The 57,671-nt window shown below is 50.2% G+C and carries 37 protein-coding genes and 3 pseudogenes (1 of these 40 running past the window's edge); 21 read left to right on the top strand and 19 right to left on the bottom strand.

All coding sequences use genetic code 11. The annotated features are described in order from the left end of the window. Positions 1-3,334 carry the 5' portion of a DNA polymerase III subunit alpha gene (gene dnaE / locus HF894_RS10225; protein WP_075318050.1) on the bottom strand. It extends 464 nt beyond the left edge of the window, so 3,334 of the gene's 3,798 nt are visible here — the first part of the coding sequence; the start codon lies at positions 3,332-3,334; its stop codon lies off the left edge, out of view. Positions 3,335-3,512: 178 nt separating this feature from the next. Between dnaE and HF894_RS10220 the strand changes: the two genes are divergently transcribed. The 4 genes from HF894_RS10220 (at position 3,513) to HF894_RS10205 (ending at position 5,986) form a co-directional block, all read left to right on the top strand. Then, positions 3,513-4,199, top strand: a complete 687-nt coding sequence (locus tag HF894_RS10220) for a phosphatidylserine decarboxylase family protein (protein WP_204972159.1) — start codon at positions 3,513-3,515, stop codon at positions 4,197-4,199. A 10-nt stretch (positions 4,200-4,209) separates the two neighbouring features. Next, positions 4,210-4,917 carry a CDP-diacylglycerol--serine O-phosphatidyltransferase gene (gene pssA / locus HF894_RS10215; protein ID WP_204972157.1) on the top strand — a complete coding sequence of 236 codons (708 nt, stop codon included), beginning with the start codon at positions 4,210-4,212 and terminating at the stop codon, positions 4,915-4,917. 63 nt (positions 4,918-4,980) lie between these two features. Beyond that, entirely contained in the window at positions 4,981-5,274 is a 294-nt protein-coding gene (locus tag HF894_RS10210; protein WP_021847778.1) for a DUF4834 family protein, read from the top strand. A 196-nt stretch (positions 5,275-5,470) separates the two neighbouring features. After that, the gene (locus HF894_RS10205; protein ID WP_204972155.1) at positions 5,471-5,986 is read left to right on the top strand and encodes a hypothetical protein; all 516 of its coding nucleotides are present in this window, start codon (positions 5,471-5,473) and stop codon (positions 5,984-5,986) included. A gap of 74 nt (positions 5,987-6,060) precedes the next feature. Here HF894_RS10205 and HF894_RS10200 read toward each other — a convergent pair whose 3' ends face one another. After that, positions 6,061-6,492 carry a nucleoside deaminase gene (locus tag HF894_RS10200; RefSeq protein WP_021847780.1) on the bottom strand — a complete coding sequence of 144 codons (432 nt, stop codon included), beginning with the start codon at positions 6,490-6,492 and terminating at the stop codon, positions 6,061-6,063. A gap of 69 nt (positions 6,493-6,561) precedes the next feature. Then, positions 6,562-6,795, bottom strand: coding sequence for a hypothetical protein (locus HF894_RS10195; RefSeq protein ID WP_021847781.1), 234 nt, complete (start codon positions 6,793-6,795; stop codon positions 6,562-6,564). 85 nt (positions 6,796-6,880) lie between these two features. Here HF894_RS10195 and HF894_RS10190 point away from each other — a divergent pair, with 85 nt between their 5' ends. Together HF894_RS10190 and HF894_RS10185 are read left to right on the top strand one after the other, a co-directional pair. Then, the gene (locus HF894_RS10190; RefSeq protein WP_021847782.1) at positions 6,881-7,246 is read left to right on the top strand and encodes a YraN family protein; all 366 of its coding nucleotides are present in this window, start codon (positions 6,881-6,883) and stop codon (positions 7,244-7,246) included. Positions 7,247-7,275: 29 nt separating this feature from the next. Continuing rightward, complete coding sequence (locus tag HF894_RS10185; protein WP_204972153.1) at positions 7,276-8,049, top strand: biotin--[acetyl-CoA-carboxylase] ligase; 774 nt, start codon at positions 7,276-7,278, stop codon at positions 8,047-8,049. Between the two features lie 281 nt (positions 8,050-8,330). Here the strand turns inward: HF894_RS10185 and HF894_RS10180 are convergent, their stop codons facing one another. After that, on the bottom strand, positions 8,331-9,212 hold the full coding sequence (locus HF894_RS10180; RefSeq protein ID WP_204972151.1) for a hypothetical protein: 882 nt from the start codon (positions 9,210-9,212) through the stop codon (positions 8,331-8,333). Positions 9,213-9,441: 229 nt separating this feature from the next. Here HF894_RS10180 and HF894_RS10175 point away from each other — a divergent pair, with 229 nt between their 5' ends. Continuing rightward, positions 9,442-10,020 carry a helix-turn-helix domain-containing protein gene (locus tag HF894_RS10175; protein WP_204972149.1) on the top strand — a complete coding sequence of 193 codons (579 nt, stop codon included), beginning with the start codon at positions 9,442-9,444 and terminating at the stop codon, positions 10,018-10,020. Positions 10,021-10,123: 103 nt separating this feature from the next. Next, positions 10,124-12,448 (top strand): heavy metal translocating P-type ATPase, encoded by a 2,325-nt coding sequence (locus tag HF894_RS10170; protein WP_204972147.1) that lies wholly within the window; start codon positions 10,124-10,126, stop codon positions 12,446-12,448. A 7-nt stretch (positions 12,449-12,455) separates the two neighbouring features. Here the strand turns inward: HF894_RS10170 and HF894_RS10165 are convergent. The 5 genes and pseudogenes from HF894_RS10165 to HF894_RS10145 form a co-directional block, all read right to left on the bottom strand. Then, a pseudogene (locus HF894_RS10165) lies at positions 12,456-13,269 on the bottom strand (LytR/AlgR family response regulator transcription factor). After that, a complete protein-coding gene (locus HF894_RS10160; RefSeq protein ID WP_204972145.1) occupies positions 13,262-14,314 on the bottom strand; it encodes a sensor histidine kinase in 1,053 nt (350 codons plus the stop codon). The pseudogene HF894_RS10165 and the gene HF894_RS10160 overlap by 8 nt, the downstream one beginning before the upstream one ends. A gap of 159 nt (positions 14,315-14,473) precedes the next feature. Beyond that, positions 14,474-15,772, bottom strand: a complete 1,299-nt coding sequence (locus tag HF894_RS10155) for a TolC family protein (protein ID WP_204972142.1) — start codon at positions 15,770-15,772, stop codon at positions 14,474-14,476. 35 nt (positions 15,773-15,807) lie between these two features. Beyond that, a complete protein-coding gene (locus HF894_RS10150) occupies positions 15,808-18,849 on the bottom strand; it encodes an efflux RND transporter permease subunit (RefSeq protein ID WP_204972140.1) in 3,042 nt (1,013 codons plus the stop codon). Continuing rightward, positions 18,846-19,928 carry an efflux RND transporter periplasmic adaptor subunit gene (locus HF894_RS10145; RefSeq protein ID WP_204972138.1) on the bottom strand — a complete coding sequence of 361 codons (1,083 nt, stop codon included), beginning with the start codon at positions 19,926-19,928 and terminating at the stop codon, positions 18,846-18,848. Before HF894_RS10145 ends, HF894_RS10150 begins: the two co-directional genes overlap by 4 nt. A 238-nt stretch (positions 19,929-20,166) precedes the next feature. On the opposite strand from HF894_RS10145, the gene pyrH reads away from it, so the two are divergent. The 7 genes from pyrH (at position 20,167) to pelA (ending at position 29,553) form a co-directional block, all read left to right on the top strand. Continuing rightward, positions 20,167-20,877, top strand: a complete 711-nt coding sequence (pyrH, locus tag HF894_RS10140; protein WP_204972136.1) for a UMP kinase — start codon at positions 20,167-20,169, stop codon at positions 20,875-20,877. A 185-nt stretch (positions 20,878-21,062) separates the two neighbouring features. After that, complete coding sequence (gene frr, locus HF894_RS10135; RefSeq protein ID WP_204972134.1) at positions 21,063-21,623, top strand: ribosome recycling factor; 561 nt, start codon at positions 21,063-21,065, stop codon at positions 21,621-21,623. A gap of 100 nt (positions 21,624-21,723) precedes the next feature. Continuing rightward, positions 21,724-22,656: a ribosome small subunit-dependent GTPase A gene (gene rsgA, locus HF894_RS10130; RefSeq protein ID WP_204968535.1), complete on the top strand. Its 933-nt coding sequence runs from the start codon at positions 21,724-21,726 to the stop codon at positions 22,654-22,656. A 141-nt stretch (positions 22,657-22,797) separates the two neighbouring features. Next, positions 22,798-23,877, top strand: coding sequence for an efflux RND transporter periplasmic adaptor subunit (locus tag HF894_RS10125; protein WP_204972132.1), 1,080 nt, complete (start codon positions 22,798-22,800; stop codon positions 23,875-23,877). Between the two features lie 132 nt (positions 23,878-24,009). Beyond that, on the top strand, positions 24,010-27,042 hold the full coding sequence (locus HF894_RS10120) for an efflux RND transporter permease subunit (RefSeq protein WP_204972130.1): 3,033 nt from the start codon (positions 24,010-24,012) through the stop codon (positions 27,040-27,042). Further along, the gene (locus tag HF894_RS10115; protein ID WP_021847476.1) at positions 27,039-28,364 is read left to right on the top strand and encodes a TolC family protein; all 1,326 of its coding nucleotides are present in this window, start codon (positions 27,039-27,041) and stop codon (positions 28,362-28,364) included. The genes HF894_RS10120 and HF894_RS10115 overlap by 4 nt, the downstream gene beginning before the upstream one ends. 79 nt (positions 28,365-28,443) lie before the next feature. Next, positions 28,444-29,553, top strand: a complete 1,110-nt coding sequence (pelA, locus tag HF894_RS10110) for a pectate lyase (RefSeq protein WP_021847475.1) — start codon at positions 28,444-28,446, stop codon at positions 29,551-29,553. Here pelA and HF894_RS10105 read toward each other — a convergent pair. Continuing rightward, entirely contained in the window at positions 29,550-30,704 is a 1,155-nt protein-coding gene (locus HF894_RS10105; protein WP_075318066.1) for an acyltransferase, read from the bottom strand. The genes pelA and HF894_RS10105 overlap by 4 nt on opposite strands. 202 nt (positions 30,705-30,906) lie before the next feature. On the opposite strand from HF894_RS10105, the gene HF894_RS10100 reads away from it, so the two are divergent. After that, a complete protein-coding gene (locus HF894_RS10100; RefSeq protein ID WP_394369843.1) occupies positions 30,907-33,183 on the top strand; it encodes a S9 family peptidase in 2,277 nt (758 codons plus the stop codon). 334 nt (positions 33,184-33,517) lie between these two features. Here the strand turns inward: HF894_RS10100 and HF894_RS10095 are convergent, their stop codons facing one another. The 8 genes and pseudogenes from HF894_RS10095 to HF894_RS10060 form a co-directional block, all read right to left on the bottom strand. Further along, on the bottom strand, positions 33,518-35,155 hold the full coding sequence (locus tag HF894_RS10095; RefSeq protein WP_021847472.1) for a fumarate hydratase: 1,638 nt from the start codon (positions 35,153-35,155) through the stop codon (positions 33,518-33,520). Between the two features lie 122 nt (positions 35,156-35,277). Beyond that, entirely contained in the window at positions 35,278-37,269 is a 1,992-nt protein-coding gene (locus HF894_RS10090) for a DUF4954 family protein (RefSeq protein ID WP_204972125.1), read from the bottom strand. Positions 37,270-37,398: 129 nt separating this feature from the next. Continuing rightward, the gene (gene hflX / locus HF894_RS10085) at positions 37,399-38,661 is read right to left on the bottom strand and encodes a GTPase HflX (RefSeq protein ID WP_204972123.1); all 1,263 of its coding nucleotides are present in this window, start codon (positions 38,659-38,661) and stop codon (positions 37,399-37,401) included. A gap of 68 nt (positions 38,662-38,729) precedes the next feature. Next, a pseudogene (locus HF894_RS10080) lies at positions 38,730-39,356 on the bottom strand (PD-(D/E)XK nuclease domain-containing protein); the annotation flags it as partial. 188 nt (positions 39,357-39,544) lie between these two features. Further along, positions 39,545-40,861, bottom strand: coding sequence for an ATP-binding protein (locus HF894_RS10075; protein ID WP_204972119.1), 1,317 nt, complete (start codon positions 40,859-40,861; stop codon positions 39,545-39,547). Positions 40,862-41,317: 456 nt separating this feature from the next. Further along, positions 41,318-42,205: a hypothetical protein gene (locus HF894_RS10070; protein ID WP_204972117.1), complete on the bottom strand. Its 888-nt coding sequence runs from the start codon at positions 42,203-42,205 to the stop codon at positions 41,318-41,320. A gap of 39 nt (positions 42,206-42,244) precedes the next feature. Continuing rightward, on the bottom strand, positions 42,245-43,900 hold the full coding sequence (locus tag HF894_RS10065; RefSeq protein WP_204972114.1) for a RagB/SusD family nutrient uptake outer membrane protein: 1,656 nt from the start codon (positions 43,898-43,900) through the stop codon (positions 42,245-42,247). A gap of 39 nt (positions 43,901-43,939) precedes the next feature. Further along, positions 43,940-47,152, bottom strand: a complete 3,213-nt coding sequence (locus HF894_RS10060) for a SusC/RagA family TonB-linked outer membrane protein (protein ID WP_204972112.1) — start codon at positions 47,150-47,152, stop codon at positions 43,940-43,942. A 452-nt stretch (positions 47,153-47,604) separates the two neighbouring features. Between HF894_RS10060 and HF894_RS10055 the strand changes: the two genes are divergently transcribed. Beyond that, positions 47,605-48,816, top strand: a complete 1,212-nt coding sequence (locus HF894_RS10055) for a site-specific integrase (RefSeq protein ID WP_204972110.1) — start codon at positions 47,605-47,607, stop codon at positions 48,814-48,816. A gap of 280 nt (positions 48,817-49,096) precedes the next feature. Here HF894_RS10055 and HF894_RS10050 read toward each other — a convergent pair whose 3' ends face one another. Beyond that, positions 49,097-50,179 (bottom strand): linear amide C-N hydrolase, encoded by a 1,083-nt coding sequence (locus HF894_RS10050; protein ID WP_204972108.1) that lies wholly within the window; start codon positions 50,177-50,179, stop codon positions 49,097-49,099. 254 nt (positions 50,180-50,433) lie between these two features. Between HF894_RS10050 and HF894_RS10045 the strand changes: the two are divergent. The 4 genes and pseudogenes from HF894_RS10045 to HF894_RS10030 all read left to right on the top strand — a co-directional run. Beyond that, positions 50,434-53,211: pseudogene (locus tag HF894_RS10045) on the top strand (SusC/RagA family TonB-linked outer membrane protein); the annotation flags it as partial. A gap of 27 nt (positions 53,212-53,238) precedes the next feature. Then, complete coding sequence (locus HF894_RS10040) at positions 53,239-54,798, top strand: RagB/SusD family nutrient uptake outer membrane protein (protein WP_204972104.1); 1,560 nt, start codon at positions 53,239-53,241, stop codon at positions 54,796-54,798. Between the two features lie 31 nt (positions 54,799-54,829). Next, positions 54,830-55,720, top strand: a complete 891-nt coding sequence (locus HF894_RS10035; protein WP_204972102.1) for a hypothetical protein — start codon at positions 54,830-54,832, stop codon at positions 55,718-55,720. Positions 55,721-55,820: 100 nt separating this feature from the next. Beyond that, the gene (locus tag HF894_RS10030) at positions 55,821-57,551 is read left to right on the top strand and encodes a M64 family metallopeptidase (protein ID WP_204972100.1); all 1,731 of its coding nucleotides are present in this window, start codon (positions 55,821-55,823) and stop codon (positions 57,549-57,551) included. Positions 57,552-57,671: the final 120 nt, after the last annotated feature.

Genomic DNA, 57,671 nt, shown 5'->3' with positions numbered 1-57,671 from the left:
GGCGCAGGGCAGTGACGATACCACCCATGGTAATTTCGCGTCCCACAAGTGACTCCTTATTTTCGAGTTCGGCCATATGAGTATTGCACACATGCTCCAGCACGACGGCATACTCGTCCAGCGGATGGGCAGAGAGGTAAATACCCACCAAATCGCGTTCTTTGTTCAGACGATCGAGGTCGCTCCACCGTTCGGCATCGGGCACTTCAGGCGTAGCAATATCCACCACGTTCTCGCCACCGAAAAGCGAATTGGCAGCTGCCGCCTTGTCAGCCTGATAACGGTTACCATAGCGTACGAGTGATTCCAAGAAGACTTCTCCCTTGGAGTTGAGAGCAAAATACTGTTCGCGGCGCAGTTCAGGGAAACTGTCGAAACCTCCGGCCAAAGCCAGACACTCGAGGTTCTTCTTATTGCAGGCATTGAGGTTGACACGCTGCACGAAGTCAAATATACCGGTATAAGGGCCGTTTTTCTCACGTTCTTCCATGATGCTCTGCACGGCGCCCTCGCCCACTCCCTTCACGGCACCCAGCCCGAAACGGATGTTGCCTTCGGGGTTGACGGTGAACTTCAGGTTACTCTCGTTTACATCGGGTCCCAGCACCTTGATGCCCATCGACTTGCATTCGTCCATCAGCTTGGTGATGGTAGTGATGTCCGAGAGGCTTCGGCTCATGACGGCTGCCATGTACTCGGCAGGATAGTTAGCTTTCAGATAGGCTGTCTGATAGGCTACCCACGAATAGCATGTGGCATGCGATTTGTTGAAGGCGTAGGAGGCAAACTTCTCCCAGTCGGCCCAGATTTTCTCCAATACCTTGGGATCGTGGCCATTCTTCTGCCCGCCGGAGATGAACTTCGGCTTCATGTGATCCAACTTATCGCGCAACTTCTTACCCATCGCCTTACGAAGAGCATCGGACTCACCACGGGTAAAGTCGGCCAGCAGACGGGAAAGCAACATCACCTGCTCCTGATAGACGGTAATGCCATACGTATCCTTCAGGTACTTCTCCATGATGGGAATATCGTATTCAATTGGCTTGCGTCCCCATTTACGGTCGATGAAGTCGGGGATATAGTCCATAGGACCCGGACGGTAGAGGGCGTTCATGGCGATGAGGTCCTCGAACGTGCTGGGCTGAAGCTCGCGCAGGTACTTCTGCATGCCGGCCGACTCGAACTGGAAGGTTCCGATGGTGCGGCCATCGCAATAGAGTTTGTAAGTGGCAGGGTCGTTGATAGATATCTTGTCGATATCAATATTGATACCGCGGTGCAGACGAACGTTCTCCACCGCTTCCTTTATAATAGACAGGGTTTTCAGTCCCAGGAAGTCCATTTTGATCAGGCCGGTATCTTCGATGACCGAACCTTCGTACTGGGTGACGAGCATCTTCTCGCCCGTTTCTTTGTCGTCGGCGGTACTGACGGGCACCCAGTCGGTAATGTCGTCGCGGCAGATGATGGTACCACAGGCATGCACACCCGTACCACGCACGTTGCCTTCGAGCATCTTGGCATATTTGATGGTATCGCGCACCAACGGGTCGGGCGAAGCTTCGGCCGCCTGAAGTTCGGGTACATATTCGATGGCATTGGGCAGGTTCAGCTTCTTGTCGGGAATCTTGTCGGGAATCAGCTTGCACAAGCGGTCGGACTCAGACAAAGGCAACTTCTGCACACGTGCTACATCCTTGATGGCCAACTTGGTAGCCATGGTACCGTAAGTAATGATATGCGCCACCTTCTCCTGTCCGTATTTCTCGGTCACCCAGCGGAGCACCTCGCCGCGGCCGTCGTCATCGAAGTCCACATCGATATCGGGAAGGGAGATACGGTCAGGATTCAGGAAACGCTCGAACAGCAAGTCGTACTGGATGGGGTCTATCTTCGTGATGCCCAAGCAGTAGGCCACCGCCGAACCGGCCGCCGAACCACGTCCCGGCCCCACGGATACGCCGAGCTGGGTGCGGGCGGCATTGATAAAGTCCTGCACGATAAGGAAGTAACCCGGGAAACCCATCGTCTTCATAATATAGAGCTCAAACACTAGACGCTCCTTCACTTCTTCACTCAACGGATCGCCATAAAGACGTTTGGCACCATCGAATGCCAGCTTGGCCAGGTAGTCGGCCTCCAACTTGATACGATACAGCTTCTCATAGCCTCCCAAACGCTTGATCTTGGCGTTAGCAGCCTCCTCGTCAAGCACCACTTCGCCGTTCTCATTGCGGGTGAACTCGTTGAACAAGTCCTGTTCGGTATATTTCTTGCGGTATTCCTCCTCCGTACCGAAGTCTTCGGGGATGGCAAAGGTAGGCATGATGGGCGCATGGTCAATGGAATAGAACTCCACTTTATCGAGAATCTCAAGCGTATTTGCCAGGGCTTCAGGCACATCGGCAAAAAGTTCGTTCATCTCAGCCTTGGTCTTCATCCATTCTTGCTTAGTGTAAAGCATGCGGGTAGGGTCATCAAGGTCCTTGCCCGTACTGAGGCAGATGAGACGGTCATGTGCCTCAGCGTTCTCTTCGTCTACGAAATGGACGTCGTTCGTACAAATCAGCTTGACACCAAACTTCTTGCTGTACTCCAGCAGCTTGGCATTCACTTTCTGCTGCATGGGATAGGCCTCGTGATTGGCCCGCGGCACGGTAGCCTTGTGGCGTTGCAACTCCAGATAAAAGTCGTCGCCAAAGAGGTTCTTATACCAGCGGATGGCTTCTTCGGCCTCCTCATACAGGTCGTTGGTAATCTTCTTGGGAATTTCACCACCCAGGCAGGCGGAGCAGACAATCAGCCCTTCGTGATACTTCTCCAGTTCGTTTCGGTCGGTACGCGGACGCATATAATAACCCTGCGTCCAAGCATGCGACACCAACTTGATAAGGTTGTGGTAGCCTTTCTCATTTTTAGCCAACACCACCAGGTGATAGCCGCTTTGGTCGGGTTTACCTTCTTTCTTGTCCATCGTACGACGTGCTACGTACATCTCACAACCGATAATAGGTTTAAAGATACGAGCTTCCGCCGCTGCGATTTTCTCCCGGCAATCTGCCAGTGCGGCTTCCTTGTCCTCGCATTCCTCCTTACCACTCTCGATGTCGGCCATCTTCTTCTTCAGGTCCTTGATTTCTCCCTTCGGACCACCGTTCTTCTTATTAACGTAGTTGGTGAATTCTTTGATGCCGAACATGTTGCCATGGTCGGTCACCGCGATGCCTCGCATACCGTCCTTCATAGCCTTGTCCACCAGGCGGCTGACACTGGCCTGGCCATCCAGCAACGAATACTGAGTATGTACATGTAGATGAACAAAATCTTGCATAAAATCTCCTTTCAAATTGGAGCATAAAGGTACAATCTATCCATTTTTCAGCCAAAATAATCCTCAAAAAATTACTTGTAGACGCATTTCTTTCCCAAATTCTTGTTAGATTTTTAAAATAGCCCTATTTTTGCAAGTAATTACTAATTCCAAAACAACTCTATAAACGCGGGTTTACATGGGCAGACTAAAAAGACTAAAAAAAATACGTATACACCGTGAGGGGACTCACACACTGATCGGAAGCCTGTTGCTGCTATTGGTAGTCAACTCCGCCTTATATTTCGGACTAAATAACAAAGTTCCATTTTATATTGTCGGAGCCATCAGTCTTATCGTATACGGCATATTGGTAAATTTCTTCCGCTGCCCAATTCGCCTTTTCGGTCAAGACACTGAAAAGGTCGTAGTAGCCCCTGCCGACGGGAAAATTGTAGTTATTGAAGAAGTCGAGGAAAACGAATATTTTCACGACCGTCGTCTGATGATTTCTATCTTCATGAGTCTGGTCAACGTACACGCTAACTGGTATCCCGTAGACGGCACCATCAAGAAAGTGGGACACCAAAACGGCAAATTCATGAAAGCGTGGCTGCCCAAAGCCAGTACGGACAACGAGCGCTCGATGGTAGTCATCGAAACTCCCGAAGGCATAGAAGTAATGGCACGCCAGATAGCTGGAGCCATGGCACGCCGTATCGTCACCTATGCCGAGACGGGCGAAGAATGCTACATCGATGAACATATGGGCTTCATCAAGTTTGGTTCTCGTGTAGATGTTTACCTGCCTTTAGGAACAGAAGTACTTGTCAAACTGGGGCAATTGACAACGGGTAACCAAACTGTCATTGCCAAACTAAAATAATATCCAAGTTATGGCTAACTGCATCACCCGACATATTCCTAACGCACTGACCTGCCTGAACTTGTTTTCGGGCTGCATCGCCGGCGTGATGGCCTTCGAAAGCCGCTACGAACTGGCGCTGCTGTTTATCATCATCAGTGCCGTGTTCGACTTTTTCGACGGATTGGCCGCACGTGCGCTGGATGCACATTCCCCTATCGGCAAAGATTTGGATTCGTTGGCCGACGACATCAGCTTCGGCGTGGCACCGTCGCTCATCGTCTTCTCCCTGTTTAAGGAGATGCCTTACCCCGCTTATATGGAAGGCACGGCGACCTGGCTTCCCTACTCGGCTTTCCTCATCTCCGTATTCTCGGCCCTGCGCCTGGCGAAGTTTAACAACGATACGCGCCAGACGACTTCTTTCATCGGTCTGCCTGTGCCTGCCAACGCGTTGTTCTGGGCCTCGCTCGTAGCGGGCTACCATCCGATACTGACCGGCGGCAGTGTTCATCCGCTCGGACTGCTGGCACTGGTCTGCCTCTTCTCTTGGCTGCTGGTATCGGAGATTCCGATGTTCTCACTGAAGTTCAAGAACCTGTCGTGGAAGGACAACAAAGTGAGCTTCATCTTCCTGCTGCTCTGCATCTACTTCCTAGCGACCTTGCAAGTGCGCGGTTTTGCCACCTGCATTGTCTGGTACATCCTGCTGTCATGGTTTACCGGCCGGAAGAAATAAACTTTCCGTCTGGCACGATTGTTGTAGTAGTGTTATCAGAACCAACTTAAACACTCAATACACATGTTACATTTCTTAGGATTTCTGTTTATACTCATTATAGCAATACTGATTATCGGTCTCAGTATTATCGGTAGTATTGTACGCGGCATCTTCGGACTCGGACGGAAAAAAACGTCTTCGCAGGACTTCCGAAGCTATACATTTTACGGAGACAACCGGCAATCATCACGTACCTCGACCGACACGACCGACGGCATCCGCCCCGAAGAAGGTGAAATACACATCAAACATAAGGAACGTATCTTCTCCAAGGATGACGGAGAGTATGTAGACTTTGAAGAGATAAAGGAATAATACTGAAAAGACGGGAATGACTAAACATTCGATAATTTTAACTGCTCTACTATTATTGTGCTGCGGAACTGCCGTACATGCCCAAGACGATAAACCGACCTTCACAGCAGACCTATACGGAGGACTCTATCTCAATAACGAACCAGCATGGCAACTTGAGCCATCCGTAAGCTGGCTTTTCCATAAGTATCTCGGGGTGGCATTTGGATTGGAATTAACCAGCCAATACAACCAACCGAGTCGTCAGACCACCATTGACGGACAGAAGGCTGAACTCACAGACAATGAAAGGAACATCCGATGGATCATATTCAAGCCGTCTGTAGTTTTGAAATCTCCCACCGTCTGGGAAAGTACGGACAACGATTATCGCCTTTGCTTCCAGATAGAGCCTGGCCTCAGTCTGGCATGCCCATTTCGAAACTCTTTAACGTATGAAATCAAGGAATTTGCTGGGTCAGTCAGTCAAACCGTAGATTACCGACGATTTCCCAATAAAGGGCTCCAGTGGTTCTACTGGAACGCAAGAGCTTCCGTCAACTTTGCCATTGGCCGTTTCATACTCAGAGGAGGATATTACCTCTCCAATCTTGACTACTATTCCGGGCGCAGAAATATTACGTTGGCCAATGGACAGAAATTCTATGTGCCAAAGAGAGAGTTAAGTCAGAGCGTATTCCTGTCAATCGGCTATTCGTTTCCCCACTTTTAATTGATGCTTTTCCATTTAACAGACCGGAAAATTAGAAGCTAACACTAACCGTTAACGCCAACTATCCCCCCACTTCACCGTTTCCGTTGGAAGAATTCTTTCATCAGGGCGGCACACTCGTCGGCCATCACGCCTTTCACTACCACCGTTTTAGGATGGAGGGCTTGCGGCGCATAGCGCTGATAGCCCCGCTTTTCGTCCGCAGTGCCAAAGACGAGACGGCCTGTCTGCGCCCAAGCGATGGCACCGGCACACATCACACACGGTTCCACCGTTACATAGAGCGTACATTCGTTCAGATACTTGCCGCCGAGAGCCGACGCCGCGGCTGTAATAGCCTGCATCTCCGCATGGGCTGTCACGTCTGTCAGGGTTTCGGTCAGATTGTGGGCACGAGCAATGATGCGGTCCTTGCATACCACGACTGCACCGACGGGCACTTCGTCGCGCTCAGCCGCCTTCCGTGCTTCGGCCAAAGCCTGCTTCATGTAGAATTGGTCGTCCATATTGGTCAGGAGTTAAAGAAGTTAGGGAAGTTAAAGAAGTTAAAGCCGATACATTTGCTTGCTGACAAATTACCGTCTCATGTCGTGCTCGCCGAAGAGGGTCGGATAGTCTTCCTCCATATTCTTGTGGATGAACATGAGAATAGTTTCCCTGAACCAGCGCGATTTGTTGGTTATCTTGTACTTCTCCAGATAACGGTCTACAATCCGCAGTTCCTCTTCGCTCATCAGGCACACGATGCGCTGTTCGCGTTTGGGCTCGTCGGGCGTTGCTTTCGCACACGTTTTGTCTCTCTTTCTCATATTTCCTGCAAAATTAGTGTTCCTGCTGTAATTTCAAAGCAGAAAAAGCGTAAATTTGTCTCCCAAGAAGAAAAAAGAAGGCAATATGGCAGCACACAACAGACTGGGTAAGGAAGGCGAAGACGCTGTAGCAGCCTATCTGGAGCGCCAGGGCTACACGATACTCCACCGCAACTGGCGCAAGAACCGCCTGGAGCTGGACATCGTGGCCATGCACGAAGGCGAGCTGGTGGTGGTCGAGGTGAAGACCCGCACCAACACCGAGTACAAGGAGCCGCAGGAGGCCGTGGATTGGCGAAAGGTGCGCCACATTGTCGTGGCAGCCGATGCCTATATCAAGCATTTTGGTATCGATCTGCCCGTCCGCTTCGACATCGTCACGGCCGTCGGCGACCGGCCTCCGTTCCAGATCGAGCATCTGGAGAATGCTTTCTATCCGCCACAATTCTGAAATTAATGAATTTTACGTACAAGACCAAAATGACAGCAACTTCCGAACAACCCTCCTTCCCAATCATCGGGCTGGAAGAAACCGACTCGACCAACCGTTACTTGAGCGACCTGTGCGACAACGCCCCATCCGCCCCTGCCGAATATACTACCGTCACCGCCCGCTTCCAGACGTCGGGCAAGGGCCAACGCGGCAACTCGTGGGAGTCCGAAGCCGGGCAGAACCTCCTGTTCAGCACCATGCTCTATCCCCGTTTCGTCGAGGCACGCCGCCAGTTCGTCCTGTCGCAGATTGTCTCGCTGGCCGTCAAGGAAGAGCTGGACACCTACACGGAAGGCATCTCCATCAAATGGCCCAACGACATCTACTGGCACGAGAAAAAGATTTGCGGCATGCTCATCGAGAATGTACTGGAGGGCAACCGCATCGGCCGCTGCATCCCCGGCATCGGCATCAACCTGAACCAGACCGTCTTCCGCAGCCCCGCGCCCAACCCCGTTTCGCTGAAGCAGATTACGGGCCGTGATTACGACGCGCCGACCGTCCTCGACGGCTTCCTGCGCCGCCTGCACACCTATTACGAAGCCCTGCGCCGCGACACCGACGGACGCTTTGCCGCCTCCATTGCCCGCCGATACGCCGACGCCCTCTTCCGCCGCGAGGGTCTGCACCCCTACGAAGATGCCGACGGACGCTTCCTAGCCCGCCTGGCCGACGTGGAGCCGGACGGACGCTTCGTCCTGCAAGACGAGGCGGGACGCTTGCGCCGCTACCTCTTCAAGGAGGTGCAATACATCCTCTGATACCGGAAATGTCAAGAAAACTGTTCTCCGGGGTCTCCGAGCGTTCGGACAGTCCGGCGGAATGTCCGACGGCTTCTCCGAGCGTTGGGACAGCCAGGTGGAATGTCCGACGGCTTCTCCGAGCGTTGGGACAGCCAGGCGGAAAGTCCGACGGCTTCTCCGAGCGTTAGGACAGTCCGGCGGAATGTCCGACGGCTTCTCCGAGCGTTGGGACAGCCCGGCGGAATGTCCGACGGCCCGAAATTCTTCCATACAATCCCTTCGGCCCGAGGCCGGAGACTTTATTCTTCGGAGGTCAATCCTTCATATTGTTCAATGACCACCTGCACATGATAGGCATGCTCCAACGCCGGATAACGTTCCCGATAGAGAGAAGTACGGTCCGAAACCACACAACGGAAGTGGGGAGCCGAATTGAAATGACGCGTATCAGGCGAAACGCCGCCATTGGACTCGCTCAAAAACAGTTCGTCCGAATGGTTGCCCGACGACAGACGGACGGGCGTGAAGCGTTCGAAGAAAAACTTGCGTGCAAAACCGTCAGTCGTCCGCACATTGAGCTCCAGAGGGTCTTCGAGTCCGATGGGCTCGGCCGAAGCATCGAAGACATAGCGCGAAGAACCGATAACCAGCTGTCCCGCATTCATCGCTTCGTTCTGATAGACCAACGTATAACCCTTGACGACGGCAGGCCCCGAAGAAGCCCCCAGCATCTCCTGCTCCAGCGCGCTCTTCTCTTCATCGGTCAGCCCTGCGCCCTGCAACATCACGCGGTTGTCTATCACGCCATAGAGATAATAGGGAAAACCCACTGTGACCGACAAAAGATAATCCCATCCGTAACCGTCACGGATAAGGACTTCCGCCTTTCCGGCCTTCAGCGGACGGATAAAGAGCTTGCTTCCTTCGCAACGGGCCTGCACTACCTCGTCGTTGCTAATCTCCAAACGGAAATTCCCGTCACCACCCTGTATGAGATACACACGGTCGGTCGTCTCAAAAGCCCACAGAGAGATACAAGGGTTTTCGTTATCGAAAACTTCATTCGGGTTTTCATACGCCAGTTGGATACGTGGAACACTGTCATCTTTATCGGAACAGGCACCCAGCCCGAGCGACAGCAACGCCAAGCAGAGCAAGACAAAAGGAAACAGTTTTTTCATGTCGGGATGTTTTTCCTACAAAGGAAAGGATTTGTGGTGAAAGGATGAAACGTTTCCCGAAGTTTCTCGGACATTTAACTTTCATTTTCATTGCCAACTCAGCCGTCTATTGCATTCACCTTTTGCAAAGGCAGGAGGCGGTTCGGCAAAAACAAATGAAAACCACGTTTTCAATTTGTTTCTGCGCTCACCTTTCACTACCTTTGCAACAACAAAGTATTGCATCCCGATGACAGACGAAAGCCATACGCTACACATCAAGAACATGGTATGCCACCGCTGCATCCTGGCCGTGGACAACGCCCTGCGCACGCTGGGCCTGCATCCGCTGTCTGTGGAGCTGGGTATCGCCGTCACCGCCGAAGAGCTGACACCCGACCTCCGTCTGCGGGTAAAGGAAACGTTGGAAACCTTAGAATTCGAACTGATAGACGATCGCCGGATGCAGACGGTGCAACAGATGAAGGACCTCATCGTCGGCCTCATTCACCAGCCCACGGATGCGCCCCTTCAGACCAACCTGTCCGACTACTTGGCCCACGCCCTCGGCAAAGACTACGGCACACTGAGCAAGCTGTTCTCCGAAGCCACAGGCACCACCGTCGAGAAGTATGTCATCGCCCAGAAAATAGAGCGAGCCAAAGAGCTGCTGACCTATGGCGAACTGACGTTGAACGAGATAGCCGACCGCTTGGGCTACTCGAGCACCGCTTACCTGAGCGCGCAGTTCAAGAGCGTGACAGGCCTCACCCCCACGCAATTCAGGCAACAGAAAGAGAAACGTCGCAGGCCGCTGGACGAAATCTGAGATAAAGACACAATCTTATAACTTATTCCCCGAATTCCATAACAACCGACTGGGAAGTCCGCCATACCTTTGCAGACGTAAACACCAAAACCAACCGTCAGCAATGGAAAACGAACATACCATCCAACAGAACTTCGATGTACAGGGCATGAGCTGCGCCGCCTGCTCCGCCCGCGTGGAAAAGACCTTGAGCCGGCAGCCGGGCGTGGTCCAGGCCGCTGTCAACCTGGCCACAGCAACAGCCACGGTGACCTACGACCCGTCGGCCTGCAATGCCGCAGCCCTGCAACAGGCCGTAGAGGCCGTGGGATTCGGCCTGACTCCCCAACAGGAAACACCCGCACCCTCGGAGGCGGAAGACAAGGAAGCGGAACAACTGCGCCAATACCGCGCGCTGAAACGGCGCACCGTGTGGGCCATCGCCCTCGCCCTGCCCGTGGCCGTCATCGGCATGGCTTTCATGGACCTGCCCTATGCCAACTACGCCATGTGGCTGCTCGCCACACCCGTAGTCTTCGGCCTGGGCCGCGGCTTCTACGCCAACGCCTGGCGCCTGCTGAAGCACCGCTCGGCCAACATGGACACGCTGGTGGCCGTCAGCACCGGCATCGCCTACTTGTTCAGCGTATTCAACCTCTTCTTCCCCGACTTCTGGCGGTCGCGGGGCATCGAACCGCACGTCTATTTCGAAGCTTCGGCCGTCATCATCGCCTTCATCCTACTGGGCCGCTTGCTCGAGGCTCGCGCCAAGAGCCGGACAGCCGATGCCATCAAGAAGCTGATGGGGCTACAACCACAGACGGTAACGCTGGTAAATGAAGAATTAAGAATGAAGAATGAAGAATCAGGCTGCGCTGCACCTGACAGTCCGCAAGGAAATTCTTCATTCTTCATTCCTCATTCTTCATTAAAAGAATCTTATCCATTGGAGAAGGTCACCGTCGGCAATCTGCTTCTGGTGAAGCCCGGCGAACGCGTGCCCGTAGACGGCACGGTGGTAAGCGGCGAGTCGTACGTAGACGAAAGCATGCTGAGCGGCGAACCGCTGGCCGTGGGCAAGCGCGCAGGCGACCGCGTACTGGCGGGCACCATCAACCAGAAGGGCAGCTTCGTCTTCCGCGCCGAGCAGGTGGGACACGATACATTGTTGGCCCACATCATCTGTGCCGTACAGGATGCACAGGGCAGCAAAGCCCCTGTGCAGAAGCTGGCGGACCGTATTGCAGGTATCTTCGTCCCCACCATCATGGCCATTGCCCTGCTGAGCTTCCTCGGTTGGGTGCTGCTGGCTCCAACCGACGGCTTCACCCACGGCCTGCTGGCACTGGTGACGGTACTCATCATCGCCTGCCCCTGCGCCCTGGGGCTGGCCACACCGACGGCCATCATGGTGGGCATCGGCAAGGGGGCCGAGCAGGGCATCCTCATCAAGGACGCCGAGAGCCTGGAGCGCGCCCGCCGGGTGGACACCGTCGTGCTGGACAAGACGGGCACCGTGACCGAAGGCTGTCCGCAGGTGACCATCCTCCGCTGGCGACACGAAGACGAGCGCCACGCCGCCGCCTTCCATGCACTGGAGAAGCGTTCCGAACATCCGCTGGCCGAGGCTATTGTCCGCTACTGGGAAAATATTTTTCCCCAGTTAGAAAAAAATATTTCTCCAACTGAAGAATTTGAAAGCCTCACGGGACGAGGCATCCGCGGTCGCGTCGGCGGTACACGCTACTACATCGGAAACCGTCGCCTGCTGGAAGAACAGAGAATTACCATTGACCCGCAACTAGCGCAGGAGGCCAACCGCCTGGAAGCCGAAGCGCAAACCGTCATCTGGCTGGCCGATGAACACGAAGCCCTGGCCGTAGCTGCCATCGCTGATCGCGTGAAGCCCACCTCAGCCCAAGCTATCCACCGCCTGCAACGCCAAGGCATCGACGTCCATCTGCTGACGGGCGACAACGAAGCCACTGCCCGCGCCATCGCCGCGCAAACGGGCATCCGCCACTACCGCGCAAACGTGCTGCCACAAGAAAAAGCAGCCTACATCAGCCGCCTTCAACAAGAGGGGAAAACCGTCGCAATGGTGGGCGACGGCATCAACGACAGCGCTGCCCTGGCACAGGCTGACCTGAGCATCGCCATGGGTACGGGCAGCGACATCGCCATGGACGTAGCTGGCATCACCTTGCTGAAGGGCGACCTCGGCAAGCTCTCTGAAGCCCTGCGCCTCTCCCACCTCACCGTGCGCACCATCCGGCAGAATCTGTTCTGGGCCTTCATCTATAATATAATAGGTGTGCCCGTCGCCGCCGGTGTGCTCTACCCCGTCTGCGGCTTCCTGCTCAACCCCATGATAGCCGGGGCGGCCATGGCGTTCAGCAGCGTCAGCGTGGTGACAAACAGCCTGCGGTTGAAACGATGCCGGCTGTAAAAAGAAATCAACTGTTGAGCCACACCTTCAGCGCCGCCACCCGTTCGCGGCTCACCTGAACGCTGCCGTCGAAGGGAGGCGTGACGTGCACGACCATCTTGCCGTTGAAGTAAGGCTCGATGTCGCGGATACAATCGGCCGAAAGGATGAACTGGCGGCTGACACGAAAGAAGCGACGCGGGTCGAGCTGTTCTTCCAGCTTCGTGAGCGGCAGGTCGATGATGTGTGTGCGGCGGTCGGCCGTCACGGCAAAGGTCACTTTCTCTTCCGAATAGAAGTAGCACACGTCATCCACAGCCAAGGTATAGAGACTCCGTGCACCGTTGACGAGGAAACGCTTTCGATAAGGACAGGCGTTGCGGTCGGCCAGCATCCGAAGCAGCTCCTACATATCCATCCGCTCATTCTGTTCACGAATGCGGGGAGCGGTCAGGCGTTCGAACTTCTCAAGCGAATCGGCCAGGCGCTCACGACGGACAGGCTTCAGCAGATAATCGATGCTGTTGACGGTAAAGGCACGGACGGCATATTCGTCGTAGGCAGTAGTAAAAACAATCATGCTCTCGGGGCGGGCCTGCTCGATGAAGTAGAACGAGAGGCCGTCGGCCAGCTGAATGTCGAGAAAAAGGATGTCGGGATGCGGATGGGTGGCAAACCATTGTACGGCCTCCTCTACCGTACCCGGCAGGAGCAGGATATCCCACTGGGGGGCGCAACTCGGCCAGCATCCCCTGCAACAGGCGGGCGGCAGGCAACTCGTCTTCGATGATGGCGGCCCGTATCTTCTTTCCGCTCCAGGCGTCTGTCTGAACATCATTCATACAACAACGGAACTTTTACAGTAAAACAATCTTCTCCCTTCTGCACACGAATCTCCTTGCCGCAAAGCAGGCGATAGCGTTGCGTCAGGTTGTCCAGCCCATGCCCGCCCGAAACGGCTCCCAGCTTGGGACGCAAAGGATTGGACACACGCAGCCAAGGGAATCCTTCCTCGTCCGACACGACCTCCACTTCCACCGCCATCGGTCGTGAAGGGCTGATGACGTTGTGCTTCACGATGTTCTCCACCAGCACCTGCAGGGTGAGCGGAGGCAGCTGCGCATCCTCGCGCACAGCCTCATCCACTTGCCAAGCTACCGTCAGACAATCGCCCAGACGCACCCGATGAAGCTCCACGTAGGTATCGACAAATTCCGTCTCCTCGCGCAAGCCCACCAGCCGCTTGTCCTGACAGGCCAGGATGTAACGGTAGACATCGGAAAGGTTGCGCGTAAAGCTGACGGCTCCCTGCGGATTGTATTCAATCTCAGCCACCAGCGTATTGAGGCTGTTGAACAGAAAGTGCGGATTGAGCTGGGTCTGCAAGGCCATGTAGCGGGCCCGCAAGGCTGTTTCTTCCAGCTGGCGCGTACGGCGGTAGGCGGCAAGCAGGTCTTTGTAGAAGCGGTTGCTGACCGACTGGCTGACAATGACTAGCTCCGTCAACCACGTGATGAGCAGCAGACGCGTCCCCTTATAAACCAGCTGGAAAGGATGCGGCATGTCAAGCAAGAGCTTTACAGATACCAGCAACAGGTAATTGAGCAGGAAAAGAAAGGCGCCCGACAAGACAAAGAATAGTACCATCTGCCGACGGCTGCCGAGGAACGTCGGATAGCTGCGCCGAAGCCTCAACTGAATGTAGCGCATGCCCAGCCCCACGCCGTTGAACAGGAGCATCACGGCCACGAAGGCTTCGGGCGTGAGCAGGCGGTCCTGATAGCGCAAGGGAATATCGGCAAAGCGTACCAGGAAGAAATAGGAGAAACATCCCAGCCCCGAGTAGAGCAGGATGTCCCCAAGGTATTGTCGGCTGTTCGGTTGCATAACATTAAAAATCAGCTATATTCCTAAATCCTTTCCCTTTATCGGATACAAGGCGATGGCTTGTCATCGACAAAGCAGTGCTTTCGCCTCCGTAAAACGATGTTTTAAAGACGACAAAGCAATGCTTTACGCTGTACTTCCACAAAGATACAGAATTTATCATTCGCCGCAAGCCCTCTGCAAGGCACTTTTTGCCACGCAGGCATTCAGCTTCGAACGGATATGGTTCTGGCGGGCTTCCAGATGGAAAAGCTGCGCATTGATGACCTCGACAATCGAAATGCTTCCCTCACGGTATTTGTCCATGGCCAGCTCCTCGCTCTCGGCCGCCTTGCGCAACGAACTTTCGGTAAGCCGCACCTGCTCCACGGCCTGTGCATAGTTGCACTGAGCCGTCTCCACTTCCAGCCGCAGGCCATCGCCCACCTGTGTACACCGTTCGCGGGCAATATCTACCTGATAGCGCCCCATGTTCTTCGTGCGACGGCGTTTGCCCCACTCGAAGATGGGTACGCTGAGCTTGGCATAGATGGCATAATTGGGATCGAGGTCGGCACGGAAGTCATAGCCGGGCGACGAGTAGCTGCCGTCCACGCCGATGGAAAGCGTAGGCAGATAGCGGGCGTTGGCCTGGCGGGCAGCCGACTGCTGTACGCGTACATTGCTTTCGGCCATTCCCATCTCGGGGCGGCGCATCAGCAGGTCGTCCACCTCATCAGTCAAGGGCTGGACGACGGTGAGGGGCACTACCAGCGTATCGGTGGCAATGTGCTGATCGGAAGGGATGCCGGCCAACGCATTGAGCGACAGGCGGGCCACTTCGGCATCATTGCGAGCGCGTTGCACCTGATAATCGGCATCGTTCAGTCGCACTTCGGCCATGAGCAGGTCGTTGCGGTCGGTATATTCCGCCTCCACCCGCTGGCGGACGACTTCCACCAGCCGGCCCACCGACTGGCGGTAACCGTCGGCCACGCTGACCAATTCGCACTGAGCCACGTGGTTCCAATAACGGACATCGGCTTCGTGGCGAAGGTCATTCGTCACACGTCTGATTTCCTGACGGGCCATCTCGTCCTCGGCCTGCGCCTTGTCATAGCCCGCCCGAAGCGCACCGCCCGCATAAAGCGGTTGCGCCAGGCTGACCGAAGCGCCGTATTTCGTATTGCGTCCCTCGAAGGTGTAAACGTCATCCGTGCCAGGCAAAGCAATGTCCTTACGCAACGGATGGCCCGTATAGTTGAAGTTGGCTCCGCCCGAAAGCTTGGGGAGGAAGTCGGCCCGTGCCGATTGTCTTGCTTCCCCGCTCGCGCCTGCCGCATATTCGGCAGCACGCAGGTCGGGGCTATAGGCCTCTACCTGTGCGCGATAGGCGTCGAGCAGCGGGTTGTCCTGTGCCCGTCCCGATGCGGCCGTCAGGAGTGCAGAGGCCGTCATAATGAGATATAGTTGTTTCATGTCTTTTCGTTTTTATTTCATTGAATGGACAGTGTTCACGCTCTCTTTGCCGCTTCGGGATAGAACACGGCGTAGAGGGCAGGAGTTACGAAGAGCGTCAGCAGCGTAGCAAACGACAGGCCGAAGACAATCGTAGCCGCCATGCCGCCGAACACGACGTCGAACAGCAGGGGAATGCTGCCGAAGATGGTCGTAATGGCTGCCATCAGTACAGGCCTCGTACGCGAAACGGTAGCCTCAACGATGGCCTCACCGGGCGCGACACCTGCCCGCCGCTGAATGTTCACCTCGTCGAGCAGCACGATGACGTTCTTGATGATCATGCCCAGCAGGCCCAGCCATCCGGCTATGCAGAAGAAGCCGAACTGGAAACCTGTGACCAGCATCCCCACGACCACGCCGATGACCGACAGAGGCAGGATGAGGAAGATAATGGAAGGCTGGCGGAAATTGCCGAACAAGGCTACCAGTATGAGCACCAAGAAGACGATGGCCAGCGGGAAATACTTGATAAGCGCCTCCATAGCCTCTTTCTGGTCCTTATACTGCGAATCCCAGAAGAAACTGTATCCGGCGGGAAGCCCGATGCGCTCTATCTCGTCACGGATTTCACTATGTACTTCCTTCATGGTATGGCCGGGCTGTACGTCGCATTGTGCTGCCATAGACAGACGCCGGTTATAGGTCTTTACCAACGGCCATTCCCAACCGATCCCGATGCTGTCGGTCACCTGAGCCAAGGGGACAGAGTTGCGTCCATTCCACACAGGCAGGTCTTCGAGTGCAGCCTGCGACAGCTGCCCGCCGCCTACCGTACGCAACAGGACAGGCACCTGCTTGTCACCGTCGCGATAGATGCCTACCGGCGTGCCGTCGTTGGTACTCTTCACGGCCGTCATCAGGTCGGCTTTGCCCAGGTTCAGGCGGCCGGCTTTCACGGGGTCGTAGGCGGCACGCACCAGCATGGCCTTGTTACCCCACTCGTTGCGGGCGTTCATCACCTTCGGATTGCGGCGCATGATGTCGATGGCCATACTCGTCAGCGAATCGAGCACCCGGGGATCGTCACCGCAAAAGCGGGCTTCGATGAGCGCCTGCGGAATGCTGTTCAGCTCGAAGCGGTTGACGCGGATCAGGGCATCGGAGAAAGTCTGCGACAGCTCCTCTTGCAGTCCCACCTGCATGCTGCGCGCCACAGACGGGCTTACGGCCTCGACCAGACACTGTGCGTAGTTGCTCTGAGGTCCGTAGGCAGCATTGGCCAGGTAGTAGCGCGGGGGTGTCTGGCCGACAAAGGTCGACACGTGGCGGACGCCCTCATGCTGCATCAGCTTCTCGGCCAGGGCTTCGGCCTGACGTGAGGTCTCCTCCACGCGGGTGCCCTCGGGCAGCCAAACGTCGACGGAGAAGTATTGCTTGTCGAGCAACGGCATGAACTGCTGCGGAATGCAGCGGAAGCCCAACGCGCTGGCGGCCAGCAGCACCACCATCGAGGCCAGTACGAACCAGCGGCGGCGGATGGTCCAGCGCAGGGCACGGCGGAAGCGGTCGTACATGCGGCCCTGGAAGAGCTCGCCCTTCAACTCGTCGGGACGCGGACGACGGACGAATTCCTGCACGAAGAAGACGTTTTGCGAAACGGCCAGCACCCAGCTCAGAAGGAGTGACACGGCAATGACGATGAAGAGCGACGACAACAGCTCACCCGTAATGTGGGGCGACAGATAGACAGGCAGAAAGGTGAGCACGGCAATGAGCGTAGCGCCCAGCAGCGGCATAGCCGTCGTGCCTACGGCGGCAAGGATGGCCGTACGCTTGCGCATGCCGCGCTGCATGTTGACCAGCGTAGCGTCGTAGACCACGATGGCGTTGTCCACCAGCATGCCCATGGCAATGATGATGGCCGCCAGCGACATGCGTTGCAGGGCGATGCCCGTGCCATACATATAGATAAGGGTACCGAAAATGGAAAAGACCAGTCCGCTGCCAATCAGTATTCCGTTCTTCATGCCGATAAAGAACAGCAGCACGGCGATAACGGTCACAACAGAGATGATGAGGTTGAGCACAAAACCGTCGTTGGTAACAGACGACTCATGCCCCTGGTCGTAGACGGTACGGAGACGGTATCCCTCGGGCATCGTCTGCTCCAGCTGCGAGAGGCGGGCGGCTACGCGTTCGGCCATGTCGACTACGTTGCCGTCGGCCACCGTCGATATGGCGATGCCGATGGTAGGGAGACCGTCCATCTCCATGCGGCTGCGGGCCGGACGGACATAGCTCTCGCTGACAGCAGCCAGCTCACCCAGGCGGAAATAAGAGCCGTCGCGCGAGGTGACGGTCAGGTTCTCGAGTTCTTCGGGCGTCGTGAAGCTTCCTGCCGCATCAATGCGCAGGCGGTTATGGGCCGTCTCGACGGCGCCGGCATCAACGATGCGGTTCTGGCGGTCGAAGGCGGCGGCGATGTCGGCCATCGTCAGCCCGCTGGCAGCTAGCAGTGAAGGGTCAGCCTCTACCTCGATGGTGCGGTTTTGCACGCCATAGAGCTCGACGCGGGCCACATCGGGCACGGCCAGCAACTCGTTTTTGAGGCGTTCGGCCTGCTCCTCAAGTTCGCGATAGGTGTGCACGGCGCTACTCAAGCCATAAAACACGCCGAGTACATCGCCAAAATCATCGTTAACCACCGACGTACTTGCACCAGCTGGAAGCTTACCCTGCGCATCGCTCACCTTGCGCCGGAGCTTGTCCCACAGCTGCTGCATGGCATCGGCGCGAATTTCCTTCTTGACGTAGACGGTTATCTTGGAGAGGCCGGCACGGTTCTCGGTCTTGAGGTAATAGAGTTCGCCCAGCGATTGGATAGCCTCCTCGAGTACGTCCGTCACCTGCTGCTGCACTTCGAGAGGCGATGCGCCCGGATAAGTAGTGGTCACCACGGCCTGTTTGATGGTGAACGGGGCATCTTCGAGCTTACCCATGCCGACGTAGGCCACGACGCCGCCCAGCAGAATTAGCGCCAACAGGAGCCAACTCAGGGCGCAATTCTTCAGAAAGAATTTGGCAAGCGTCTTCATGGGCGGCCTCCTTTTTCAATCGTCAATCCTTCTACTTGGACAGTCTGACCTTCGGACAGGAAAGCAAGACGTGTCAAAGCCACTGTCTGACCTTCGACAAGACCTGAAATAACTTCTATCTTACTACCTTTGAGCAAACGCCCTAAGGTCACGAGCGACTTGGATACATGTCCGTCCGCATCTACAGTCCAAACGTAAGCATCCGAACGATCGTCTTGACAAACAGCCGCTTGAGGAATAGCTAAGGAAGAGACATAAGTAGAAGTTGAAGGTAAGGACACCGAGAGGTTTCCTGCCATTCCTCCAAGCAAGCTGTTATCTGAATTGTCAAGAAGCGCCGTTAGGCAATAAGAGAGATTATTGTCGGCTGCTGTCTGCGTTAAATACGTGGCCGAGGGCGTGAAGACACGGCCTGGCAAACGATCGAAATGTACATGAACGAGTGAATCGGGCACACCACCCCGCAAAGCCACAGCCATGTCTTCGGGCACATAGACTTCGACCTTCACTTGTGAAAGATCAATAAAAGTCACAACCGCCTGCGAAGGCTTCACTTCCTGATGGCGTTCGATGTGCGTCTGCTGTACAAAACCATCAAAAGGAGCCAAGAGACGCATGTCATCCAATTCGTTCACGGCCATATCGAAATCTGCACGAGCACGAGCGTAGTCAGCACGAGCCTTCTCATAGGCAGTAGCCGATACGCTGTTTTTTTCATAAAGATTGGCTGTACGACGATAGTCAGCCTCAGCCTGACGACAAAGAGCTTCGGCACGATCGCGACGTATGAGGAAATCACGACGATCGATAGCGGCTATCGGCTGTCCTTGACGAAAAAACTGACCTGCCTGCACTGTAAAGTTGTCCACCGGCCCGCCTACACGAAAAGCGAGCTGAGTGACACGCACAGGCTCAGAAATAAATGTATAACTGCGGGCAGCTTCACTCGTAATAGTTTCAGCACGGGCCACCCGCACGACCGGCTGAGGCCTGACTGGCTGCTCCTGCTTGCCACATGCGGCCAGCAAGGCAGACAGACACACCATGAAAAATGCGTTTCCAAATAAATTCTGCTTCATATCTCTTTTTACACTTCGGTTTACAAATATCGTCCGCAAAATTAGCGGAGGCTGCTACTCCTCGTGAGTAAAACTTACCCAACCGCAAAATAAGGCCACTGAAACACGAAAAAAGAAAGATGAAACTCACAAAGCCATATACAACGACTCAGAAAGAAACGGACAGAAAAACTCGCCTATCGTTTGTCGCTCCAATACCTTTTTATATCTTTGCCGAAAACCTCAAAACAAACCATTTATGGCAACATACAAGAGAATCTTACTGAAGCTCAGCGGCGAGAGCCTCATGGGCGAAAAGCAGTATGGCATCGACGAAAAACGTCTGGCCGAATATGCAGCACAGATCAAGGAAATACACGCCACAGGCGTACAGATAGGCATCGTCATCGGCGGCGGAAACATCTTCCGCGGCTTAAGTGGAGCCTCAAAAGGCTTCGACCGCGTGAAAGGCGACCAGATGGGCATGCTGGCCACGGTCATCAATAGCCTTGCGCTCAGCTCGGCACTGACGGCCGCAGGCGTCAAGGCGCGTGTGCTGACAGCCGTACGCATGGAGCCCATCGGCGAATTCTACAACAAATGGCGCGCCATCGAATGCATGGAAGCAGGCGAAGTGGTCATCATGTCGGCCGGCACGGGCAATCCGTTCTTCACCACCGACACAGGTTCCAGCCTACGTGGCATTGAAATCGAAGCTGACGTCATGCTGAAAGGTACCCGCGTGGACGGCATCTATACGGCCGATCCTGAAAAAGACCCGACAGCCACGAAATTCCACGATATCACTTACGACGAAGTGCTGCGCCGCGGCCTGAAGGTGATGGACCTCACCGCCACGTGCATGTGTAAGGAAAACAACCTGCCCATCATCGTCTTTGATATGGATACCGTGGGCAACCTCAAGAAGGTTATCGACGGCGAAGACATCGGCACATTGGTACACAACTAAAAAAGCATTGCTTTCCATCGAAGAAAACAGTGCTTTACACCCAAGAAAACACTGTTTTCCTCTAATCGAGCCAATATCTTCCGAAGCAAAAAAAACTTGCAATGTTGCAAAAGAAGAAATAATACGCTACATTTGCTCTACTAAATAAAAAAACAACCATTCTATATAATAAAGAACGAAGCGATATGAAAGACGTAAAAGACATCCTGAACGAAGCGCAGGAGAAAATGGACATGGCCATCATGTATCTGGACGAAGCATTGGCACACATCCGCGCCGGCAAGGCCGACGTACGCCTGCTGGACGGCATCCGCGTAGACTCCTACGGCAGCATGGTGCCCATCAATAACGTAGCCGCCGTGACGACTCCCGACGCACGCAGCATCGCCATCAAGCCGTGGGACAAATCCATGTTCCGCGTGATCGAAAAGGCCATCATCGACTCCTCACTGGGCATCATGCCCGAAAACAACGGCGAAATCATCCGTATTGGCATTCCGCCTCTGACAGAAGAGCGTCGTAAGCAACTGGCCAAGCAATGCAAGGGCGAAGGTGAAACAGCCAAGGTAAGCGTGCGCAACGCCCGTCGCGACGCTATCGACCAGCTGAAGAAAGCCGTCAAGGAAGGCCTTGCCGAAGATGCCCAGAAAGGTGGAGAAGAAAAGCTGCAGAAAGTACACGACAAGTACATCAAGCAGATCGACGACATGCTGACCGCCAAGGATAAGGAAATCATGACCGTATAACAATTGATAATTGATAATGGAGAATGGATAAAGAGATTCACTGGCAACATTCTATTCTTAATTATCAATTCTCCATTATCTATTTTCAATTCTCAATTCAATGAAAGGGCTTGTCATCAAGAATACAGGCAGCTGGTATCTCGTCAAGACGGAAGACGGGCGCTGCATCGAGTGCAAGATCAAAGGCAACTTCCGCCTGAAGGGTATCCGCAGCACTAACCCTGTAGCTGTGGGCGACTACGTACAGATCATCCTCAACCAAGAAGGCACTGCCTTCATCAGCGAAATTGAAGACCGACGGAACTACATCATCCGCCGCGCCTCTAATCTGTCAAAGCAATCGCACATCATCGCCTCCAACCTCGACCAGTGCATGCTCATCGTCACCGTCAACTACCCAGAAACCTCGACTACCTTCATTGACCGTTTTCTGGCTACAGCCGAGGCCTATCGCATTCCTGTAAAGCTCATCTTCAACAAGATAGATGCTTACGACGAAGATGACCTCCACTACTTGGACAGCCTCATCCACCTTTATACCACCATCGGTTACCCCTGCTTCAAGGTATCGGCCACACAGGGCACAGGCATCGACCTCCTCAAGTCCGAACTTTGCGACCGCATCACCCTGCTTTCAGGTCATTCAGGCGTTGGCAAATCCACTCTGATCAATGCCATCCTACCTGATGCCTCAGCACGAACGGGCGAAATATCTGCTGCCCACAACAAAGGTATGCACACCACCACTTTCTCCGAGATGTTCGCTCTCGAAGGAGGCGGCTACCTCATCGACACTCCAGGCATCAAAGGTTTCGGTACCTTCGACATGGAAGAAGAGGAAATCGGCCACTACTTCCCTGAAATTTTCAAGATCTCGGCCGAATGCCGCTATGGCAATTGTACCCATCGCCACGAACCTGGCTGTGCTGTGCGCCAAGCTGTCGAAGAGCACTACATTAGCGAATCGCGCTACCAATCTTATCTCAGCATGCTCGAAGACAAGGAGGAAGGGAAGTATCGGACAGGATATTGATTCCATATCCCCTGCATCTCCAACTAAGATTCTTCTGTTAATAAAGCATAATCTTTCCGTTCGACATTAAACTATTCCCTATCTTAGCTCTCCAAATCAAAAGGTTGATTTTATATACTAATACCACGAACAACTGAAAGAATGAAGAAGAGAGTAAAATGGGGGCTCGTCGCCATCGTTGGTGCTGGGCTTATAGGTTGGGGTGTCTATTCACAAATGCCCAAACCAAATGAAGAATTGGCCGAAGCCGACAAAGTAATGGCCAATCAAAAACAAGGGAAAAAAGCGCTAAATATCAATGCTATCATTGTAAAGCCACAAGTGTTGACCGACGAAATTCCGATCATCGGCAGCCTGATACCCGACGAAGAAGTGAACCTTTCGTTCGAGACATCAGGCAAAATCGTTGAAATCAATTTCGAAGAAGGAACTACTGTAAAAAAAGGCCAGCTGCTAGCCAAAGTAAACGACCGCCCGCTGCAGGCACAGCTGCAACGACTGGTTTCGCAACTGAAACTGGCCGAAGACCGCGTATTCCGTCAGGACGCCCTGCTGAAACGTGATGCTGTCAGCCAGGAAGCCTACGAGCAGGTCAAGACCGAACTCGCCACGCTGAATGCCGACATCGAAAGCGTCGAGGCGCAGATAGCACAAACCGAGCTGCGCGCCCCCTTCGACGGCATCATCGGTTTGCGCCAGGTGAGTGTGGGTACCTACGCTTCGCCTACTACCATCGTAGCCAAGCTCACCAAGATTTCTCCCTTGAAGCTGGAGTTTGCCGTGTCCGAGCGCTATGCCCGCGATATCAAGGTGGGCACCAACCTGAGCTTCACGCTGGAAGGCTCGCTGGACACCTACCACGCACAAGTCTATGCTCGAGAGTCGAGTCTTGATATCAACACACACACACTGACCGTACGTGCCCTCTATCCCAACCCCAGCGGCATCATGCCAGGCCGTTACGCCTCCATCACGTTGAAGAAGCAGGAATACAAGGATGCATTGGCCATTCCTTCTCAAGCCATTGTACCCGAAATGGGTAAAGACAAAGTATTTGTCTATCGCTCGGGAAAGGCTGAACCAACAGAGATAATCACTGGTATCCGCACCGATGCACAAGTACAGGTAGTCAAAGGTTTGGCTACTGGAGACACGGTTATCATATCAGGTACTCAACAACTCCGCACAGGAATGGACGTTACCATCGATCATATCGAATAAATTAAAAATGAGAAACAAAGGGTGAAGAGTCTTTACGTGTAGATTTTATAAATCAACCGTCCTCTCTTCCCCTCGCTTGAGTTCATTTGTAATTCGTAATTTGTAATTCCTAATATCTAATTCTTCATTTAAATGAATATATCCGAACTAAGCATACGCCGCCCCGTATTGTCAACGGTATTGACCATCATCATCCTACTCTTTGGACTCATTGGCTATACCTACCTTGGCGTGCGCGAATATCCGTCGGTGGACAACCCCATTATCTCCGTGTCCTGTTCGTACACGGGTGCCAACGCCGACGTTATCGAAAACCAGATAACCGAACCGCTGGAACAGAACATCAACGGCATCCCCGGTATCCGCTCACTGACCAGTGTCAGCCAGCAGGGGCAAAGCCGAATTACTGTCGAATTCGAGCTGTCTGTCGACCTGGAAACAGCCGCCAACGACGTGCGCGACAAGGTATCGCGTGCCCAGCGTTACCTGCCCCGCGACTGCGACCCGCCTACCGTATCGAAAGCCGATGCCGACGCCGTGCCTATCCTGATGGTAGCCCTGCAGAGCAACAAGCGCTCGCTGCTGGAGCTGAGCGAGATAGCTGACCTCACCGTAAAGGAACAGCTTCAGACTATCTCCGACGTAAGTAGCGTGAGCATCTGGGGTGAAAAGAAGTACTCCATGCGTCTTTGGCTCGACCCCACCAAGATGTCGGGCTACGGCATCACCCCAGTCGACGTAAAGAATGCCATCGATCAGGAAAACATCGAGCTCCCGTCGGGCAGTATCGAAGGGAATATGACCGAGCTTACCATCCGCACCCTAGGTCTGATGCATACACCCGAAGAGTTCAACAACCTCATCATCAAGGAAGATGCCAACCGCATCATCCGCTTCAGCGATATCGGCCGTGCCGAACTGGGAGCCGCCGACATCAAGAGCTACATGAAGATGAACGGCGTGCCGATGGTAGGTGTAGTCGTCGTTCCCCAGCCGGGTGCCAACCACATCCAGATTGCCGACGCCGTGTACGAACGCATGGAACGCATGAAGAAAGACCTGCCCGAAGACGTAACCTACAGCTACGGATTCGACAACACAAAGTTCATCCGCGCCTCCATCAGCGAAGTGGAAAGCACCGTGTATGAAGCCTTCGTGCTGGTTATCATCATTATCTTCCTCTTCTTGCGCGACTGGCGCGTCACATTGGTACCCTGTATCGTAATTCCCGTGTCGCTCATCGGTGCCTTCTTCGTGATGTACGTGGCAGGTTTCTCCATCAACGTACTGACGATGCTGGCCGTCGTTCTCTCCGTAGGTCTGGTGGTGGACGACGCCATCGTGATGACCGAGAACATCTACGTCCGCATCGAAAAAGGCATGCCGCCCAAGGAAGCAGGCATCGAGGGAGCTAAGGAAATCTTCTTTGCCGTCATCTCCACCACCATCACGCTGGTAGCCGTGTTCTTCCCCATCGTCTTCATGGAAGGTACCACAGGCCGACTCTTCCGCGAGTTCAGCTTCGTCATCTCGGGCTCCATCATCATATCCTCATTTGCAGCCCTTACCTTCACGCCGATGCTGGCCACCAAGCTGCTGAAACGACAGGAACAGAAGAACTGGTTCTATCGCAAGACGGAACCCTTCTTCGAGGGGATGAACCGCCTGTACAGCCGTTCACTAGCCGCTTTCCTACACAAGCGGTGGATAGCCCTGGTGTTCACCTTGATTACGTTCTGCATCATCTTCGTTCTGTGGAACAGCATACCCGCCGAGATGGCTCCACTGGAAGACCGCTCGCAGATCACCATCAGCACCATCGGTGCCGAAGGTGTGAGCTACGAATACATCCGCGACTATACCGAACGCATCAACGACGTGGTCGACTCCATCATCCCCGATGCCGAAGCCGTCACGGCACGTGTATCGAGCGGAAGCGGTAACGTGCAAATCACGCTGAAAGATATCCGCGAACGCGACTACAGCCAGATGGATGTGGCCGCCAAACTGACCCGCGCCCTGAAGTCTGAAACAGAAGCCCGCGCCTTCCTGCGCCAGCAGTCCTCGTTCGGCGGACGCCGTGCCAGCATGCCCGTGCAATATGTATTGCAGGCCACCAACCTTGAAAAGCTGCAGGAAGTGCTGCCGAAATTTATGGAACGCGTCTACGAAAACGATGTTTTCCAGATGGCCGACGTCGACCTGAAGTTCAGCAAGCCTGAAGCCCGCATCAGCATCAACCGCGACAAGGCCGGCGCCATGGGCGTCAGCACCAAGAACATCGCCCAGACCCTGCAATACGGCTTGAGCGGCCAGCGTATGGGCTACTTCTACATGAACGGCAAGCAATACGAGATATTGGGAGAAATCAACCGCCAGCAACGCAACAAGCCGGCCTACCTCGTCGGTCTGTACATCCGTAACGATGCAGGCGACATGATCCAGCTCGACAACCTCGTGGAACTGGTCTACGGCACGGCTCCTCCGAAGCTGTACCGCTACAACCGTTTCGTATCGGCCACCGTTTCGGCAGGTCTGGCCGAGGGCAAGACCATCGGACAGGGACTGGAAGAAATGGACAAGATAGCCGACGAAGTGCTGGACGAAACCTTCCGTACGGCTCTGGCAGGCGACTCGAAGGACTATAGTGAGAGTGCATCCAGCCTGATGTTTGCCTTCATCCTGGCCATCTTCCTCATCTATCTGATTCTGGCCGCCCAGTTCGAGAGCTTCAAGGACCCGCTCATCATCATGCTCACCGTGCCGCTGGCCATTGCCGGAGCCCTGATATTCATGTATTTCGGTGACATCACGATGAACATCTTCAGCCAGATCGGCATTATTATGCTCATCGGTCTGGTAGCCAAGAACGGTATCCTCATTGTGGAGTTTGCCAACCAGAAGCAGGAAGCGGGCGAAGACAAGTTGCAGGCCATCAAGGACGCCGCCCTCCAGCGTCTGCGCCCCATCCTGATGACCAGCGCCTCGACCGTTATCGGCCTCATCCCGCTGGCTTTCGCCACGGGCGAAGGTGCCAACCAGCGCATCGCCATGGGTACGGCTGTGGTAGGCGGCATGCTGGTATCCACACTGCTCACCATGTACATCGTGCCCGCCATCTACAGCTATGTGTCAACCAACCGAAGTAAAGTAAGAAAGATATGAAACGAATCGCCTTGTCTATGATAGCCGCATTCTGTACCCTTTGTTCCTTGCAGGCACAACAAGCGGCCACCTATACCCTGAAGTCGTGCCTCGAACAGGGGCTGCTCAACAACTACTCCCTGCGCATCACGCACAACGAGGAGCAGATCAGTAAAAACAATGCCACCCTGGCCAACGCAGGCGCCCTGCCCACTATCGACTTGACAGGCGGCTACCGGGCCACGTTAGACAACACCAACAGCACCGTGCGGAGCACAGGCGTTACGGAGAAGCAGCATAACGTGTTCGACCAGACCGTCGATGCCGGCATCGACCTAAACTGGACCATCTTCGACGGCTTCAACATCTCTACCACCTACCAGCAGCTGAAGCTGCTCCGCGAACAGGGAGAGACCAATACACGCATCGCACTGGAAGACTTCATCGCCTCGCTGGCCGCCGAATACTACAACTTCATCCAGCAGAAAATCCGCATGAAGAACCTGCTCTATGCCGTACAGCTCTCCAAGGAGCGACTGCGTATCGTGGAGGCACGCTACCATGTGGGAGACTTCTCGCGCCTTGACTACCAGCAGGCCAAGGTGGACTTCAACGCCGACAGCGCCCAGTACATGAAGCAGCAGGAGCTGCTGCACACCTCGCGCATCAACCTGAACGAGCTGATGGGCAACGAAGACGTGGACCAGCTCATCCAGACGCCTGACAGCATCATCGACGTGAACCAGTCGCTCGACTTCGAAGAGCTGTGGAAAGCCACCCTGAGCGTGAACTCCTCCCTGCTGAAGGCCGACCAGAACACCCAGCTGGCACAGATGGACTACAAGAAAGTGAATTCACGCAACTATCCCTACGTGCGCCTGAACGCCGGATACGGCTATACGTTCAACAAGTATGACATCAACAGCTACAGCCGCCGCAACAACTTCGGATTCAACGGAGGCATCACCGTAGGGTTCAACCTCTTCGACGGCAACCGCAAGCGCGAGCGGCGCAATGCCAGCATCGCCGTGAAGAACGCACGCCTGCAACGCGACGAGCTGGAACTGGCACTGCGGGCCGACCTGAGTAACTTGTGGCAAGCCTACCGCAACAACCTGGAGATGCTGAACCTGGAACGGCAGAACCTCATCGCCGCCAAGGACAACCACGACATCGCCATGGAACGTTACATGTTGGGCAACCTTTCGGGTATCGAAATGCGCGAAGCACAAAAGAGCCTCCTTGACGCAGAGGAACGCATCCTGACAGCTGAATATAACACTAAACTTTGCGAAATATCGCTCCTACAAATCAGTGGAAAAGTGACAAAGTACCTGGAATAAAACAGTTTTTCGCCATCCGAATCCAAATATTACGCTACTTTTGTGACAATCAAACAGAAACGAAAACAGGAATTCTATCATGAGAAAAATTGTCTTGGCCTGCATCGCTGCATTACTTAGTTCTACCCTGACACATGCACAAAAGTCAGAAGTAACGTATAAAAGTAAACAACCCTATAAGAGTTGGGTAAAAATGGCTCCAAAACTGAACGATGACTTTTTTAAAACTAAAGAAGCCATTCGTATCGGTGACAATGTCCTACTCTACCAACAGACAACAGGAGGATGGCCGAAGAATATTTACATACCTGCCGAACTGGATGAAAAAGAGCGGGAAGAAGTACTGTCTGAAAAAGACGATGTCAATCAAAGCACGATTGACAATACAGCTACTACAACTGAAATTACCTATTTGTCTCGCCTCTATAACGCCACAGGCATCGAGAAGTACAAGAAAGCCGCCATTAAAGGTATCCGATACCTATTCGAAGCACAATACGATAACGGTGGATGGCCCCAATTTTATCCACGTCCTACAGGCTACTACACCCACATCACCTACAACGACGATGCCATGATCAATGTCATGGAATTACTACAGGACATAGCCAACGACAAGGCACCCTACACATATTTGCCCGAAGATATCCGCAAACAGGCACAGGCCGCAGTAGACAAAGGTATAGAGTGTATCCTCCATACGCAAGTAAAACAGAACGGGAAACTAACTGTGTGGTGTGCCCAACACGACGAGCACACTTTAGCCCCTGCCAAGGCCCGCGCCTACGAACTGCCCTCACTCAGCGGAGCTGAGTCGGACAACATCGTGCTTTTCTTGATGAATCTTCCTCACCCTTCGCCCGAGATTATCGCCAGCATAGAAGGAGCTGTCAACTGGTTCAAACAAGTACAAATCAACGGCCTGAAGCGTGAATATTTCACCAATGACGAAGGCCAGAAAGACTATCGCATGATACCCTGTCAAGAAGGCGAAGCGTGTGACCCGCTATGGGCCCGCTTCTACACACTCGAAGACAACCGCCCCTTCTTCTGCGACCGCGATGGTATCAAGCGCTATGACCTGTCAGAAATTGGTCATGAACGGCGCAACGGGTACAGCTGGTATAACAATGGCGGTCTGAAAGTATTCAAGAAATACGAGCAGTGGAAGAAAAAGTTGAAAAACTAACCCAATACCCAACGCGTCTTTCGGCCGAACACCCGATAGGCTAATGCTACCAACAACCACGACACTCCAAATGCCACAACCGAAGCGCAAGGTATTTGAATGCAGATAGGTACATCCAACATACGCATCAATACGACAGAAGGCCCTGTAAAGAAATAGTGGATCATGTAAACTCCAAAACCACAAAGTGTCAAGTTGGCCAGCATCCGACGAAGCCGTTCTGAGTGTACCTCTATCTTCTTACAGCACATGAATACGGGAACGGTCATCAAGACTACATTCAGTGAACAATAAGTGAAGAACAGTTCCAACATTTCGTCTGTACAATCTGGCAGAGCTGTCATATGACGAAAACCCAAATAAGTCACTGCATACCCAACGATAAACATCGGCACACCTACCAGTAACAGCATCCGTCTACTCCACTCCCGCTGACGCAAGACATGACCTAATAGCAGATAACCATTAAATCCTGCAAAATAGTAAAGCATACCGAACGAGTTCCACGAACAAGATCCCCACAAGTATTCGGACACAAACTCATTATAATAAGGAAGCAACAAGGTCACTCCCCACAAAGCCAGGAACCACAGCTTGGCTCGATCCGAAGCCTGAGCTACCCATGCTGAAAAGACTGGTAAATAGAGATAAAGTCCTATCAACAGATAGATATACCACATATGCACAGCTAAAATAGAGAAATTAAACGGTATACCGGCAATATAGCCCAAGCTTACCTCCAGCGACTGACGCATCACGTCTTCACCTGAATAGGGAAAGAAATCGAGAATAACCCGCGGCTCTACCCCCAACAATCCTGTTACCCATGGAAACAGGTTATAAAGTACCGACCAAATAAGGAAAGGAAAGAATACACGTGTGATACGTTTCTTGTAAAAAAACCTGCTACTCTCACGAACCGGCAATAACAAGGCTCCTGTAATCATAACAAATAGCGGAACACAAGGACGCAATAAAGCTCCGTAGGCTGCTCCCCAGAACTTGATCTCACCGATTTCGGGCGATGTACCCGGATAAAAATTAAAAGGATCCGTACAATGACAGCACACCACCATAAACATAGCTGCCAAACGGACAATGTCCAGCCACACGATGTGTCCGGACTTCTGCTTCGAAACCGTTTTTTCCATAAAGTCTATTCTTCAAGATTTGAGGGCATAAAGATAGAAAAGGATGGTGGTATTTCCTAAAAAAAGAAGATATAAAAGTTTCTTTCATAACACAACAAATTTATTGGTCATATCATCGTCCTTTTCAACATTCCTTTTTAACTTTGCCTATACAACATACTACTCCACACTAAGACATATACTTCCAATAAAGAAACAACAAATAAAGACAGGTAAAACGATGCTTAACTCATTAAAAAGTACCCTTTTCCTCTTTTGCATAGGAGGACTGTTCAGCCTGCCCGCCTATCCGCAGGGCACAGTAGAAGACTATAACCGGGCTTATAGCCTTCGCGAAAAATACAACCCGAGACACGTGCTATACAGCAACGTCGTCCCCCATTGGGTGGAAAACACCGATGTTTTCTGGTACATCCGTAACACAACCCGAGGCAAGGAATACGTCAAGATTGACGCCAAACAATCCAAACGCTCCGCCTTGTTCAGCCAGGAGAAACTGGCCACGCTGCTTTCCGAACAAACAGGAAAACATACTGATGCCTACAACCTGCCCCTGAACCAATGCCACTTGAACAGACAGGCTGACACCCTGCGCTTCGAGTCAGCAGGCCAGTATTGGGCATACGCCATCAAAAAGAACACGCTCGTGACGGAAGGCGAAGTACAGCCCCGCGGACCGCAGCCCCACTGGATGGAGGTGGACGACGAGAAAGGCCGTGGGCCTGTCACCTCGCCCGACGGAAAATATACCGCTTTCATCAAGAATGACAATATTTACGTGCGCGACGTCGCCAGCGGAAAAGAAAAACAACTGAGTATCGACGGTACAAAAGGCAACTACTATTCATCCTACATCCAATGGTCGCCCGACTCGAAAGCACTGGCTGCCTGCCGCATCCGTCCCGCCGAGAAACGCTATGTCTATTACGTAGAATCGTCACCCGCCGACCAACTCCAACCCAAGCTCCACAAGCAGGAGTATGCCAAACCTGGCGACGAACTGCGCTTCAAGGTACCCTGCATCTTCGAAGTGGAGAGCGGACGTCGACTGATTCCCTCCACCGAACTCTTCAGCCACCAGTACGACCTGTACGGCCCCACTTGGAACGCCGACAGCAAGGCCATCACGTTTGAGTACAACGAACGGGGCCACAAAGTCTATCGGGTGTTGGAAATGTCGGCAACCGACGGCCAAGTACGCACGCTCATTGAGGAACGCGAGGAGAAGTACGTCAACTACCCCCGCATCTACCGCCACTACCTCGCAGACGGAAAACACATCCTCTGGTCGAGCGAACGCGACAACTACAACCACCTCTACCTGTACGACCGCACGACAGGAAAGCCGACTCACCAAATCACCCGTGGCGAATGGTACGTACGCGAAGTACAGTACGTGGACGAGCAGAACGAGATCATCTACTTCTCGGCCAACGGCATGAACAAGGACGAAGATCCGTACCTTATCCATTACTACCGCATCGGCTTCGACGGCTCCGGTCTGACCTGCCTGACCCCTGAAGAGGGAATGCACAAGGCCTGGTATTCGTCCGACCATCAATATCTGGTCGATGTATATAGCAAGGTGGACCAGGCACCCGTGGCCGTTCTGCGCAACGCGACCGACGGCAGCATACGCATGACGCTGGAGCAGGCCGACATATCGGCACTGGTACAGAACGGCTGGAAAGCCCCCGAGGTGTTCACGGCCAAAGGGCGCGACGGAAAGACCGACATGTGGGGACTCATTTACCGCCCCACCACCCTCGACCCGAACAAGAAATACCCCGTCATCGAGTACATCTACTCCGGCCCGGGCGACCAATACGTACCCAAAACCTTCACTCCCTACAACTGGTGGATGACCTCACTGGCCGAACTGGGCTTCATCGTGGTACAAGTGGACGGCATGACTACCTCCTTCCGCTCCAAAGAGTTCGAAGAAGTATGCTACAAGAATCTGAAAGACGCCGGCCTGCCCGACCACATCGCCTGGATCAAGGCCGCCGCCGAGAAGTATCCCTACATGGACATCGACCGCGTAGGCATCTTCGGCTGCTCGGCCGGCGGACAGGAGTCTACAGGCGCCGTACTCTTCCATCCCGAATTCTACAAAGCCGCTTACTCGGCCTGCGGATGCCACGACAATCGGATGGACAAAATCTGGTGGAACGAACTGTGGATGGGCTACCCCGTGGACGAGTCCTACAGCGCCTGCTCCAACGTTGACAACGCCCATCGGTTGACGCGTCCCCTGATGCTGGTCGTAGGCGAGATGGACGACAATGTCGATCCGGCTTCGACCATGCAAGTAGTCAATGCCCTCATCAAGGCCGGCAAGGACTTCGACCTGGTGGTCATCCCCGGTGCCCGCCATACGATGGGCGAGGACTTCGGCGAACACAAGCGGTATGACTTCTTCGTTCGCCATCTGCTGGGTGTGACACCACCGTCGTGGGATCAGGTACGCACCAAGTAAACCGCCCCATCTCACCTGCCTACCCAACGACAGAATCCGCCTTAACAGCAATCGTTCTGCGACCTTGCATCCGTTCCCTCCGCAGGAAACGCTTGTTTCCAAAGCTCGGATACGCCTGTTCCCTCCACAGGAAACGGACGTTTCCTGCGTATGGGAACGACAGTTTCCTTATAAGGGAACGAGCGTTTCCCTATATGGGAACTGCTGTTTCCCTCAAGGGAACGCACGACATTCCCAACTTCAGGCTTCCGAGACAAACGGATACAGACAAAAAAAGGATGCGCATCCCCGCAATGAGGAGCGCATCCTTTTCTATGTTTATGCCGCGCAGAGGTTACTTGCAGCAACGAGGCTTCAGTTGCTTGAAGAAATCATTGCCCTTGTCGTCCACGAGGATGAAGGCGGGGAAGTCTTCCACCTCAATCTTCCAGATGGCTTCCATACCCAATTCGGGATATTCCACGCACTCGATGCTCTTGATGTTGTTCTGTGCCAGGATGGCTGCAGGACCACCGATGGAGCCGAGGTAGAAACCGCCGTGCTTCTTGCAGGCGTCTGTCACGGCCTGGCTACGGTTCCCCTTGGCCAGCATAATCATGCTGCCGCCGTGGCTTTGGAACAGGTCGACGTACGGGTCCATACGGCCGGCTGTCGTGGGGCCCATAGAGCCGCAGGCCATACCCTTCGGCGTCTTGGCCGGTCCGGCGTAGTAGATGGGATGATCCTTAATATACTGGGGCAGGTCTTCGCCACGGTCCAGACGCTCTTTCAGCTTGGCGTGTGCGATGTCGCGGCCTACGATGATAGTACCGTTCAGGCTCAGACGAGTAGCCACGGGATACTTGGTCAACTCCTTCAGGATGTCGGCCATCGGCTGGTTCAGGTCGATGCGTACGGCGTCGCCTTCGCCTGCCTGACGCAAAGCTTCGGGAATCAGTTCGCCCGGATGGCTATCCAGCTTCTCAATCCAGATACCGTCCTTGTTGATCTTGCAACGGATGTTGCGGTCGGCCGAGCACGATACGCCCAGACCTACGGGACACGATGCGCCGTGGCGCGGCAGACGGATGATGCGCACGTCGTGTGCATAGTACTTGCCGCCGAACTGTGCGCCGAGGCCGATGTTGTGAGCCTCTTCGAGCACCTTCTTCTCCAGCTCGATGTCGCGGAAGGCACGGCCGTATTCGTTACCCGTCGTGGGCAGGTTGTCATAGAAGCGGGTAGAAGCGAGCTTCACGGTCAGCAGGTTCTTCTCGGCCGACGTACCGCCGATGACGAAGGCAATGTGGTAGGGAGGACAAGCCGCCGTACCCAGCGTCTTCATCTTCTCTACGAGGAACGGAACCAGCGTCTCGGGGTTCAGGATGGCTTTCGTCTCCTGATAGAGGTAAGTCTTGTTGGCCGAACCGCCGCCCTTGGTCACGCAGAGGAACTCGTATTCCATGCCTTCGGTAGCCTCGATATCAATCTGTGCGGGCAGGTTGCACTTGGTGTTCACCTCCTCGTACATAGTGAGCGGAGCGTTCTGCGAGTAGCGCAGGTTCTCCTCGGTATAAGTCTTGTACACACCCAGCGACAGGGCCTCTTCGTCGCAATAGCCCGTCCATACCTGCTGGCCTTTCTCGCCGTGAATGATGGCCGTACCGGTATCTTGGCAGAAGGGAAGCAGTCCCTTGGCGGCCACTTCGGCATTGCGCAGGAAGGTCAGTGCCACGTACTTGTCGTTGTCGCTGGCTTCGGGGTCGCTCAGAATCTTGGCCACCTGCTCGTTGTGCGAGCGGCGCAGCATGAACGACACGTCGCGGAAGGCCGCGTTGGCCATGGCGGTCAATCCTTCCTTCTCAATCTTCAGGATGGGTTTTCCTTCAAACTCGCTTACAGACACGTAGTCCTTGGTAAGCAGATAATACTCAGTCGTATCCTTGCCCTTCTCGAACATGGGCTGATACTTGAACGGAGGTGTTGTTGCCATAATTACAATTTGTTTAAAAGGTTGTTCTATCTTGATTGATGCAAAGGTAAGAAGTATTATCGAAATATTTCTTTAATTGAAAGCCTTTTCTTCCATGGGGAGGGAGGTTTTTAGGAATAATTTTAGTTGCCCACCCTCTTCATCCGTTCTATCAGTTCCTCACCCAGCGCGCTCTTCACCTCGATGTGCTTCAACACGGCGGTGACAAACGGATTGCTCTCGAAGTCGCCGCGCACCTGCTCGAAATCCATTTCCTTCTCCAGTCGTGAGCCGTCGGCACCGAAACCCGTCATGGAAGCCAGAGAGAATTCCTTCTTGGCGTCTTCATAGACCATATGGTCAAGGCCGATAACTGCATCTTTCCACTTCTCCACAATACGGATGATATCGGCAGCAGTCACCTCTTCGGGCTTCACGCCATAATATTCTTCCAATTTCTCGTAAGCCCAAGTCCATTCATAAGTATAGTAATTGCGATGCATTCGTTCGAACTCCGCATTGATTTCTTTCAGTCTATTCACCGTTCCGTTTTCAATATTGGCTATCAACATATCCACCTCGCTCTTCGGTGCTATCAGACCCGAGATGTCCACCCATTCGCCACTGCCAATGGACGTATCGGGACGAAGACGGGCACGGATTTCGTCGTCGTTGCGGAAATCGATACCCTCGAGGCGCTTGATGACGGAGTTGCCCAAGAACTTGTGAATCGCGATTTCGTAGAACCTGATACCATTCACCAACGACGAATTGCGTATCTTGGCGCTGTGGAAAGAGTAGATGTCGGACAGCTCGCCGCTGGCCTGACGCAAGTTGAGCAGTGTCTCACGTCCCTTGAACATCTTCTGCACGGTATAAGGACTGAGCAGGTTGTAGTTGATGAAATCCAGCTTGTTGGGGTCCTTGCGCCCGTCGCGTTTGGGCCACTTCTGTGCATCGCGTATGGTTCCCACACTGCGCAGGTTGACACCCGGTACCAGATAGGTGGTGTTGTTCTGCTCTATCAGATAAGAGAACGGCAGGTTTGATGTATCGGAATGATTGACGTGACGCCCCATGACGAGCGAAAAGGCTCCCACACGGGCCGGCCAAAGGATGTAGGAATCGGATGTTGTTTTGGCACCACGTTCCAGTGTACCCTGATGGATAGGACCAAGCTTATACATGTGGTTGCTTTGGTTGGAACCCGAACCGGCGTTCATGAACGAGAACATCCCCGCAATGAGCAGCGTACTCTTGTGGTGCGTCACGGTGAAGGGACCGGCAAAGATGGCACAAGCCTCGCCATTCTCACCCTGGCAATTACTGAAGAACAGGGAATCCGAAGCCGAATAATTATGCCCCAGCTTGCAGGCCTGCCCCACGAAGCAGCGCGTCAGCATGGCACCATCGTCCACATGTGAACCGCTGGAAAGAATAAAATCATCGCAGATGACCCCGTCGCCCACTCGTACAGGTGCCGCCTCATTGCTGTTGATGCTACCGTTGGACAGACGGCAGGCACCCGAAATATAGGCATAGTCTCCAATACGGACGTTCTTCACCGATCCTGTATTCAGGATGGTTACATGACAACCGATGGTTCCTACTGACGAAGCATGTTTGCCGGCATAATAATCGGCAATCTCTTTCAGACGGGCAGTCAGTTCGGGCCGGTGGCGGTAGAGTGCCATGATGTAAGCCAAGTGAGCCGACAGCTTGTCATTGATAACCACCTCACGACCACCCGTCTCATTCAATACAGACACCTCCACTCCATTACCGAACTTCGATACCCCGTCCACCAACAGGATATCCACATTTTCGATAAACGTATCGTGCCCGATTTCGTAATTGGCAATATAATTTTGGATATTCTCGATACAGCAGTTATCTCCTACCGTCACGTTATGCAACGTCACGTGCCGCAGACCGGAATGCTTGCGTATACCTCCCGGCAGCGTAAACTCCGTCTGAAAAACGCCCAATTTAACTTCCCCTGAAAAACGTGCGTGGTGTACAAACTCCGTTGAAAAGTTTTCTGATACACGAATGTTCTCCCAGTCATCTGCCTGACAAGACTGGCTCTTTAACCGAAGAATCTCATCCCCGGTCAGGTTTCTGTAATCTTCCATACAAATTGTAGTTCCTTGTATAAACGCATGAAACGCAGGTGAACGAGCCGACAAACAGCCACATTCACCCACGTTTCATAGAGATTCTTATCTGCAAATCCTCCGAAGAGGTCTTATTATATACTATTTTTATAATTCCCCGTTCTCGTCGTAAGTTTGATAGAGAAAGTCATTATACGGGTATTTCTGCACATGCAACTCCTTCACACGCTGATAAACCATTGTTTTCATTTCCTCGATGTTAGTCTTCTCACGAGCAGAAATGAACATGCAGTTATCCTCCAGCTTTGCCATCCACGTCTTCATCAGTTCCTCCAACGACAAGTTTTCCTTGGTGCGCGGAGTCAGATCGTCTTCATCCTTCTTCACATACGTATAGGCATCTATTTTATTAAATACCAAAATCATAGGTTTACCTGCTGCTCCAATGTCGGCCAAAGTCTTGTTCACCACCTCAATCTGTTCCTCGAAGTCGGGATGCGAGATATCCACAATGTGCAACAACAGGTCGGCTTCACGCACCTCGTCCAGCGTCGACTTGAAGGAGTCCACCAGGTCGGTAGGCAATTTGCGGATGAACCCTACCGTATCGCTGAGCAGGAAGGGCAGGTTGTCGATAATCACCTTACGCACCGTTGTGTCGAGCGTGGCAAACAACTTGTTCTCAGCAAACACCTCGCTCTTGGCCAGCAGATTCATCAGCGTAGACTTACCCACGTTAGTATACCCTACCAAAGCCACACGGATCAGACGTCCGCGATTCTTACGTTGTGTAGCCTTCTGCTTGTCAATCTCGGCCAGACGTTCCTTCAGCAGCGACATACGGTTCAAGATGATACGGCGGTCCATTTCGAGCTGGGTTTCACCCGGACCACGAAGACCTACCGAACCCTTACCACCGCCAGCACCGGAACCACCACCCTGGCGTTCCAAGTGCGTCCAGAGTCGTTGCAGACGCGGTAACATATACTTGTATTGCGCCAGCTCTACCTGCGTCTTAGCATTAGCCGTCTGTGCACGCATGGCGAAGATGTCGAGAATGAGCGACGTACGATCCAGTATCTTCACTTTCAGTTCCGCTTCTATATTACGGATTTGCTTAGCCGAAAGCTCATCATCGAAGATAACCATACCGATTTCCCGTTCAGCCTCTTCTTCACCCTTGATATATTGCTTGATTTCATCCAGCTTACCCTTTCCGACATACGTCACCGAGTTAGCTTGATCCAATTTCTGTGTAAACCGTTTCACCACTTCCGCCCCGGCTGTCTCAGCCAGGAAAGCCAGTTCGTCCAGATACTCATTCGTCTTCCGCTCGTCCTGCGTCTTCGTAATGAGTCCCACCAGCACCGCAGTCTCTACCTGCGCTTCGGAAATTACAAATTCTTTCATTGCCATCTTTCTCTACCTATTATATATATTGAATAGCGGCGGCAAATATAAGAATTTATCGGGAGAAATCATCTGTTCGAAGTTGTTTCCCACACTTTGCATGCCTTGGCTGCCGCTAAGTACACCACGTGGGAGCGCATCCGATAATTAGGGAAAGACGCGTTAATATCACGTGCGTAGGCCTCTACCCGTTCCACGTCTTCGGCTTGGGGAGCATCAAGGCTTTCTACCATGCCGACATCTTTTGCTTTATAATATTTGAATTCCACCACTCGGCAGTCGTTATGAAAGTCCAATCCGGGTATACCCGTCATCACAAAGTCCGCCCGTCCCGAAGGCAGGTTCATTTCCAAAGCAAACGTGAAACACTGACTCAAGTAACGGCTCATCAGTTCGTAGAATGAACAGCGGATGAAGTTCTCATTTATCTTGTCGAACACTTGGGCGGGGAACAGGTTCAGATATTCCTTGAAATAGTTCTTCACCAAAGGCTCGAATTTCCGGTCCTGCGTGAAACGCTGGTAGGCGCGGGCGTAACGGCGAGCGTCGTCCATAACCTGATGCAGGTTGTTGTAATAATCCATATAAATGCTGCGCATGGTCAGGTTGAGCAATCGCATGGTATAGGCATCCGCAAGTGTCGTCATGCCCAGATAGTAGAGGCTGACGGGATAGAACCGCTTTTCAAAGAACTTGCAAGTCTTTTAGATTATCCGCAAGCACCAGTTTGGAGAAATCCAGCCGCAACACCTAGTAATAACCCCGTTCGCGCAGGATGGCGAAGTCGCTATCGCATACGGAATAGTGATGGCTGCTTGTTGCATAACTAACAGGTTTTACTTTTGTCTCTTCCCTTGGAAAGACAAAAATAGCGTTTTTTCTTTCATGGCAAAGAAAGAGCCTGCGTTTCCAACATCCATTTCCAAACAGGCCGCACGGATATCGTGTGTGTTTCTTGTAGTATTTCTTCCTCTTCGGCATAGGTCAGTATGAGCAGCTGCCGGCATCCGGTGTATTGGGCCGCTTCCATCAGCCCATCTATTTCCCGGCTTCGTGTCTGTCTGTCCTCCAAGCTGTAACACACTTGTATCAACTGAACGGTTTCATCTCCCCGCACTAAGACAAAGTCACATTCTTGCCGTTGTTTGAAGTAGTAAAGTTTATCCAAGAGGGAGAGCGAACGGCGCAGGTGCAGGAACACACAGTTCTCCAGCAATTTTCCCTTATCTTCACTAATGGGATTCAGCAGGACACGCCGCAATCCGTTGTCTATGCAATAATATTTCTTATCACCAGTATTTTCCTTGACCAAAGATTTCTCATACCTGCAAAGCGGGAAGAATAAATAAATTGATTCCGTTTGGGTTATGACTTCATAGAGTGTGTTTTTCCCGATACTGACACCTTGCGATTTCAGTTCATTGTAGATTCGGTTGACGGACGTGGGTTTTGTCAAGTTGGCCATCACCCGTTTGATGAAATAGCGGATTGGTTCTGGATTCCGTATCTCGTAGCGTTCTATCAAATCCTTGTAGAGCATGACAAAGAAGTATTCTTGCAGGATGCGCTCTTTATACAAAGAAGACGAAAGCGTGACTTCCGGGAAACCGCCGTTCACCAAATAGGATTGAAACGCATTGATGAGTGCCGCCTGGCCGGTGGAAGAATGCGGGTTGACATCGGTGCCGGTGAAACGACAATACTCCGTAAACGAGAGCGGAAACTCTTCGTACTGCAAAGTTCGTCCGCGGAGTGAAGTCGATAACTCGGATGAGAGCATCCGTGAGTTGCTGCCGGTCAAGAAAATATGTTTGCATTCCCGCTCGTAGACACGCCGGACAAATTGTTCCCAATCTTGCGCCATTTGTATTTCATCGAAAAACAGATAAGCGTCTCTGAGGGGTATATGCGGATAGAGTTCCCGATAGGCCTGGAGTATTTCATCCAAATTGTCAGCATTAAATTGCAGGCGTTCATCATCAAAATTCAAGAATAAGATGTGTTCACGGGAAATTCCTTCGGTCAACAAACGGTTAATGGACAGCAAGAGCAAGGTTGACTTGCCGCACCGTCTTACTCCGGGCACCGTGATAATTTTGTCACTGTCCGTAGGCAGACAAAGCTCACGCGAAAAGACCTTCGCAGGAAGCTCTTGTTGAAAGTCTACTATAAGCTGTTTTATCAATTCCTTCTTTACCATAAAGGGCATTTTAAAATAAGGTTTCTTTCTTGGAAAGACAAAAATAGCGTTTTTTTTCTTTATGGCAAAGAAAAAAACGCCGCAAGGAGGTGAATCCTTTGGAGGCGGGCTTTCTGTTGGTTTAGGTATGAGTATGACATGAATTCCATGAAGAACTTTTGTTTTATAATAAGATTATAATTTTTTTGTATAAAACTTCTAGTTGGACTTTACCTATTCCTCTTTGTTATTCCAATTACCGGCCAAGCAGAAAGAAGTACTTATGGCCATTTGCAAAGAAGGAAAGATTAAGGAATTATGAAGCGATTACAGACGGGATATTAACAAGCTGATGGAGAATGTCGTCTGCATGGATTTGATGCGTGCCGGTTATCAAGGCTCAGAAGGTTGCAGAAGTAGTTATATAAAAAGGGTACGCCGGATTTGACGCACCCTTCTGCGGTTACAATTATGTGTTTATTGGGCTGCGGGAACAGAAAAACTTGTTAGGGCAGTCGTAATGGTACCGGCAGCGCAAGTGTAATCTAAAACTACAGCTATCAAACCATTTTCCGGATTATATGTATTTCCATATATACCATTACCCAAGTTTGCTCCAGTATAGCTTGCATTCAAGCTAACATAGCACGGTGTCGGCGGATAACTATATCCCAATAAATTGCTAATGTCCGCCATGTAAATCAGTTGCTGACGTACACGTACGGTGCCATCTTCATTCACTTTCAGTACGATGTCACAACCCTCTTCTATCGGACTTGCCAATTTATACCATGTGGTGGCACTACTCGTTCCCAAGACTTCACACTCTGTTCTAACATTGCGCCCCCAAAGGTCGCTTTGGGTTCCAAAATACATAAAATTAGGTTGGGCTATTCCTAATGTTTTATCCCAATTAGCCTGCTTCAATACAGTACCCGTAGTCGTAGAAACCGTGTTCTCTGAATAAGGGTCATAAGCAGCTTCTTCCAATTCGATGCTGTACGTGTATTCCTCTTCCAGTTCCATACCTTCTGTAGTAAAAGTAACATCAACCAAAGTTTCATTTGCACCGGCGGCGAAAGTCACACTTTCAGGTATTTGGAAGATACTGCTGTTCAAGTGAGTCGGATTAAGCAATACTACACTCTCACCATTCGTTACCTCACGGGTCAGTGGTATGCTGAATTTATTCTCATCCGTTGAAGCAAAAATCAAGGCATTGCCATCTGTTCCAAAAGATGCCTTGATGCAGTCGGAGGCTACCAAATCAGCGGGCATATAATCAGCCTCCTCAGTACAAGCGGTGAGTCCCACCGCAAGTACTGTTGATAAAGCTATAAAGCTGTTTTTCATTATTCTTTTCATAAATCTTTTCTGTGTTAATTTGTTAAACCTGAACACTGATTAATACAAGCCGCTCGGATCGGGATTTTCCCAACCAAGCAAAGCTCGGTTACTTTCCTTTTCCAACTGTACAATACAGATGTTCATCCATGCCGGACGTCCGGTGGTTCTGAATTGTGCCTGCGAATAGAAATTGCTGCCTTGGTAAGTACGGTCAACAGACATGTTCAGACGCTTGTAGTCAAAGAAGCTTTGTCCTTCGCCCCACAGCTCTACACGCTTTTGGAACACGATTTCCTGAATGACATCCGTAGCCGTGCAGGTATATCGGTAGCCATCGGGAGCGTCGGAAGCGATGCGGTAGTTGTTCATAAAGTCCTCCAGCAGTCTCTTGCCCTCACCCGGTGTAACATGCTCGGCGGCTTCAGCCTCAATGAAGTACATTTCTTCTACACGCATGATGGGGTAAGCGATGGCAGCAGCCAGATTCACATCGTCAGGATTGCCTTCACCTGGACGGAATTTCAAAGACGCCAAAGGCAGCGAAGCGAATTTTGCCCTCATATCAACATAAGCGGAAGTGGTAAAATCAATCTTATCCCACAGCGGGCTACTTGCCGAAGCGGGTACCCACATACGTTTACGGAAATCATTGTCATTAATTTGGCCATACATGCGGGCGTCAATCATTAACGTCGGGCCACCGTTTTGTGCTGTATAACCAAAAGTGTTTTCATTACACATCCAAGATACCCAATTGACAATACCAGTCTGCACTGCTTCATTTTCTTTCACCAGTTCCGAGCCCCACATCCAGCAGTTGATGTCGTTGAAACCCTTGGTGGTGCTGAGGCACTCTTCTTCGGTCATGGGAGCCAGTCTGGAAGCATCGATAGCCATACGCGCATATCTCTGTGCATTACGGTAAGCTTCGACATCGGTGGTCTTGCCATCTTCCGCCATCCACATGTAGAGGCGGGCTTTCAAACCATAGACGGCATCAATGTGAGGCATAGTACGGTCACTGATAGTAAGATAAGAAATCAGCTCTTCCGCTTTGTCAAGGTCGGAAAGAATGAATGCGGCCATTTCGTCACGAGTTACGCGTGGATTGTTATAAGACTGTTCCTGCGTAGTTTCCTCGGTGACAATAGGCACCGTATAATTGGTCACGTCATTACCTTCTCTGGTAACAGGGTCAGTAACATCCGTAGGCAGATACTCGAACATACGTGCCATGTCCAAATAAATCAAGGCACGATAGGCGTGCGCTGCGCCAATATAGCCTTTCACTACATCGCTGGCAGTTTCTTCCGGATAGGCAGCCAGCAGCTTGTTGGCAGAAAGGATGGCTTTCCAATGTACGTACCAAAGGAATTGCGTACTCAAGTAGCCTTCGCCGATAGCCACGTTCTGCTCCCATGCGGAATAGTGGTCGTAACCCGAACTTACGATAGGCATATCGCCTGTCATCACGTCACGGACATGCATTACGGAGCCATAACCCCAGTCATAGTGAGCTCTTGCGCCAACGACCTGCTCGTTCAGAATACTGTGCATAGACCAAAGCATGGCGGTAGCTGCTTCCTCAGACGAAGTCACCTGCTCTTCGGTGGCACCGTTAGTAGGAAATGTTTCTTCAATACATCCAGTGGCGAAAACCATGGATGACGCAAGACAGATTCCTGCAAATAATTTTGATATTGTTATTTTCATAATGTATTCTTTCTTACTTAATTGTTTCTTTAACGAGTTTTAGAAAGTCAAAGTTACGCCACCTGAAAGTGTACGCATCGGTGCATAGTAAGAAGAAGTTACGCTACCGGTAATACTTTGACGGGGATCCAATCCTTGGCGTTTGGACCATACAAAGAGGTTCTCTCCGCTGAAATACAGACGGATTTTCTCTATACCTGCCTTACGCGACAAACTGGCGGGAAGCGTGTAACCAAAATTCACGTTCTGCAAGCTCAAGTAAGAGGCACTAGTCAAGAAACGGTCAGAAGTACTTGCCGTGTATTGGTCGTCAAACTGCAAGCGCGGAATGTTGGTATTCGTATTATTAGGAGTCCATGCATTCAGCAAATCCGCGTGGAAACCTGTACCTGTCCCTGTTCCGGTAGGTGCGCTCATCAGAGTTGCATAGTCGCTATCATATACCTGACCGCCAATCTGATAGTTAAAGTCTACACTCAGGTCGAAACCTTTGTAGGTCAAGCTGGTTCCGAAACCACCATAAACATCAGGCAGTGCCGTTCCACAGTCATAATAGGTGGCGCGCTCATAGTCCGTTGTAGCTACACGACCGGTTATATTTCCTTCGCTGTCCATCACATCCTGATAGTACATAGGTTGACCGTCTTCCGCCACACCAGCATACTGTTTCATACGGAATGTGTAGAGAGGCAACCCTTCACCATAAAAGTATTCACCACTGCTGTAACCGCGGTGTCCACCTAAGACTGAAGTCTTATTCTCTTCAGGCAGGAACGTAATTTTATTCTTGTAATGCGTCAAGTTCACACGGATATCCCAAGTCAAATCACTTGTTTTGATTGGTGTAGCGTTCAATTCTACTTCTACGCCTTGATTGCGCATGTCGCCGATGTTGTCATAGTAAGATGTATAACCGAAAGAAGTCGGCAACGGGAAGCTGAACAACATGTCCGTAGTTTTGCGGAAGAAATATTCCACGCTACCGTTCAAGCGAGCGTCAAAAAGTTCGAACTCCACACCGGCGTTAAAGTTACCGTTCGTCTCCCACGTAATGTCCTTGTTACCCATGGCAGCAGGTACAGCAGCAGGATGTCCGGCAGAATTAATGATATTATATGTATTCACATACAGGTAGTTCCCGATCTTGTCGTTACCCTGCGAACCATAAGAAGCTTTCAACTTCAACAGGTCAATCCATGCCACATCGAAGAAATCTTCCTTGGAGATAATCCAAGCGGCACCTGCCGACCAGAAGTTACCCCAACGGTTGTCCGGATGGAAGCGGCTGGAAGCGTCACGACGGTAAGAACCGGAAACAAAATATTTCTCCGCAAAGTCATACTGTGCACGACCGAAGTAACCTTCCGTATTGTAATCCGTAGTGTATGAATCACTGCCATTCTCCGTGATGGCACCCGCCAGTTCGTGGTTAGCCGGGTCGAACATATTGGTCTTGCCGGCATACAGATAATAGTCTTTATAGCGATAAGACTCGTGACCCAACATCACATCCACGTTGTGCGGACCGAAACTGCGTTTCCAGTTCAGCAATTGCTGGTGATTGTACGACAAATTGCGGGTATGATATTTGTACAGCATACCGTTTTGACTGGCGTATTGTCCGTAATAGGGATTGGTAAATGCAGTCTGACGCGATTCAGTCATGTTTACGCTGCTTGTCCAAGTAAACTTGAAATCTTTCAAGAAACGGATTTCCGCAAAACCATTAGCATTAATGGCATTGCCTTCCGCATTGTTTTCATCCAACATATTGGCGGAGTAGGCATTAGAACCCGGCAAGAAAGGACGTACCATGCCGGCGTTAGTACCGTCACCATAGTCATATCTGTTATAACCGTTCTGATCCACCATGATACTGCCCGAACCGTCACGCATGTACATCGGATAGATGGGGGCAATCTGGCTGGCGATGGCAAACACGTTACCGGAAGAAACGGAAGAACCGTCCTCGCCCAATGAGTTGGCATTGAAATAGGTATAAGCCATGTTGGCGCCCACCTTCAACCAGTCTTTCACCTGATAATCGGCTTTCAGACGACCGGTCAGACGCTCGTAGTCCGAATTCACCGTGATACCTTCGTTGTTCAGGTAGCTGACGGAAGCATAAAATGACGACTTGTCTGTACCTGCGGTGACATTGAGATTGTATTCTTGGCGCAAACCATGGTTATATACCTCGTCCATCCAGTTATCCGGCAGGATCATGTATTCTTGACCTCCATAGGTTACCACATTACCCAATGTAGCATAGGGGTTCAGCTTGCCGTTGGCGCCAATCAGCATTTGGCCTTCAGGAACATTGTAAGCGTTATATCCCAAAGAGAAAGCATTCTGACTGTTTGGGTCTGCCATGTTCTGGTTGGCGAGGATGTGAGCTTGATAAGGAGTATATCCTTCAGCATTCACAAAGTAGTTCTTCAGTGCACCATAATACATTTCATAATACTGTGCAGGGCTCTTCACTACATTGTAGTCTCTCGAACCGCGTGAGTTGCTACCCCATTTAGCATCCAAGGTTACGCGCGCCTGGCCGGAAGTACCCTTCTTCGTAGTGATGATAATCACACCGTTGGCACCGCGAGCACCATACAAGGCATTGGAAGCAGCGTCCTTCAAGACGGTCATTGATTCAATATCCTGTGAGGAAATATTGTTCATATCACCGTCGTAGGGCACACCATCCAAAATAATCAACGGTTCGTTACCCGCATTAATAGAACTAATACCACGTACGCGGATAGAGGGTTTTGTTGTACCCGGCTGACCAGAAGATGTGTTCAGCTGCACACCTGCAACTTTACCAGTCAATGCATTGGCAACATTAGAGCTTTGAATCTTACCAATCTCCTCCGAACCTACTACCGTAGCAGAACCTGTAAAAGCAGATTTTTTAGCTGTACCATAAGCCACGACCATCACTTCATCCAACAGCTCAGTATTTGATTTCAAAAAGACTTTCACACTGGGTTTTACAGGCACTTTAACTGTCTCCATACCAATGTAGGAAATTACCAAAGTCTTCGCGGAACTTGGTACGTTCGCTATTTGGAACTTACCGTCCACATCAGTAATTGCACCGAGCTGAGTATTTTCAACTCGTACTGACGCTCCAATAACTGGCTGCCCGTCTTCTTCAGAAATCACAACACCCGTGACGGTCTGAGTTTGGGCAGTTACCAAGCCTATCCCCACAAAAAGGCAGGCCAATAACAGCATTAATTTTCTTTTCATAAATTCTCTCTTAAAGTTTAACTTTACATTAATTGTTTCTTTACTCTAACGAAGTGCAAATTTATTAAGAATTATGAAATGTGCAACTGTTTTAATAAGAAAAGCTTCAAAATCTGTCAAAATGCTATTTATTACTGTGAATATATGTTTAGTAGCATAATTTTCAGGCATCGGACGTTCTATTTTTAGTCGATTTCCTTTCAATATGAAGTTCGATTTAAAAGCAAATATCTAAATAAACAGCGCTGTTTTATGTAAAATAGTTAAAAACGAGGGGCGATTTTATTGCAAAAAACAATATTGAAGAACATATTTCCTATAAATAGAAAGCAAAAATGGCAGGTTAGGCGACAAGTTAATTTCTGTCTGAAGGAATAAAACAGGCTCAAATTATACTTATTTCCTACCTTTATTACCGGCCACAATGACAATCAACTGATAAAAGATAGAAAATGGATAAAATAGTTTACAACTTAGTCTACAACAGAAAAGGAAGCCTCAATAAGAAAGGAACTGCATTAGTTCAAATAGAGGCTTATCAAGGCAAAAGAAAGAAATATTTCTCTACCAAAGTCTACTTAAAACCCGAACAATGGGACAATAAAAAACTGATCGTGAAAAATCATCCTAACAGTGAAGCGCTCAACTGGTGGTTGCATGAGTGTGTTGCCCATATCGAAAAGGTGGAGTTGGAACTTTGGCAACAAGGAAGACAGATTTCGTTGGAACTAATTAAAGGGGTACTGCGGAAAAAGGAAGACCTCCAGTCATTCATCGCTTTTTATCGGGACGAGGTTCAAAGATCCGCTCTGAAAGAAAGCTCTAGGAAGAATCATCTTACAACACTAAAACTGTTGGCTGCTTTCAGACCTGATATCCACTTCTCGGAACTGACCTTTGAATTCTTATGCTCATTTGAGCATTTCTTACGCCAGAAAGGTTATCATGTCAACACGATAGCAAAACACATGAAACACTTGAAACGCTACATCAATACCGCCATCAACAAAGATTATATAGACGAACGGCTCTACGCGTTTAGAAAGTACAAGATAAAAACAGTAGAGCATAAACATACCCACCTGACACCCGAAGAGCTGGATCGGTTGGAACAACTAAGAAAGGTGAAAGGCTTGCAACGCTATCGAAAGACATTGGACGCATTTCTGTTTTGCTGCTATGCCGGACTGCGCTATTCCGACTTCATCCGCCTGAGGCCCGACAATTTGGTTCGTGTACGTGACGAAATCTGGTTGGCATACAAATCCGAGAAAACGGGTGTAGAGGTGCATTTGCCTCTGTATTTGCTGTTCGAGGGCAAGGCACTGACCATTCTAAAGGAGCATCAGGATGATTTGGCCAACTTCTTCCAGCTAAAAGACAATTCGAACGTCAACAAGATCCTAAGGAATATAGCCAGACAGGCAGGCCTTACAAAGAATATTTCATTCCACACAGCCCGACACACCAACGCTACCTTATTAATATATAGTGGTGTCAACATCACAACCGTACAAAAGCTACTGGGGCACAAGAGTGTAAAAACAACGCAAATCTATGCCAGCATCATGGATCAAACCATCATTCATGATTTAGAACAACATCGAGAACAACCCGTTTCGGCAAGCGGAAAACGAAAGAGGCACTTTAGAGAGCCAAAGTAGATGTTTAGAAAGCTAAAGTCGGTGTTTACGATAGCCAAACAGAGCTTTGAAACGGATAATGTAAAGCTATGTTTTCCTTCAAAGAAAGCATTGTTTTCCTTTTAAGAAAACAATGTTTCACGCCTTCACATTCATCCGTATACGTATTGATTTTCAGTTGTATAGATTGAAATCAACGAGAAAGACGATCTTTCACCTAAAAAAGAAGTTTCAACGTAATCCGCTTATAGACAATTGGATACGTTGAAACTTCACATAAATACATTCTATAAACCCTATTTTATCGGATAACTACCGGCACAAAAGGCTGTTGTTTCACGTCGTCGAGTGGAACAGCCCGATAGTTCACACGTGTGAAATCAATTTCAGAAAGATCAATCCGACGAATGGCACTGTTGTACATCGTGCGATAATAGATAACTCGGTTTGTGATGTCTGTAACCGTAGTCCATTGTGTGGCACTGGGAATGTCGACAGGTATTTTGCCATCGGCAAACTCCACGCCAATGGGGATATCGAAATTATTCAGTATCTGGAACCCCTGACGTACAGCGTCTTCCGCTTTGGCCTGCAATGGCGCTGTTGTCTGATAGAAAGCGGCACGAACGAAACGAGACGGGGGTGTGACATCGCCTGGAATCCCTAAGGAGCCACTTCCGGCACCGAAAGAAGCAATCTGCACATCACCCATTTTTCGGGCTTCAGCCGTACCTGCGTAAAGGTTGACATAGTTGTTCAGGTTCGTCATCTGCCATTCAAAGCCGGGTGAATTGGTCAGTACTCCCAGTCGGTTCTCGTAGAAACAAGGTTTTCCACCTACGATTTCCAGCACAATCTGCTGACCCGATTTATCAGCAAACCTCCAATGTACGGTAGAAGCCCGCGGATCTATTGCAATAATATGCACTTTGCTTACAGCTTCCTTCACCTGCTCTATCGTAGCACAACTACCCAGAATCCACGAGATGAGCTGCAAATCGGTAACACTCTGTTCCTTCACTTCTTCATTATAAGCTTCATACTGCCCGTAACCAGGGAAATAGAAGAGTCCAGCAGACAATCCGACCTCATTCAGCCCTTCGACTACAAATTCTTTTTGCTCTACGGAAAGGCCTACATAACCATATTGGGCCACCATTTTCATTCCATTCAGTGTGTATCCAGGCACGTATGAATGTTGTACGTATCCCCGCGGAACCACCACATATTGGCTGTTCAGTTCACTTCCACCCCATTCGATGGTGCGAGCTACTATGCGCGCACTGTCCTTAGCGGTTAGCGTGATGCCTGTGCAAGCATCGGCCTTTTGCTGTGTCAGTAGTACCATGGCTACAGCCATGCATGTAATAAAAATCTTTTTCATTGTCATCAGGTTTTGTACAAGTAACAAATTTAAAACGAATATGTTTACGTTGTATCACTATAAGCAAGAAATCTGCCTAAAAACAGGTTCCATCTGTTAAAGATCTCCCGCCATACTATAAAATACGGTAGCAAACAAGTACCTCATTTTTCCTTTAATCATCTTCAGATACCCGTCTGAAGTAGGAACACATCTGCTACGCCATCCAAGTAGTGCATAGCTACCACATTCAGAAGTCAGGAGAGGCTAGTTGGAGTTCCGCGAAGACTTTGGTAATTTCCTACATTGGTATGGAAGAACAAAAAGTTACAATCCGGCCCAATCTGAAGGTTATGATGAAGCCGAATACAGAACTTTTGGATGAAGTTGTAATCACCGGTTATGGTTCTGGCAAAAAACTCGGAAGCGTCGTTGGTTCTGTAACGGCAGTAGGAAATGAAAAACTGGCCAATGCTCCTGTAGCCAACGTAGGTGATGCTCTTCAAGGTCAGGTAGCAGGTTTGCAGGTCTTCACGCCTTCCGGTGAGCCCAGCCAAACCGTCAGCATGCGTCTGCGTGGTGTCAGCTCCATCGAAGGTAGCTCCGCACCTTTGTTTATATTGGACGGTTCTCCTATCTCAGCCAGTACATTCACCTCATTGAACCCGAACGACATCGAGAATATGACCGTACTGAAAGATGCTTCATCTACAGCAATCTATGGTTCGCGTGCTGCCAACGGTGTTGTTATCTTGACCTCCAAGAAAGGTAAAAGAGGGGAAAAAGCCAAAATCAATATCAGTGCCCAGTACGGTCTGTCCAAAATGACAGGTGATAACGTAACAATGATGAATGCCGAACAGTGGCTGAATTTCCAGGAAATTCTGGATCCGTCACTGGCAAACAATGCCCAGTTCCAGGCAGAAAAGAACTTCTATATTAATAATGGTATTTCTACCGACTGGTCTGATGTATTCTTTGGAGGAACTGCTCCGATGCAAGAATACAACTTGAGTGTAACAGGCGGTACGGAAACTATTAACTACTTCTTCTCTTTCGGACATTACGACATGGAAGGTATTATGGACGATTCAGACTTGCGTCGTGAAACACTCCGTTCAAACATCGAAGCTAACATCAACAAGTGGATGAAAGCAGGTGTCAACCTCAACTTGTCTTTCCAGAAATACAATACTGCCGCATTTGGAAATACTGCCAATAGTTTTTACAACAAAGCTTTTGCAGCCCGTGTATATCGTCCTGACCAGAGCTATTATGAGATTCTGACCGACGAGGAAGGAAACTTCACAGGATTCGGTGAACGCCTGGATTTCTTCGACAGAGTACAAGGCGGTGTATACAATCCTTATTACTTGTCTGAATTACAACCTTCAAACCGTGATTTGATTCGTATCAACGGTAATACTTACCTTAACATCAACCCAATTAAAGGTTTGAATATCCGTGCAGCCCAAGCTGTGGAAGCTTTTGATTACCGAAATTCTCAGGTCGCTTATCCGGAAGGACCTTTCATTGGAGCAGGAACTGCATCAGAAAGTTTCCAACGTTACTACTCGTTCACCTACACGAATACTGCTGAGTACAAATTCAACATTGACAGTCACAACGTAACCTTACTGGGTGGTCAGGAATCCATCATCTCAAAAGACCAGTCATTTGGTGTTAGAGTCAATGGCTTGACAGACACTCGTCTTATGTTGCTGAGTGCAGGTGCTACTACAGAAAAGCCCTCACACTCCAAATCAGAAACTGTATTCAACTCCTATTTTGCAACATTGAGCTACAATTACGACGAAAAATACTTCTTCGATGCATCTTATCGTCGTGACGGATCTTCACTCTTCGGTCTTAATAACCAATGGGGTAACTTCTGGTCTGTAGGCGCTATGTGGGACTTGAAGAAAGAAAACTTCCTGAGCGATGTAGAATGGATTAACGACTTACAACTCAAAGCCAGCTACGGTACAGTAGGTAACTCTTCAGCTCTTTCTGCATACATGGCTTATGGTCTTATCAGCTCCGGTTCCATGTACGGTGGAGAAACTGGTACAGCAATTGGTAATCCTGCCAATCCAGACCTGACATGGGAAGTTGTAAAAACTGCCAACGTAGCTTTGAATACCCGTTTGTTCGACCGAGTTAATTTGGATGTAGAATTCTACAACCGTCTGACAGAAGACATGTTGATGCAGATTCCTTTCTCCTACACAACTGGTTTCTCTGCAGGTTGGGGTAATGTAGCCAGCATGCGCAACCGTGGTGTGGATATTACAGCAAATGTAGACATTCTTAAAGACGTAGCAGGTGTTAACTGGAGTATTTCAGCAAACGTAAACTACAACAAAAATGAAATAACCAAACTGTTCAATGGTCTGGACGAATATGTATTGGCAAATACAGGTCTGAAACTTCAGGTTGGCAAGCCTTATGGTGAATACTTCTATAACCGTTGGGCAGGTGTCGATCCTCGTGATGGTTATAACATGTGGTATGACAAGAATGGCAACTTGACCAAGACTTTCTCTGAAGACGATGCTGTATTTACAGGCAAACAACGTTATGCTCCTTGGTCTGGTGGTTTCGGAACAAACCTCAAATGGAAGGGAATTACGGTTTCTGCAGATTTTGCATACATGCTGGGACAATATATGGTGAACAATGAGCGCTGGTTTACTGAGAATCCTCAATTTGCCAACTCTATGAATCAGACTGCTGACATGTTCACTATGTGGCAGAAACCGGGTGATATTACCAACATCTCAACTCCCGACTCTCCGATGCAATTTGACACCCACTTGTTGGAAAATGCATCGTTCATGCGTCTGAAAAACCTGACAGTCAGCTATGATCTGCCGAAGAACTGGATGCGTCGTACAGGTTTCATGGAAAGCGCTCGTGTATTCTTCGTAGGCCGTAATCTGTGGACTGTTACCAAGTATAGAGGTTATGACCCGGAAATTGACAGTAACATGCAGCTGGGTAACTATCCGAATACCAAGCAGTTTACGTTTGGACTTGAACTCACTTTCTAAACATGAACCACTAACGAATTTATGAAAATGAAAAAAAGAAATATTATTTTATCCGTCTTGTTTGCAGCAGTAGGATTGACTTCCTGTGACATGGAGAAATATCCCTACAATGCTGTAGAAGAAAGTCAGTACATGACTACAACCAATGACTTCAAAAGTGCCCGTATCGGCTTATATTCTCCATATAGGACTCTGACTTCGGGTGGACACGTTCTGACACCGGAATTCCAATGCGCAGACTTTCATGCTACCGCCAGCTACAGTAACACGTATGGAAATCAATACAGATGGGATTTCCAGTCTTCTGATGGTAACATCGAAGCCATTTGGGGTAACTTCTACACTTTGATTGCACGTAGCAATTATTATATTGATTCTTATCAGAAATTGGTAAACGGTGAAATACCCGGTATTAGTGAAGCAGACCGTGCTTTAATTGACTGTTGGGCAGGAGAAGCTTATTTCTCACGTGCATTTGCCTATTACAATCTGGCAACGTTCTTCTGCGAGGCATACGATCCCAGCACTGCCGCTGAGGTTTATGGACTTCCCTTACAGCTGACATACGTTTCCAATGCTACCGACAACAGTAAATATCCGGGCCGTTCATCTTTGCAAGCTACATTTGAGCAGATCAACAAAGATTTGACAGAGGCTGAAAGATTGGTAAATGAAAACAAAACTGTTAATTCCGATACTCAGGCCAAATACAACTACATCAGCCAGGATTTGGTAACAGCTCTGCGCGCACGCGTTGCATTATGGACAAAAGACTATGATACAGCAATAAGCGCATCTACAGGACTGATAAGTAGCAACAAGTACCCTCTTATCAATGACGGTGAAGCATTCCGTGCTATGTGGGTAACAGACTATGGTACAGAAGTTATCTGGCAGATATATACTGCCGCTCCAGATGAACTCTGCTCTACAAACGGTACAATGTTCTGGGGACAATACAAAAATGGAGATCCACAAGTAATGGACTTTATTCCTTCTCAAAGCTTGATTGACCTCTATACGGACGGAGACAAAGATATTCGTTTCACATCTTTCTTTGCTCCCTATCATTTAGCTCTGTCAAACGGCTCGGAAGCAGACGTATATGTTTTCGACAAATACCCCGGCAACCCCGATATATATTCACAAACAATTGTGGATAATCACTATATCAACAAGCCGAAACCATTCCGTATTGCCGAGCAATATCTGATTGCAGCGGAAGCATACGCCGCAAAGAATGATGTAACGAATGCCAGCAAATACTTGAACGATTTGTGTCGTACACGTATTGCAGAATATACTGACAAGAGCTATACAAATGCCACGATATTGACAGCCATTCAGAACGAACGCCACAAAGAATTGGTGGGTGAAGGTTTCCAGTTAATCGACCTGAAGCGTTGGAATCTTGGCATCGATCGTGCTAATGCATACCAAGAATCAACCATGGTTCTTCAGCCGGGTGGAGTGAACACCACTGCATTGTCCAAACAAGCTGGTGATAATCGTTTCGTATGGCCTATCCCCAAAGCAGAGTATGATGCAAATCCTCAGCTGAAAGGCCAACAGAATCCTGGTTATTAATTGATATACTTAATTAAAAAGAACAGAACATATGAAATATCTCAAATTATTAGCTTTATGCTTACTTCCGATATCATTTGCCGCTTGTAGCGATGATGAGGAAATGAATAGCGGAAACGCTACCGTAGGCTTTGCATCTCCTGAAATGTCTGTTGCAGAAAACACCTCGATGATTAATGTTCCTATTGTTGTTGAGGGAGAACATACAGGACTGATAAAAGTAAATGTAGAACTGATTGATGCCAAAGGAACGTCAGTAACTAAAGACGAAAGTGTTATTCTCACAGGAAGTAACATTGTGATGCCAATCGATGTACAAACTGTTTATGCTGAAGTTAGAACGTTAGTGAACACAACCACGGACGACTTTGATCGTTCATTTACATTACAAATTACTTCTGCTGAAGGAGCATCAATTTCGACGGCTAGCTGTAAAGTGAACATTGAAGAATTAATAGATCCATATGAAAAATTATTAGGGAACTATACATTCAATGCTATTGACTTGACAGACGGTAGTTCTGTAACATTTAACGTTGAATTAACTCAAGGAGCACCGCAAAGAAGTTATACTGTAGAAGGATTTGATGGTTACTTACTTGGAGTTGGCGTAACAGAAAGAGAATTTTGGACATTGGAATACAATGCAGAAACAGAATCACTTACTGCTGTAAAAGGGGACTATTATGCAAAGAATGTCAATTTTGGATTCCTTGCAAATTGTTGTGTTACACCCATGAAATTTAATGAAGCAGGCGATAATGTTGAACCTACGACAGCATGGGATGCAACATGGGATGAAGGTTACACAACTATAACATTCGATGAGGATGCCATTTTAGGAATTGGTTTGTATAGTAGTACTGGACAATATGCTGGCTGGGCAGGAGCTTACGGCAATATTACATTAACCAAGAAATAGACAAATCATCTATAAAATAAGAAAGGCTGCATCTTTGTCGTAAATGTCAGATTACATTTATAGACAAATGATGCAGCCTTATTTATTAATTAAATTACTTATGAAATCCATGAAAAATAAGATACTATTTTTCCTATTATTATTGGGGAGCGTTTTCCTGACGGCATGCTCAGATGAAGACAATCCTACACAATCTGAGATTAAAATAATCACTACAGAAGAACAATTAATATTAGACTCCAAGACCAATGCAAGAATTACCATTGACTTTACCAGTACACATGATTGGAAAGCGTCTACAGATGCTTCTTGGGCTGTAATAACTCCCACATCTGGCAAAGCAGGTACAGCCAGTATTGGAATTTTAGCTAAGGAAGAAAACAGAACGGGAGAAGTACGCACAGGACTTTTGACTTTATCGTGCGGAGAAGCAACTGCTCAAGTTACTTTTACACAAGCGGCAATGGATGTTCTAAATATAGAACAGACCGTCTATGATCTTTCTGCTGACGAACAGGAAATCAGCATAAAATTCGCTACCAATATACAGAATGGAAAAATCACTTTAAAGGCTGAAGACAATTACTCGTGGATTACTCCCAAAGAAAACACCCTGACCCGCGCAATACAGGAAGGAGAAATCACCCTAAAAATACAAGCCAACGAAAGGCGTGTGGCCAGAAATGCCAAACTCAAGATACAGGTCGTAAACATAAACGATGAGAATCAGATATTAATGGAATCAGCCACCATCAATATCAACCAAAAAGAAGCGCCTGTCGGTACTTCATCCGACTTGACCACACAAGATAAAAAAGTAATTTTAATACAAGAACATACCGAAGGAAACGGAATTCCTCTCATATTTTTAGGAGATGGTTTTCTTGATACAGATATCAGCAATGGTTACTATCGGCAAGCCATGGAAAAAGGTATAGAGAATTTCTTTACTGAAGAGCCTATTAAATCTCTTCGCAGTTATTTTGATATATGGATGGTGACAGCCGTTTCTTTAAACAATGCTTTTGGAAATCAATTCAATACAAAGTTCAGTTGCCGGTTGGAAGGGGGCGGAAGTACACTGATAGAAGGGAACCATTCCAAAGTACAAGAATATGCCATGGAAGTACCTACTCTCAAAGAAAATCCCGAACTGTTCAATGAAGCGACCTGTATCGTCATCCTAAATACAGAAGAGTATGCCGGAACTTGCTATTTTGGCTTTAACGATGGAGTAAAAACCATCAATCTGGCCATTGGTTATTGCCCTATGATTTACGGAATGGAAGATGATATGTTCCGCCGAGTGCTTTGCCATGAATGTATCGGACACGGTTTCAGCAAACTGATGGATGAATATTCGTATCAAGAAATGGGAAGAATACCAACCTCTGAAATAACAGATACACAAAAGATGCAGGAAATGGGATGGGCAGCCAATGTAGATTTCACCAATGATAGAAATGCTGTACTCTGGAGTAAATTTCTGAAAGATTCACGTTACCAAGGAAAGGATAACTACGGTGAAACTTTAGGTATCTACGAAGGGGCTTGTACATACTGGAGCGGTGCTTACCGACCGACAACCGAAAGCATGATGCGAAGCAATATGCATGGCTTCAATGCTCCTTCACGTGAGGCAATCTACAAGCGTGTGATGAGCACAGCATATGGAAAAGAATGGGAATACAATTATGAAGAATTTGTAGCATTCGACCAGGCCCATCTCCCAATGCCAACAGAAGCAACCACGCGTGCTACTTACAAAGAAGCAACTCGTCCATTCAGTTTACCAGTATTTACCAATATGACTATACGTTTCGCCTACTGATAATTATAAAACATAAAAGAGACAAACTTAAAACAAAGAATATCAACATCTAATTAATCAAAAAAAAAAAATAAAAAGAATATAATAAAAAAATATATATATATTAATAAAATTAATTTA

Origin of the sequence: Caecibacteroides pullorum (assembly GCF_019239235.1) — a bacterium.
Lineage (GTDB): Bacteria > Bacteroidota > Bacteroidia > Bacteroidales > Bacteroidaceae > Bacteroides > Bacteroides pullorum.
The sequence above is the reverse complement of the archived record's forward strand: the minus strand, read 5'-3'. Positions and strand labels throughout refer to the sequence as shown.

Bases quoted from the DNA above. Each gene is read 5' to 3' on its own strand.
- HF894_RS10095 (WP_021847472.1), bottom strand. From the start codon at position 35,155: ATGGCAACAACACCTCCGTTCAAGTATCAGCCCATGTTCGAGAAGGGC.
- HF894_RS10115 (WP_021847476.1), top strand. From the start codon at position 27,039: ATGAAACGAATCGCCTTGTCTATGATAGCCGCATTCTGTACCCTTTGT.
- HF894_RS10155 (WP_204972142.1), bottom strand. From the start codon at position 15,772: ATGAAACAACTATATCTCATTATGACGGCCTCTGCACTCCTGACGGCC.
- pelA (WP_021847475.1), top strand. From the start codon at position 28,444: ATGAGAAAAATTGTCTTGGCCTGCATCGCTGCATTACTTAGTTCTACC.
- HF894_RS10055 (WP_204972110.1), top strand. From the start codon at position 47,605: ATGGATAAAATAGTTTACAACTTAGTCTACAACAGAAAAGGAAGCCTC.
- rsgA (WP_204968535.1), top strand. From the start codon at position 21,724: ATGAAAGGGCTTGTCATCAAGAATACAGGCAGCTGGTATCTCGTCAAG.
- HF894_RS10090 (WP_204972125.1), bottom strand. From the start codon at position 37,269: ATGGAAGATTACAGAAACCTGACCGGGGATGAGATTCTTCGGTTAAAG.
- HF894_RS10065 (WP_204972114.1), bottom strand. From the start codon at position 43,900: ATGAAAATAACAATATCAAAATTATTTGCAGGAATCTGTCTTGCGTCA.
- HF894_RS10050 (WP_204972108.1), bottom strand. From the start codon at position 50,179: ATGAAAAAGATTTTTATTACATGCATGGCTGTAGCCATGGTACTACTG.
- HF894_RS10075 (WP_204972119.1), bottom strand. From the start codon at position 40,861: ATGGTAAAGAAGGAATTGATAAAACAGCTTATAGTAGACTTTCAACAA.
- HF894_RS10220 (WP_204972159.1), top strand. From the start codon at position 3,513: ATGGGCAGACTAAAAAGACTAAAAAAAATACGTATACACCGTGAGGGG.
- HF894_RS10210 (WP_021847778.1), top strand. From the start codon at position 4,981: ATGTTACATTTCTTAGGATTTCTGTTTATACTCATTATAGCAATACTG.
- frr (WP_204972134.1), top strand. From the start codon at position 21,063: ATGAAAGACGTAAAAGACATCCTGAACGAAGCGCAGGAGAAAATGGAC.
- HF894_RS10200 (WP_021847780.1), bottom strand. From the start codon at position 6,492: ATGGACGACCAATTCTACATGAAGCAGGCTTTGGCCGAAGCACGGAAG.
- HF894_RS10040 (WP_204972104.1), top strand. From the start codon at position 53,239: ATGAAAAAAAGAAATATTATTTTATCCGTCTTGTTTGCAGCAGTAGGA.
- HF894_RS10120 (WP_204972130.1), top strand. From the start codon at position 24,010: ATGAATATATCCGAACTAAGCATACGCCGCCCCGTATTGTCAACGGTA.
- HF894_RS10150 (WP_204972140.1), bottom strand. From the start codon at position 18,849: ATGAAGACGCTTGCCAAATTCTTTCTGAAGAATTGCGCCCTGAGTTGG.
- HF894_RS10195 (WP_021847781.1), bottom strand. From the start codon at position 6,795: ATGAGAAAGAGAGACAAAACGTGTGCGAAAGCAACGCCCGACGAGCCC.
- HF894_RS10030 (WP_204972100.1), top strand. From the start codon at position 55,821: ATGAAATCCATGAAAAATAAGATACTATTTTTCCTATTATTATTGGGG.
- HF894_RS10170 (WP_204972147.1), top strand. From the start codon at position 10,124: ATGGAAAACGAACATACCATCCAACAGAACTTCGATGTACAGGGCATG.
- hflX (WP_204972123.1), bottom strand. From the start codon at position 38,661: ATGAAAGAATTTGTAATTTCCGAAGCGCAGGTAGAGACTGCGGTGCTG.
- pssA (WP_204972157.1), top strand. From the start codon at position 4,210: ATGGCTAACTGCATCACCCGACATATTCCTAACGCACTGACCTGCCTG.
- HF894_RS10070 (WP_204972117.1), bottom strand. From the start codon at position 42,205: ATGAAAAGAATAATGAAAAACAGCTTTATAGCTTTATCAACAGTACTT.
- HF894_RS10145 (WP_204972138.1), bottom strand. From the start codon at position 19,928: ATGAAGCAGAATTTATTTGGAAACGCATTTTTCATGGTGTGTCTGTCT.
- HF894_RS10125 (WP_204972132.1), top strand. From the start codon at position 22,798: ATGAAGAAGAGAGTAAAATGGGGGCTCGTCGCCATCGTTGGTGCTGGG.
- HF894_RS10190 (WP_021847782.1), top strand. From the start codon at position 6,881: ATGGCAGCACACAACAGACTGGGTAAGGAAGGCGAAGACGCTGTAGCA.
- HF894_RS10060 (WP_204972112.1), bottom strand. From the start codon at position 47,152: ATGAAAAGAAAATTAATGCTGTTATTGGCCTGCCTTTTTGTGGGGATA.
- HF894_RS10180 (WP_204972151.1), bottom strand. From the start codon at position 9,212: ATGAAAAAACTGTTTCCTTTTGTCTTGCTCTGCTTGGCGTTGCTGTCG.
- HF894_RS10160 (WP_204972145.1), bottom strand. From the start codon at position 14,314: ATGCAACCGAACAGCCGACAATACCTTGGGGACATCCTGCTCTACTCG.
- HF894_RS10175 (WP_204972149.1), top strand. From the start codon at position 9,442: ATGACAGACGAAAGCCATACGCTACACATCAAGAACATGGTATGCCAC.
- HF894_RS10105 (WP_075318066.1), bottom strand. From the start codon at position 30,704: ATGGAAAAAACGGTTTCGAAGCAGAAGTCCGGACACATCGTGTGGCTG.
- HF894_RS10185 (WP_204972153.1), top strand. From the start codon at position 7,276: ATGACAGCAACTTCCGAACAACCCTCCTTCCCAATCATCGGGCTGGAA.
- pyrH (WP_204972136.1), top strand. From the start codon at position 20,167: ATGGCAACATACAAGAGAATCTTACTGAAGCTCAGCGGCGAGAGCCTC.
- HF894_RS10035 (WP_204972102.1), top strand. From the start codon at position 54,830: ATGAAATATCTCAAATTATTAGCTTTATGCTTACTTCCGATATCATTT.